This is a genomic window from Microbacterium atlanticum, from assembly GCF_015277815.1.
GTDB lineage: Bacteria > Actinomycetota > Actinomycetes > Actinomycetales > Microbacteriaceae > Microbacterium > Microbacterium atlanticum.
The window spans coordinates 3149249-3206919 of sequence record NZ_CP063813.1 but is presented as its reverse complement, the minus strand read 5'-3'; the positions used below and the strand labels follow the sequence as shown (position 1 = coordinate 3206919).

The following is a 57671-nucleotide window of genomic DNA, read 5'->3' as shown; positions in this document are numbered from 1 at the left end:
TGAACGGCGACGCGGTGATCCACGAGCCGAACGGCTACAACGCGTTCGAGGCAGTGCTCGACCCGTATCTGCGCTACGGCGAGGCCAACCGCATCACCGTCGAAGCGCGGGCGCACCGCGACAGCCGCTGGTATTCCGGAGCGGGCATCTATCGCCCCGTGCACCTGGTGGTCGCCGATCCCGTCCACATCCCGCTCGACGGCACGCGCGTGACGACCCCCGACATCGACGCCGACCGGGCCGTCGTCCACATCGCCACCACGGTGCGCAACGGCTCGCGTCACACCCGCACGCTGCGCGTGGAGTGGACGGTGACCGGACACGACGGAGGCGCCGTCGCCACCGGCTCCGCACCGGTGACCGTCCTTCCCGGCAGCGACGCCGTCGCCCGCGTCCGACTGGCGGTCGAACGGCCGTCGCTGTGGAGTGAGACGTCTCCTGCCCTCCACCACGTGCACACCGCCCTCACGGCGGAGGACGGATCAGGGCTCGACACGGATGCCGCGACCTTCGGCATCCGCCGCCTCCAGGTCGACGCGGTTCGCGGCCTGCGCGTCAACGGCGAGCCCGTCGTCCTCCGGGGCGCATGCATCCATCACGACAACGGGCCGCTCGGCGCCGTCAGCCTGCCCGACGCGGAGGACCGCCGCGTGCGGCTGCTCAAGGAGGCGGGCTTCAACGCCCTGCGCAGCGCCCACAATCCCATGAGCCGCGCGATGCTCGACGCGTGCGATCGTCACGGCGTCTACGTGATGGACGAGCTCACCGACACCTGGACGCGATCGAAGGTCGCCTTCGACGCCGCGCCCGGCTTCGCCGACCGCTGGCGGCACGACGTCGACGCGCTCGTCGCGAAGGACCTCAACCACCCGAGCGTCATCATGTACTCGATCGGCAACGAGATCCTCGAGCTGGCGTCGCCCGCGGGCTCCGCCTGGAGCAGGCGCCTCGCCGAGCGGATCCGCGAGCGCGACGACACGCGGCTCGTCACCAACGGGATCAACGGGATCATCGCCAATCTCGACCGCATGCGCGAGGCGGATGCCGGCGACGAGACGGCCGAGGGCGAGGCATCCGATCCCAACACGATGATGGCGACGATGGGCGACATGATGGCCCGCGCCAACGCTTCGGAGCTCGTGACCGCCTCGACCGAGGAGTCGGCGTCGGTGCTCGACGTGGTCGGGTTCAACTACGCGGAGTCTCGCTATGAGCTCGACCGCGACCTGTTCCCGAACCGGGTCATCGTGGGCTCCGAGACCTTCCCGTCGCGCATCGAGAAGATGTGGGAGCTGGTCGAGCGCCTGCCGCACGTCATCGGGGATTTCACGTGGACCGGATGGGACTACCTCGGAGAGGCCGGCATCGGCCGGGTCGACTACACCGACGAGCCCGGCTACCGGCCGACCGGCACGGCCGGGCCTTTCCCGCACCTGCTCGCCGGCTGCGGCGACCTCGACATCACCGGTCACCGGCGCCCCGCGTCGTACTATCGCGAGATCGTGTTCGGGCTGCGCACCGAGCCGTACCTCGCGGTGCACCCGCCCCGGCACCACGGCCGACCGACCGCCACCACGCCCTGGTCGTGGGACGACTCGGTGTCGTCGTGGACGTGGGATGCCGCGCCCGGCGCGCCGGTCACCGTCGACGTGTATGCGCCGGCGGAGGAGATCGAGCTGCTGCTCGACGGCGTCTCGCTCGGCGTCGCGGCGGTGGGTGCCGAGAAGGCCTTCCGGGCGCGCTTCGAGACGGAGTACCGCCCCGGCGAGCTGGTCGCCGTCGCACGCTCCGCGGGGCGCGAGGTCGGCCGCACGGCGCTGCGGACGGCGGCGGACGTCGGCCTCATCGCGGTCGCGGAGCGGAACGAGATCTCCGCTGACGGTCTCGGCTTCGTCCGCATCGCCCTCGCGGACGCCGACGGGATCGTCGCGGGCGACGCCGACCGGGCGGTCGCGGTGACGGTCGACGGCGACGCCGATCTCGTCGGGCTCGGCACCGGACGCATCCGCACCGAGGAGTCGTTCGCCGGACCCACGGTCACCACCCACCACGGCCGGGCGCTCGCGATCGTGCGGCCGACGGGGCCGGGTCGGGCGACCGTGACGGTCACGGCCGAGGGCCTGGCCGCGGCATCCGTCAGCCTCACCGCCTCCTGAGCCCACCCCGGGTTCGCTCGCCGCAGACGCGGGGCCCGACGGCGAATCGCGTGCACCTGTGGCGAGCGAACCGGGGCGGGACGGCGCGGCACCGCCCGGCGGGGCCGGGTGCGGCGCGCGTCAGCTCGCGCGGCGCGCGCGGAGGTCGCGCTCCTCGTCGCCTGGGACGACGCGGATCGGGGTCGTGCCGGCGACCTCGTCGCTGAACTCCTCGGGGGCGACCACCGACAGGGGGCGTGTCTCGTCCAGGGTGAGTCGAAACCGCTTGCGCTCGTGGCGGTGGAGCCGGCCCGACACCAGGAGCCACGTCGTGCCGATTGCGAAGGCCACGAAGGCCGCGGCCGCGCCGACGAGGATCGCCGCGCGAGGCCCCCATTCCGCCGCCACCCAGCCGACGATGGGGGCGCCGATCGGCGTGCCACCCATCAGGATCGCCATGTACAGCGCCAGCACGCGGCCGCGGAGCACCGGGTCGGTGGTGGTCTGCACGTAGCCGTTGGCCGTGGTCATCATGGTCACGACCGAGAAGCCGGTGAACATGAGCGTGACGGCATACAGCCAGTACGTGGGCATGAACGCCGACACCAGGGCGGCGAAGCCGAACATCGCTGTTCCCGCGATGAGCACGCGCAGCCGGGCACGATCACGCCGGGCCGCCATGAGCGCGCCGACGACCGAGCCGACCGCGAGGATCGAGCTCAAGAGGCCGAACCCGTCCGCCTCCTTGCCGAACTCGACGGCCATCGTCGAGGCGAGGATCGGGAAGTTCATGCCGAACGCGCCGATGAGGAACACCATCGCGAAGGTCACGACGAGGTCGGGGCGCCCCGCGACGTAACGGAACCCGTCGGCCAGCCGCGAGGACTGCGGCGCCTTCACCCGCGGAATCAGCTCGCGCGTGCGGATCAGCAGCAGCGCGGCGAGCATCGCCAGGAACGTCACGGCGTTGGCGACGAACACCCAGCCCGTCCCGATCGCGACGATGACGACGCCGGCGACGGCGGGCCCGATCATGCGGGCGCCGTTGAACGACGCGGCGTTCAGGGCGACCGCGTTCGAGGCGTTCTCGCGCGCCACGAGGTCCGACACGAACGCCTGCCGGGCGGGGTTGTCGAACGCGGCGACGATGCCGAGCGCCAGCGCGAACGCGTACATGATCCACAGCGTCATCGCGCCGACGAAGATCAGCACGCCGATCGCGAGGCCCAGCAGCAGCAGCAGGCTCTGTGTCACCAGCAGGAGCCGGCGGCGGTCGAACCGGTCGGCGACCAGCCCGGTCACGCCGACGAGCAGCAGCGGCGGCGCGAACTGCAGCGCCATCGTGACGCCCATCGCGGCGGCGTCGTTGTCGGTGAGCTCGGTGAGCACCACCCAGCTGATGGCCGTCGCCTGCATCCACGCGCCGACGTTCGACACCAGCGCGCCGATGAACCAGACGCGGTAGTTGAAGGCGGAGAACGACCGGAACATCGCGCTCATCGGTCGACCATCCGCTGCATGATCTCGGCGGCAGCCTCGAGGGTCTCGCGCTCGGCCACGGTGAGGTGGGCGAGGGATGCCTCGACCCACGCGTCGCGGCGCCGCGCGGTCTCCTCGACGACCGCCTCGCCCTCGGGTGTGAGCGAGATGACGACCTTGCGTCCGTCGCGCTCGTCGGCGCCGCGCACGATGTACCCGGCGTCCTGCAGGCAGTTGACCGTGCGGTTCATCGAGGGGGCCGACACCCGCTCCCGGTCGGCCAGCTCGCCCAGCGTGTGGGGACCGTGCACCTTCAGCGCCGCGAGCACCGCGAACTGCCCGTCGCTCATCGAGTCGACGGCCCGCTGCGTGCGCATGCGCCGGGCGAGACGGAACGTCGCGATCCGGAGGCGCTGCGCGGCGGGCGAGAGGTCGGGCTGGTCGGCGGGTTCCGCGCCGAGGTCGTTCGTCGTCATCAAGGTCCCGTTGCTGCTCATCCGACTGTTTAGCATAGCTCATTAGTCTTGCTAAGGAAAATCGGAAAGCGGATGCCGCGACGCGGCGGGGCGCCGTCCCCGCGCCCTCGCCGCGGGGACGACCGGTGGCGGCATCCGTGCTCCTAGACTTCTGCGCATGCCCGAGTACCTCGCCGCAAGCGGCGTCACGATCTTCTACGACGTCCACGAGGCGAAGACCCCGCCCCACGCGATCGTGCAGCTCGTGCACGGCGTCGGCGAGCACTCGGGTCGCTACGGTGCGCTCATCGACGCCCTGACCACCGCGGGCTACACCGTCTACGCGGACGACCACCTGGGGCACGGCCGCACCGGCATGCAGCAGTGGGCGGGCGACGCGTCTCGGCTGGGGCGCCCCGGCAAGGGCGGCCTGCAGGCGATGATCGCGGCGCTCGCGACCTTCACCGAGCTCATCCGGGACGAGAACCCCGACCTGCCGCTGGTGATCCTCGGGCACTCGCTGGGCTCCTACTTCACGCAGATCCTGCTGAACCGCCTGCCCGATGCCTACGCCGGCGTCGTGCTCAGCGCGACCAGCCTGCGGCTCCTGGGCTGGACGAACGCCGGGCCGCTCAACGCGCGCTGGGCGGGTCCCGACGCGATGGGGACCGAATGGCTGTCGTCCGACCACGCCGTGGGACGCGCGTTCCTCGACGACCCGCTGACGACCACCTCGACGCTGCAGCAGCTCGTGGGATGGGCCGACAGCCTCCGCCTCCAAGGGCTTCCCCGCCGCAACCCGGGCACCGACGTGCCGATCCTCCTCATGGTCGGCCGGGACGATCCGCTCGGCGGGCCCCGCAGCGTCCACAAGCTGGCCGATGCCTACCGCACGCGGTCGCGGTACACCGACGTCACGACCCTGGTCTACCCCGGAGCGCGTCACGAGATCTTCAACGAGGTCGTCCAGCAGGACGTGCGCGCCGACCTGATCGCCTGGCTCGACCGGCGCTTCCCGCCGCGCGACTGAGGGCGGAGCGCCCGAGCAGCCCGTCCCGGCGGCGGCCGGGGCGAGGGCGGGCAATAGGCTGAAGCCCATGCACGGCGAATACAAGGTGCCCGGCGGGAAGCTCGTCGTCGTCGACCTCGAGGAGCGCGACGGCCGGATCGCCGACTTCCGCCTCGCGGGCGACTTCTTCCTCGAGCCGGACGACGCGCTCGCCGACATCGACGCCGCCGTCAACGGCCTCCCGGTCGAGTCGGACGTCGCGGCCATCGCCGCGGCGGTGCGCTCCGCGCTCCCCGAGGGCGCCCAGCTGCTCGGCTTCACCCCTGAAGCGGTCGGGACCGCGGTGCGCCGGGCGCTCGTGACCGCGCCGGGCTGGCGCGACTTCGACTGGGAGATCGTGCACGAGCGCCCCGTCTCGCCGCGCATGAACCTCGCGCTCGACGAGGTGCTCACCGGCCGGGTGGGTGACGGCAGACGGCGCCCCACGCTGCGCATCTGGGAGTGGGACGAGAACGCCGTCGTGATCGGCTCGTTCCAGTCGCTGCGCAACGAGGTGGATCCCGACGGCGCCGCGCGGCACGGCTTCGACGTCGTGCGCCGCATCTCGGGCGGCGGCGCCATGCTCATGGGCGCGAACTCGATCATCACGTACTCGCTGTACGTGCCGGCATCCCTCGTCCAGGGCCTCACCTTCGCCGACTCGTACGCGTTCCTGGACGACTGGGTGCTGCAGGCGCTGCGCGGCCTCGGCATCGACGCGGTGTACCAGCCCCTCAACGACATCGCCTCGCCGCAGGGCAAGATCGGCGGCGCGGCGCAGAAGCGCCTGGCCAACGGCGGAGTGCTGCACCACGCGACGCTCAGCTACGACATGGACGGGCAGACGATGACCGAGGTGCTGCGCATCGGACGCGAGAAGCTGAGCGACAAGGGCACCACGTCGGCGGCCAAGCGCGTGGACCCGCTGCGCCGGCAGACGGGCCTTCCGCGCGAAGCGATCATCGCCAAGCTCGAGCAGACGTTCACGAGCCTCTACGGAGCCGTGCCCGGGCGCATCACCGAGGACGAGTACGCCGAGGCGGAGGCTCTGGTCGCGTCGAAGTTCGCCACCGACGCGTGGCTGCGCCGGGTGCCGTGACCGGCGAGAGCGGGCCGGGCGCCAGGACCGCCGCCGGGCCGGGCGTTGCGCCCGCGCCCGGGGCATCCTCTGGGACCACCGGGCCGGGCGTTGCGCCCGCGACCGGGGCCGTCGAGATCCACCACGGCGATAACCTCGAGGTGATCCGCGACTTCGCGGACGGCTCGTTCACCCTCATCTACCTCGACCCCCCGTTCAACACCGGCCGTCCGCAGGAGCGGGCCGTCGAGGTGGCACGCGCGTCGTTCAGGATTCAGTCCCCGCACGATCGGGCGGCCGGGAGCGCCTCGGAATCCCGGGGCTCGGTGCGCGAGGCCGTGCCCGGTGGACTGAATCCTGAACAGCCGGCGCCGGCGGGGGTCGTCCGACGAGGGTTCCACGGACGGGAGTACGAGCGCATCCGCGGCGACCTGCGCGCCTACGACGACCGGTTCGACGACTACTGGGGCTTCCTCGAGCCGCGGCTCCTCGAGGCATGGCGGCTCCTCGCCGACGACGGCACGCTGTACCTGCACCTGGACTATCGCGAAGCGCACTACGCGAAGGTGCTCATGGACGCCCTCGTCGGGCGGGAGCGGTTCCTCAACGAGCTCATCTGGGCGTACGACTACGGCGCGAAGACGCGCAAGCGCTGGCCCACCAAGCACGACACGATCCTGGTGTACGTCAAGGATCCGCGGGCGTACTGGTTCGACTCCGACGCCGTCGACCGCGAGCCCTACATGGCGCCGGGACTGGTCACGGCCGAGAAGGCCGAGCGCGGAAAGCTCCCCACCGACGTCTGGTGGCACACCATCGTGCCCACCACAGGGCGCGAGAAGACCGGCTACCCCACGCAGAAGCCGGAGGGCATCCTGCGGCGCATCGTGCAGGCATCCTCCCGTCCCGGTGACCGCGTGCTCGACTTCTTCGCGGGCAGCGGCACGACCGGCGCGGTCGCGTCTGCGCTCGGCCGCGACGCCGTGCTCGTCGACCACAACCCCGAGGCGATCGCGATCATGCGCAAGCGGATGCCGCACGCGCGCCTGTCCGGCGCCTGACGCCCGCACGACCCGCGGAACATACCCCGCCGCCGGGCGGCCGTCGAGCCTCGGCGGCGGCGGGCTGAGGCATCCGTCACCCGATTTAGGGTGGGAGCCATGCGCTTCGGAACCTTCATCCCCCAGGGCTGGCGATTCGATCTCGTGGGCATCGAGCCCGCCGCCCAGTGGGAGGTGATGAACGGCCTCGCGCAGCGCGCGGACGCCGGCGCGTGGGCGTCGCTGTGGGTGTACGACCACTTCCACACCACGCCTGTCCACTCCGACGAGGCGACGCACGAGGCGTGGACGCTGATGGCCGCCTTCGCCGCGTCGACCAGCCGCATCCGGCTCGGCCAGATGTGCACGTGCATGGGCTACCGCAACCCGGCCTACCTCGCCAAGGTCGCCGCCACGGTCGACATCGTCTCGGGCGGCCGCACCGAGATGGGCATCGGCGGAGGCTGGTACGAGCACGAGTGGAACGCGTACGGCTACGGCTTCCCGCCCATCCCGCAGCGGCTGCGGATGCTCCGCGAAGGCGTCGACATCATGCAGCAGGCGTGGACGACCGGGCGCGCGACCCTCGACGGCAGGCACTACCGGGTCGACGGCGCCATCGTTCAGCCGCTGCCGCTGCAGGACGGCGGCATCCCGCTGTGGATCGCCGGCGGCGGCGAGAAGGTGACGCTGAAGATCGCGGCGAAGTACGCGTCCTATACGAACTACTCCGGGTCGCTCGAGGACATCGACCGCAAGAGCGCCGTCCTGCGCGAGCACTGCGACAACCTGGGGCGCGACTTCGCGGAGATCACGCGGTCGTCGAACTTCAACACCATCGTCGGGGCGACCGAGAACGAGGCCCGGGAGCGGCTCGCCGTGGTCAAGGAGCGGCTGCTGCCGCACGTGGGCCAGGAGCGGGCAGACAGGATCGAGCACGAATACCTCGCCTCGCCGGGCTTCGGCTCGGTCGCCCAGGTGGTCGACAAGCTCGCCGAGCGCGAGCGGCACGGCATCGCCTACGCGATCCACTACTTCCCCGAGGCGGCGTACGACACCACCGGGATGGAGCTCTTCGAGCGCGAGGTCATCCCCGCCCTCAGCTGACGTCCGGGGGCCCCGAGCAGAGCGGGCAGGGTCAGACGAGGGCCCGGACGCTCCGGTATCCGTCGGCGATGACGTCGGGGGCGGATGCCTCGCCGCCGAAGACGCGCGTCGTGCCCGGCGTGACCGACCACGCCGGCCAGCCGGGGTCGTCCCCGCGGACGAGCGCGACCGCGGCGCCGTGGAGCGCGGCGGCGATCCGGCGCGGCGGAGCGTCGCCCGCAATGGCCGCCACTCCGGCGGCGTCGAGGCAGTCGAACCAGAACGGGACGTCGAGGCAGTGCAGCGCCCAGCGCTTCGTGGGCGACGGCCACGAGAACCGATACACCCACGTGGGCGCCGTGCCTCTCGCGTCGGCCACCTTGACGACGGTCGAGCGGAAGACGCTGTCGGTGACGAATCGGCCCAGGGTCGCCGCCGTCCCCTTGCGCCGCTGCGCCGCGTTGTCGGCGAGGTAGGCGCGACGGCGCGCAGCCGGCACGCCGAGCCGTGCGAGCGCGAGCCCCGCGGGGACGAGGCGCAGCGCGCGCGCCGCCGAGTCGAGCACCATCGTGAACTCGTCGTCGGTGGAGCCCAGCACCAGCGGCTTGTCGGCGCCGACGCCGGCGCGCAGCGCGGCGACCGTCGGCTGGGGCACGAGATCGCCGTCGACCATCGGTCCCCACGAGAGGCCGTCCTGCAGCATGGCGCGCACACCGGCGAGGCGGTCCTTCGACGGGGGCTGGGACGCCTTCGACTGCAACTCGTGCAGCGTCGTCTCCGGCACGCTCGAGAACCCGTCGCGGGTCGCGGCGACGCCTGCCAGTCCCGCCAGCCGGGCCGCCGCCGCCTCGGCGCGCTCGGCGGACACGTCGGCCGGCGCGGCGGACAGCGCCCAAACCGAGTGGAAGAGATGCTGCGCCGAGGGCAGCGCGAGCAGCCGCAGCACCGCGCCTCCGCCGGCGGACTGGCCCGCGATCGTCACGCGGCCCGGATCGCCGCCGAAGTTCGCGATGTTGTCGCGCACCCATTCGAGTGCCCGCACCCAGTCCCGCACGCCGCGATTCGAGGGTGCGCCGTCGATGTGGCCGAACCCGTCGAATCCGAGGCGGTACGAGATCGTCACCGTGACCACGCCGTCGCGGTTGAACGCCTTCCCGTCGTACCAGGGGCTCGCGGGCGAACCCGAGATGTAGCCGCCGCCGTGGATCCAGACGAGCACCGGCAGCGCCGCGCCGGTGTCGCCCGGCGACGGCGTGAACACGTTGACGTTGAGCGTCGACTCTCCCGGAACCGACGGCTCGGGGATGAGCGTGATCCCGGTGTCGCCGCGCTGCGCCGTCGCGCCGAACTCCAGGGCGTCGCGCACCCCTCGCCACGGCTGCGGCGGAACCGGCGCGGCGAACCGGAGGTCGCCGACCGGCGGCTGAGCGAACGGAATCCCGAGGAACGCCGCGGAGCCGCCGGCACCGGGCACGCCCCGCCATGCCCCGCGGACGCGCCCCGTCGCGGTGTCGGCCTCGGCGTACCGCGTGGTCGTCGTGTCGGTCATCGCTTCTCCGTCTTCAGCAGGTCGAACAGGGCATCGACCGCGGCCGCCATGTCGACATCGGGCTCCAGCAGCCACTGCAGCTGCAGACCGTCCGCGACGGCCTGGAAGATGCGGGCGAGGGTGTCGGCATCGACCCGGTCGGTGACCTCGCCGGCGGCCTGGCGTTCGGCGATGGCCCGGGCGAACGACGTGCGGAGGGTGTCGCTGCGCTCGAGGAAGAACCCGTGCGCCGGATGCCCCGCGTCGCCCGCATCGACCGAGAGCCGGGCGAACAGCTGCACGAGCCCCGGGACGTGGGCGTTGTGGCGCACGGTCTCGACGTAACCGGTGCGCAGGGCCGCGAGATCGGCGGCGGCCAGCGTCGTGCTGCCGAAGTGCGCGAGATCGCGCTCATCGCGCTTGCGGAGGATCTCGGTGAAGAGCTCCTCCTTGCTCTCGAAGTAGTGGAGGAGTCCCGCCTGGCTGAGGCCCACGGCATCCGCCAGCTCCTTCACGGAGGCGCCGCCGTAGCCCTCACGGGCGATGACGTCGAGGGCGCGGGTCAGGATCTCTTCGCGCTTGGCGACGCCCTTCGCATAGGAGCCCCGTCGCCCCGTCGCGTGCTCTGCCATAGGGACAGTAAACCCGAACGGCGGTTGATTTCTCAGCCCTGGGGCTCGTTCCCCGGCGCTTCGTCGCTGTCGCCCTCCACCGCGACGTCGGCGTCGCGCTGCGCCTCGCTCAGCTGGGCGTCGAACTCGCCGCCCGCAAGCGTGTCGGGCGCGTCCTCGGGATCCGGGTCACGGCTCAGGTCTTCGTCGTCGCGCATGTCGTCCTCCTTCTCCGGCCACGGTGCCGGGCGAAGGCGTCACCGGCGAGGGGCTTGACGAACGCGCCCGAGGACCGACGTCCGCGCCGGGCACGAGCGAGACGAACGACGGATGCCTCGCCCATGCGCCGCGGCGAACGCAGCGGTCGAGGCATCCGTCGTCCGTCAGCTCTTCAGGAAGGCGAGCAGCGCCTCGTTCACCTCGGCGCCGTGCGTCCACAGCAGTCCGTGGGGGGCGCCCTCGAGCTCGACGTAGGTCGCGTCGGGAAGGAGCTCCCGGAACCGCCGCGCCGTGACGTCGATCGGCAGGATGTTGTCGGCGGTGCCGTGGAGGATGAGGGCCGGCACGTCGATCGACCCGATGTCGCCCCGGAAGTCGGTCGGCCAGGTGAGCGGCGCCGCCGCGATCGCGGTGTTGCCGGCGTAGGTCGCGACCTGGATGCTCGCGTCGAGCGCCTCCTGCGAGATGCGGGTGCCGAGGTTGTCGTCCAGGTTGTAGAAGTCCTTGTAGAACCCGGCGATGAAGGCGTACCGGTCCTCCCGCACCGACTGCGCGATGCCGTCGAAGAACTCCTGCGGCCCGGCCCCGCCGGGGTTGTCGTCGGTCTGCAGCAGGAAGGGCTCGAGCGAGCCGAGGAACGCCGCCTTCGCCACGCGGCCGCTGCCGTAGCGCGACAGATAGCGGGCGATCTCGCCGGTTCCCATCGAGAAGCCCACCAGCACCGCGTCGCGCAGGTCAAGGTCCTCCATAAGGGCGTGCAGGTCGGCGGCGAACGTGTCGTAGTCGTACCCCGACCCGGCCTTGGTCGAGGCGCCGAACCCGCGCCGGTCGTAGGCGACCACTCGGTAGCCGGCGTCGAGCAGCGCCGCCTGCTGCTTGCCCCAGGACTCGCCGTTCAGCGGGAAGCCGTGGATCAGCACCACCGGCTGCGCGTCGGCGGGTCCCTGGTCGGTGTAGTAGAGGTCGACGTCCACCGAGTTCTCGGTCCCGACGGTGATGTACGCCACGATCGCTCCTTCCGGACCGGGAGACGGATGCCGCGGCCCTGCGTTCGACGCTAGGGCGCGGCATCCGTCATCGCCACCTCTTGCGCGCGCGGCGTCGGCGCGTCGGCTGGTTGCGTGTCGGGGTGTTGGGGTGTTGGTGGCGGGTGGTCGGCGTCGGGTCGTCGGAGTCGGGTGGTTGCACGTCGCCGGCGTCGGGTCGCCGGCGGGGGCGGCGTATGCGGCGGGGCGGCGTACGTGGCGGGGGAGGCGTCGAGCCAAGGCGTTCCCGCCGAGACGGGGGACGGCGCCCTCGGTCTCGGCCGAAATGCTGTGGCTCGGCGGCCTGGACGGATGCGGCCGGGCTCGACGGGCGGCTTGGGCGGATGCGTGCGTCCGGCCGGCGGGGCGGCGTCGAGCCAAGGCGTTCCCGCCGAGACAGGGGACGGCGCCCCCGGTCTCGGCCGAAACCCTGTGGCTCGGCGGCAGCCTGGACGGAGGCGGCCGGCTGGCGGGCGGCTGGAGGCGTGCGGCTGGCAGGCGGGGCGGCGCCCTCAGTCGCGGGCGGCCCCCGCGGACGGCGTGACGGTGAAGATCGTCGGAGCGGCGAACCCCGCGGCGTCGAATGCGGCGGTGGCGGCATCCGTCACCTCCTGCACCTTTTCGCGCGCGACCAGTGCGATCGCAGCTCCGCCGAAGCCGCCGCCGGTCATGCGCGCCCCCACGGCGCCGGCCGACAGGGCGGCGTCGACGGCGGTGTCGAGCTCGGGCACCGAGATCTCGAAGTCGTCGCGCATCGAGGCGTGCGATGCGACGAGCAGGTCGCCGATCGCCGTCGGGCCATGGTCGCGCAACGTGCGGACGGTGTCGAGCACACGCTGGTTCTCGGTGACCACGTGCCGCACGCGCCGGAGCGTCACGTCGTCGACCAGCTCGGCGAGCCGCGGGAGGTCGCGCGGTGCGACATCGCGGAGCGCCGGCACCCCGAGGGCGGCGGCGCCTCGCTCGCACGCGGCGCGGCGCTCGCCGTAGCCGCCGGTGGCGTGCGAGTGCTTCACACCCGTGTCGATGACGACGAGCTCGAGCCCGGCGCCGGCGAGGCCGAGGTCGACGACCTGCGCCTCGAGCGAGCGGCAGTCCAGGAAGATGGCGGCGTCGGCGCGACCGAGGAGCGAGGCCATCTGGTCCATGATGCCGGTCGGCGCGCCGACCGCCTCGTTCTCGGCACGACGGCCGACCTTCGCCAGGGCGACGCGGTCGAGGTCGATGCCCCAGATCTCGGCGAGGGCCACGGCGGTCGCGCCCTCGATGGCGGCCGACGACGACAGGCCCGCACCGACCGGGACGTCCGAGGCGAAGGCGAGGTCGACGCCCGTCGGGGTGTGGGGGTCGGTTCCGGCGGACTCCAGCAGCGCCCACGCCACCCCCAGCGGGTAGCGCGCCCACTCCGGGATCTCGTCGCGCCGGGCGGGAAAGAGCGCGCCGAGCTCCGCGAGCCCCACCTCGACCACGCCGTCATCGAACGTCGAGGCCACGCGGACACGGCCGTCGTTGCGGGGGGCCAGGGCGACGTGCGTGCGGTGCTGGATCGCGAACGGGAGGACGAAGCCGTCGTTGTAGTCGGTGTGCTCGCCGATGAGGTTGACGCGGCCCGGAGCGGACCAGGTGCCTGCGGGGGCGGCGCCGAACCGGTCGGCGAAGAGGGCGCGCGCCGCGTCGACGGGGCGGGTGTCGGTGGCGGTCACAGGGTCTCCTCGGGAACGGATGCCACGGCCTCGCGCAGCTGCGCCGCGGCCATCTCGGGCGGGATGTCGCCGATCCAGGCGCCCATGGCGGCTTCGGATCCGGCGAGGAACTTGAGCTTGTCGGCCGCGCGTCGCGGCGAGGTCAGCTGCAGGTGAAGACGCGCGGTGTCGCGCCCGCGGTGCACCGGCGCCTGGTGCCACGCGGCGATATAGGGCGTGGCGGAGTCGTACAAGGCGTCGACCCCGCGGAGCAGCCGGAGGTACAGCGGCGCGAGTTCGTCGCGCTCGGCGTCGGACGTCTCGGCGAAGTCTGCGACGTGACGGTGCGGCATCAGGTGGATCTCGATCGGCCAGCGCGCGGCGAACGGCACGAACGCCGTCCAGTGCTCGCCCTCGAGAATCACGCGATCACCCGCGCGCTCGAACGCAAGGATGCGTTCGAAGAGGTCCTGCCCCTCCCGGTCGATCGACGCGAGGAGGCTCGTCGTGCGCGGCGTGATGTACGGGTAGGCGTAGATCTGCCCGTGCGGATGCGGGAGGGTGACGCCGATCGCCTCGCCACGGTTCTCGAACGGGAAGACCTGCTCGATGCCGGGAAGCGCCGACAGCGCGGCCGTGCGGTCCGCCCACGCCTCTATGACGGTGCGCGCCCGCGTCGGGGTGAGCGAGCCGAACGAGCCCGCGTGCTCGGGGCTGAAGCACACCACCTCGCACCGTCCGACGCTGGTGCGAGTGCGGCCGAGTCCGGAAGCTTCGAGGTCGTCGAGGCCGCGGGGAGCGTCGACGCCGGCCGGGGCGTCACCGTGCGCGGTGGCGAGGGCGGGCCCGAAGGACGGCGACTTGTTCTCGAAGACGGCGACGTCGTAGCGCGAGGGGATCTCGGACGGGTTCGTCGGCGTCTGCGGTGCCAGCGGATCGAGGTGGGCGGGAGGCAGGAACGCGCGGTTCTGGCGTGCCGCCGCGATGGACACCCAGTCTCCGGTGAGCACATCCCGCCGCATCGTCGCGGTCTCGGGGCGGGGCGCGAGCTCGCGGGCGTCGGCCGCGCGCCCGGGGCCGAGCGTCGTATCGGGGTCGTCGTAGTAGATGAGCTCGCGGCCGTCCGCCAGCCGGGTGGCCCGTCTCACGACGCCGGCGCCGAGAGTCCGGGCTGCGGTCTCGGCGGTGAGGTCACCTGCGGCGGCGTCGACGTCGGGTGAGAAGTCGGGAGTGTTCACGTCAACACGGTAGCCGATGCGCTATGTTAGCGTCAACATGCTCGGAGCTTTCGCCGATGACGCGGAGGGGCAGCGGTCGAGCCCCGGGTGCAACGCGAGGGCTCAGGGCCGGGGGTGAGTGGACGGGTGAGGGAGGCGACGCACATGGTGGGTCGACGGGTGTCGATGGCAGACGTCGCCGCGCGCGCCGGCGTCTCGGGCCAGACCGTCTCACGCGTCGTCAACGGCAGTCCGCGCGTCGACCCCGCGACCCGCGCGCGCATCGAGGAGGCGATGTCAGAGCTCGGCTACCGCCCCCATCGGGCGGCGCGCGCGTTGCGCACCGGCCGCACGCAGACGATCGGCCTGGTGGTCTCGACGCTGGCGTCGGTGGGCAACTCCCGCATGCTTCAGGCGGTGGCGGATGCCGCGGCCGCCCGCGGCTACGCTCTCACCGTCGTGACGCTCGGCGCCGACGGCGATGTCGCCGCCGCGTTCGGGCGCCTGGTCGACCAGGGCGTGGACGGCGCTGTGGTGCTGAACGAGGCGACGGATCGCGTCCGGGAGGCGGACGTGCGCGCGGCGGGACTGCAGCTCGTGGTGGTGGACTCGCCGCGCGACGACCGCTTCGGTGTCGTCGAGACCGACCATGCGGACGGGGCGGGCCAGGCGGTCCGGCATCTGCTCGACCTCGGTCACCCGACGGTGCACCACCTCGCCGGTCCCGAGGAATCCTTCGCGGCGGCCGAGCGTGAGCGAGGCTGGCGCGACGCGCTCGCCCAGGCAGGAGCCGCGGTGCCGCCGGTGGTGCGCGGCGACTGGACGTCTGCGTCGGGGGCGGCTGCGGCATCCGCTCTCCTCGGTGCGGGCGCGACCGCCGTCTTCGCCGCGAACGACCAGATGTCGCTCGGCCTGCTGCGGGCGTTCGCCGAGGCGGGCCGCGCCGTGCCGGATGACATCAGCGTGGTCGGGTTCGACGACGTGGCGGATGCCGCCGACTACCGGCCGCCGCTGACGACGGTGCGTCAGGACTTCGACGCACTCGGCTCGCGCGCCGTCGCCCTGCTCATCGACGGCATCGAGGCCGGTGCGCCCGCCTCGTTCGAGACTGTCCCGACGCGCCTCGTGGTGCGCGCGAGCACCGGCCCCGCCGGCTGAGCCGGGGCTCGCCGCGCCGGCTCGCGCTCGCTCTCGGAGGCGCTGGGCCGGTGTTCGGGTGCCACGACGTGCCGCTTCGCGACCCGGCCTGCGGCGTGTCGTGCCACTCGAAGCGATTGCGTCGGTGTTCAGGTGCCACGACGTGCGGCTTCGCGGCGCGGGCCGCGGCGTGTCGTGCCACCTGAAGCGATTGGGCCGGTGTTCGGGTGTCACGACGTGCCACCTCGCGCGGCCCGACGCCGCAGGACGTGCAACCTCCGCAACCCGGCGCGCTCAGCCGGCGGCGCGGCGGGCCTCCCAGCCGCTTCGGACCATCTCGTCGACCGAGTACCGGTTCTTCCAGTCGAGGTCGCGCGCGGCGAGGTCGCCCGTGGCGACGATGCGGTCGGGGTCGCCCGGGCGCCGCGGCGCGATCTCGGGCGTGAAGTCGATGCCGGTGACGCGGGCCATCGCGTCCATGATCTCGCGCACGCTCAGGCCGTTCTGCGAGCCGAGGTTGTAGGCGGGCTCGATCGGCCGGCCGGCGAGCAGCCGTTGCGCGGCGGCGACGTGCGCCGCGGCGATGTCGGCGACGTGGACGTAGTCGCGCACGTTCGTGCCGTCCGGGGTGTCGTAGTCGTCGCCGTTGATACGGGGCGTGCGGCCCTCGAGGAGCGCCTCGAACACCAGCGGGAACAGGTTGTGGGGGCTGGTGTCGTAGACGGCCGGGTCGCCGGAGCCGACCACGTTGAAGTAGCGCAGCGCGGTGTGGCGGAGCGGGCGCTCGTCGTCGGCGGTGGCCACCGCCTGATCGCGGATCATCCACTCGCCGATGAGCTTGGACTCGCCGTACGGCGACGCGGGCCGCTTGGGCAGGTCCTCGGTGACCAGCGGCACGTCGGGCGTGCCGTAGACCGCCGCCGAAGACGAGAAGACCAGGTTGGCGACACCGGCGGCCTGCATCGACTCGAGGAGCACGCGGGTGCCCTCGACGTTCTGGGCGTAGGTGTGCAGTGGACGCTGCACCGACACCCCGGCGTACTTGAACCCCGCGAGGTGGATCACGCCCTCGACGTCGTGCTCGCGCAGCGTGCGCTCGACGAGGTCGCGGTCGAGGATCGACCCGCGCACGAACGGCACGCCCGCGGGCACGAAGGCCGCGTGGCCGCTGGAGAGGTCGTCGATCACGACGGGCGTCAGGCCCGCGCCGTCGAGAGCGCGGACGATGTGGGCGCCGATGTAGCCGGCGCCTCCGGTCACGAGCCAGGTCATGTCACTCCGGGGGTCGGGGTCGCCGAGCGGCGCCGTCCCCATTCTGCCGGGTTCGCCCGACCGGCGTGATCCGAGCGGGCAGAAGCGGGAGAACGGATGCCGCGTCCCGCGCAGCGACATCCCGCGCAGTCGCCCGTCCGCGACGAGCGCCGCTCGCGGCCGCCGCCACTGCGCCACGGACGGATTCGCGACTACGATCATGATCGGATCGGACAACGCTTTCCGCTCGCCGAACCCGCCCGCGCCCGCACCGTGACCGGCGCGGACCGCACCCTGCCCCAGGAGAATGACGCCATGGCACAAACCGTCGTGATCGCCCCGGACTCGTTCAAGGGCACGGTCGCCGCTGCGGCCGCCGCGGACGCGCTCGCGAACGGATGGCGGCGGGAGCGGCCCCAAGACGCCGTCCGCCTGCTGCCGATGGCGGACGGCGGCGAGGGCACCGTCGATGCGTTCCTCGCCGCGGTGCCAGGCGCCCGACGGATGCCGGTCACCGTCACCGGTCCGGAGGACGCGCCGGTCGAGGCATCCTGGGCTCTCCTGCCGCCGACCGTCGACGCACCGGGCGGAACCGGCGTCGTCGAGCTCGCGAGCACCAGCGGGATCGAGCTGCTCGGCACCCCGCCGCGGCTGCGGGCGTTCGGTGCCCACACCCGCGGGTTCGGCGAGGCGATAGCCGCCGCACTCGCGCACGGCGTGTCGCGGCTGGTGCTGGGAATCGGCTCGAGCTCATCCACCGACGGCGGCGTCGGCATGCTGACCGCGCTGGGGGCGCGATTCACGGATGCCACGGGGCAACCCGTCGCCGACGGCGCGCGCGGGCTCGCCGGGGTGGCGTCGGCCGACCTGTCGGAACTGGCGGCGCTCCCGCCAGACGGCGTGACGGTGCTCAGCGACGTGACGAACCCGCTCCTCGGACCGCTCGGCGCGGCGGCGGTCTTCGGCCCGCAGAAGGGTGCGAGCCCCGACGACGTCGTCGAGCTGGACGCCGGCCTCGCGCGGCTGGCCGCGCTCGACGCGTTCGCCGGCATCGACGCCGCGACTCCGGGCACGGGCGCCGCCGGCGGCACGGGCTTCGGCCTGCTCGCGTGGGGAGCGGACCTCGTGCCGGGATCGGCGGCGGTCGCGGAGCTCGTGGGTCTCGGGACCGCGGTGGCGGCGGCATCCGTCGTCCTCACCGGCGAGGGGTCGTACGACGGGCAGTCGGCGGCGGGCAAGGTGCCCGCGCACGTGGGCGCGATCGCGGCGGCCGCCGGCGTGCCCGTGATGCTCGTCGCCGGACGGATCGCCGCCGACGCCGACGTGTCGGGCTTCGCGGCGACCGCCTCGCTCACCGACCTCTCCGGATCCGCGACGGCCGCGATGGCCGACGCGCGCCGCTGGCTCGAGGAGGCCGGCGCCGCACTCGCCTGGGCGCTGCCTCGCCCGTGACCCCCGCGCCGTCCCCCAGAACCGGCGCAGACGCGCCGGAGCGACGGAACCGGGCTCAGGGCACGCGCAGCACGCCGTTGCGGCGGTGCGGGAGCGCCGCGAGGGACTCGTCGCGGAGCACGTCGGGAAGCAGCGCCGCCGGCGCGTCCTGGTAGACCACGGGGCGCAGGAAGCGGCGGATCGCCGTCGCGCCGACCGAGGTGTGCAGCGACGTCGTGGCGGGCCACGGGCCGCCGTGCTGCTGCGACCACGTCACCGCGACGCCGGTCGGCCAGCCCGAGAAGAGCACGCGTCCGGCCTTGCGCGCGAGCACCTCGACCACGGCGGTGACATCGTCGGATGCCTCGGCGTGCAGCGTCGCCGTGAGCGAGCCGGGCACCGCCTGCAGCGCGGCGTGCAGCTCCTCGGCCGAGGAGTAGCGCGCGAGCAGGGTGACGGGACCGAAGCACTCCTCGAGCAGCGTGTCGGGCCGGGCGGCGACGGACGCGGCATCCGTAGACAGCACCACCGGACGCGCCGACCCCGGCTCCGCGGGGAGGCCCTGCGCGACGACCGCGACCGACGGGTCGGACTCGAGGTGCTCGATCCCCGACGGGAAGGCCTCGGTGATGCGGTCGGTGAGCAGCGGTCCGCCGGCGGCACCCGTGGCGAATCCGGCGACGAGCCCCTCGAATCCCGCGCCCTCGGGCACGAACACGACGCCGGGCTTCGTGCAGAACTGGCCGACGCCGAGCGTGAACGAGCCGACGAGCCCCTGTGCGAGGATCTCGCCGCGGGCGGCCACCGCCGCCCGGGTGATCACGACCGGGTTCAGCGACCCCAGCTCGCCGTAGAACGGGATGGGGTCGGGGCGGCCGGCCGCGAGGTCGAACAGCGCACGGCCGCCGCCGAGCGATCCGGTGAACCCGGCGGCCCGGATGAGCGGATGCTGCACCAGCACGTTGCCGGCTTCGCGGCCCGTCACGAGCGCGAGCGAGCCCTCGGGCGCGCCGGCGTCCACGAGCGCGCCGGCGACGATCTCGGCGGTGCGCTGTGAGAGCCGGGGATGCCCCGAGTGCGCCTTGACGATGACCGGGTTGCCGGCGGCCAGCGCCGAGGAGGTGTCGCCCCCGGCGACCGAGAACGCGAACGGGAAGTTCGACGCCGAGAACACCGCCACCGGCCCGACGCCGACGAGCAGCCGACGCAGTTCGGGACGCGGGGGCACCGCCGACGGGTCGGCGTCGTCGACGGTCAGCTCGAGGTACGAGCCCTCCTCGACCACGGTCGCGAACAGTCGCAGCTGGCCCGTGGTGCGTCCGACCTCGCCGCGCAGCCGCGTCTCGCCGAGGCGGGTCTCCTCGTCGGCGACCGCGACGAGCTCATCGACGTGCGCGTCGAGCGCGTCGGCAGCGGCCCGCAGCCACGACGCGCGGGTCGCGGCATCCGCCGCCCGCCAGACGGGGGCGGCCGCGGCGGCGGCAGAGGCGAGGGCGTCGAGCTCGGTCGCCGAGGTGGTGGTGGCGGTGGTCATCGCGGATGTCCTTTCGCGCGGAGGCGGGGGAGAGGTCATGAGAAGCGGATGCCGAGGCCGCGGTGGTCGACCTCGGTGAGCGAGCCGCGGGCGATGCGGATGGGCGAGTCGTCGAGGAGGGCGCCGAGCGCGCCGAAGCCGGCGTCTTCGACGTCCTCGACCATGGGCTCCGCGACGCCGGAGACGGCCCGCAGGCACAGCGCGACCTGGCCGGACAGCTCGGGGAGGAGATGCGGATGCAGGGCGGCGCCGTACTCGGCGGCGATCGCGGCGATCCCGAGGAACGGGGTGATGCCGCCCACGCGCACGATGTTGGGCTGGACGATCTGCGCGGCTCCGGTGCGGAGGAAGTCGTCGAACCGGAACACGGTGTGGAGGTTCTCGCCGACCGCGAGGGGGATGCCGCTCGCGGCGGCGAGCCGCTTCGAGAGCTCGATGTGCCCGTGCAGGTCGTCGGCGCGCAGCGGCTCCTCGATCCATGCGGGCGAGACCTCGGCCAGCACGTCGATCGAGCGCGTCGCGCGGTCGAGGTCCCAGCGCTGGTTGGCGTCGATCATGAGCGCCCGGTCGGGTCCGATCACGTCGCGCACCGCGCGCAGACGGTCGAGGTCTTCGGCGACGTCGGGTCCGCCGACCTTCACCTTCACCGCGTCGAACCCCGCCTCCACCCAGCGGCCCGCCTGGGCGACCAGCTCATCGAGCGTGTAGTGCAGGTTCACGCCCGAGCCGTAGGCGCGCACGCGCTTGCGCTGCGCGCCGAGGAAGCCGGTGAGCGATGTGCCGGCGGCGCGGGCCGCCGCATCCCACAGCGCCAGGTTCAGTCCCGCCATCGCGATCGTCGTCACCCCGCCGCCGCCCGCCTCGTGCAGGTGCTCCCACAGCGCGAGCCACTCCGATCCGGGGTCAGCCGGGCGGCCGATCGCGAACGCGGTGATGTCGTGGACCAGCAGGGCGTGCACCGCTGCGGCCCCGATCTGCGGCGTCCACGAGAACCCCCAGCCCTCGGCGCCGTCCGAGCGCACGACGTGGGTCGCGATCACGCCGACCGCGGTGACGTCCGCCGCCCAGGGTCGGGTGAGCGCCACGCGGATCAGTCGCGCTTCGAAGGCCGCGATGGTGGCCTCCGGCGCCGCATCCGACGCCGCCGCCAGCGCGCCGGGGAGGTTCGTCACAGCAGCGCCCGCCCGGCCGCGAGGATCTCGGTGAGGCGCTCCTCCTGCGTGGGCGTCGGGTCGACGAGAGGCGCGCGCACCGAGCCGACGGGCAGCCCGCCGAGGCGCAGGCCGGCCTTGATGAGCGCGACGCCGAAGCCCGGGGTCTCGTCGCGCAGCTGCACCAGCGGCGCGTAGAAGCCGTCGAGCAGCGCGGCGCGGCGCTCCTCGTCGCCGTCGACGTACGCGCGGTAGTACGCGTTCGCCACCTCGGGGATCATGGCGAAGGCGGCCGACGAGTACAGCGGGATGCCGATGCCCCGGTACGCGCCCTGCGTGAGCTCGGCGGTCAGCAGCCCGTTGAAGAAGGCGAAGTCGTCGCGTCCCTCGGCCGCGACCGCGCGCACGATCTGCTGCGCGAGGCCGACGTCCCCGACGCCGTCCTTGAAGCCGACGACCTTCGGGTTGCGGGCCAGACGCCGCACCGACTCGACGGAGTACTGCGCCGTGCCGCGATGGTAGATCACGACGGGGAGATCGGATGCCGCGGCCACCGCTTCCACATAGGCGACGAGTCCCGCCTGGGGGCCGCCGACGAGGTACGGCGGCAGCACGAGCAGTGCGTCGGCGCCGGCGTCGGCGGCCGCCCGCGCGAGCGTCGTCGCGTGCCCCAGCGGACCGCCCGTGCCGGCGACGACCGGCACCCGGCCCGCCACGGTCTCGGCCGCGACGTGCACGACGCGCGTCGCCTCCTCGGTCGACAGCGCGTGGAACTCACCCGTGCCGCACGCCGGGAACACACCGCCGGGCGCGTGCTCGAGCGTGGTGGCGATGTGCGTGCGCAGCACGTCCTCTTCGATGCGACCCTGCGCGTCGAACGGCGTGACCGGGAAGAAGAGGATGCCGTCGAAGATCACGCCAGCACGTCCTTTCGGGCGAGGTCGGGGAAGGGGTGGCTCGCCGCCGGCTCGGCCGACTCGCTGCCGGCCGTGCGCTCACCGAGCTCGCCGCGCCAGGAATGGGCGGGTCGCCAGCCGAGCACGCGCCGCGCCTTCGCGTTGGAGAACGCGGGAGCGCTGCCGGTGAGTCCTGCGGCGAGGTCGTCGGTCCCGGGGACGAACTGCGGCAGCAGCTCGGCGAGCGGCCGGCGCGCGAGGGCGTCGTCGGCGCCGACGAAGAACACCTCGGCGTTCGGGATCTCGGGCAGCGCGAGCAGCAGCGTGTCGACGAAGGCCGCCACGTCCCGCGCGTCGACGTAGTTGAAGAGGGCCGGGGCGGAGAGGGCAGGATCGTTCAGGCGCTCCGCCACGGTGTGCCCCTGCTGCGTCGGCGCGCCGCGCCACTCCTCCGGGGCGATGACGTAGCAGGGGCGGAACGCCGCGAAGCGGACCGCATCGCCGGTCTGGCGTGCGAGCATCGCGATCGTCTGCTCGGCGAGGTGCTTCGACAGCGCGTAGGCGTTCCACGGCCGGGGCGTGGTCTGCTCATCGAGCGGGAAGCGGTCGGGCAGCCAGCCGGTCGGCGCGCCGTAGCCCAGCACGGTCGGGCTGGACGCCGTGACGATCTTCGGGATCCCCGCCGCGACCCCCGCCGACAGCACGTTCAGCGCCAGCGTCGCGTTGGTGCGGAGGATCACGTCTTCGGGCGCGCTGAACGGCACGGCGATCGCGGCGAGGTGGATGAGCGCATCGGCCTGCGAGCCGGCGATCGCGCGGGTGGCGGCATCCGTCTCCGTCAGGTCCGCCGCGATCTGCTGCACGCCGGCGAGCTCCGGCGCGTCCGAGACGGCGCGGTCGAGCGACACCAGCTCGTGGCCCGCGGCGGCGAGTCCGGCGACCAGGCTGCGGCCGAGGCGCCCCGCGCCACCGGTGACGGCGATGCGGCTCATGCCCGGGTGCCGGCGGCGTCGGCCGTGCCGACCGCGGCGTCGGCGGTGAGGAAGCGGATGCCCAGGTCGGCGACCTCGACGGGCAGCCCGGTCTCGAGCGAGCGGTTGCCGGCGATGCCGACGGCGATCGAGCGGACGCCGTCGCGCCAGTCTGCCGGACGCGCCAGCGGGTCGTCGCCCGGTCCCTCGAACACGTCGGCGAGCAGCAGCGCGTCGCCCCCGCCGTGGCCGTCGCCGCTCGTCTCGAGCGGCACCTCGGAGGCGGCCTCCCAGTGCCGCTGCACGATGAGGCGCTCGCCCTCCGGTCGCAGCGATCCCGAAGCGCCGGCGTGGACGGCCGACGGATCGAGCACCGGGTGCAGGCCCTCGCCAGCGAGGACCGCGCCGCGCTCGACCACCTCGAGCTCAGCGCGGCCGAGGGTGCCGTTGACGGCGACCCGGTAGCCCTCCCACGGCGCGTGGGCGTTCAGCGAGTACGACAGCGTGGCGCCGGAGAGGTAGTCGACGACGAGCGCGAGGTTGTCTTCGATCGTGATGCCCTCGCCGAAGACGTCCCGATCGCGCAGGTAGCCGTCGTGCTGCTCGGCGTCGAGGTAGAGCGCCTTCAGCCGCTCGTCGTCGCGCAGATCGAGCTCGAACGCGTCCGCTCCGTCGTGCGTGCCACGGGCAGCACGGTTGCGGATGCCGCGGGCCGCCGCGTTCTCGGCGCCGTAGAAGCGCAGGCCGCCCGACGCGAACACCCGGCGCGGGGCCGAGCGGATCCACCAGTTGACCAGGTCGAAGTGATGGCTCGCCTTGTGGACGAGGAGCCCCCCGGAGTGCGCCTTCTCGCGGTGCCAGCGGCGGAAGTAATCGGCGCCGTGCTTGGTGTCGAGCAGCCACGAGAAGTCGACGGAGGTGACCTCGCCGATCACGCCGTCCTGGATGACCTCGCGCAGCGCACTGTTGCGCGGCGAGTAGCGGTAGTTGAAGGTGATGACGACCTCGCGCCCGGTGCGGTCGATCGCGTCCTCGATCGCCGCAGCGCTCGGCGCGTCGATGGTGAGCGGCTTCTCGACCACGACGTCGGCGCCGGCATCCATCGACCGCACGATGAGCGGAGCGTGCAGGTCGTCGCGGGCGCAGATCACCACGCGGTCCACCCGCTGTTCCCGGATCATCGCCTCGAGGTGGTCGGGGCCGTAGACGGCGGGTGCGGGAGCGCCCGCCTCGGCGACGCGGTCGACGTAGTACTGCGCGCGCACCGGGTTGGGCTCGCAGATCGCCACGAGCACCGCCTCGTCGGCGTACCGCCCGGTGATCGCGTCGACGTACATCTGGGCTCGGTGTCCCGCCCCGACGAGGGCATACCGGCGGCGGCTCATGTGACTCCTCCAGGAAACGTTTTCTCAGCCTAGCATGAGAGCCGGCGGTGCGGCCGGCCCGCGGGTTGCAGCGGCGTCACGACCGGGCTTCCGGTGCCTGCCCGCCGCGCGGATAATGGGCCGCATGGAAGGCCCGCGGTGGTCGGACCATTCAGCGGACGCGGACGAGCTGGAGCGCCTGCGGCGCCGCGCCTACGGGCCCGATGCCGACATCGGGGATGACCCGTCGGCGCAGGCGCGGCTGGAGGAGCTGGAGGCCGCGGACCGGCGGCGCCGCACGGTCGCCGCCCGGACCAACGCGCGCCCTGACGTGCCGGGCGACGCTGGCCCGATCGACGCGGCGGAGGACGGGGGAGCGCCGGCGGGCGCCGCTGTGCGCCCGCGACGGCGATCGGCGGCGGCTGCCGTGGCTGCGGCATCCGTCGTCGTGTTCGCGGCGTTCGCGGCCTCGACGTCCTCGCCGGTGGACCACCTGCCGACACGCACCGCCACCGGCCCGGAGGCCGTGCTCGCGCCGCTGCCGCGGGGTGCGGCGCCGGTGGATCCTCACGGCGTCCTCGGCCGGATGGGCCTCTCGGCCGCCGAACTGCGCCGCTACGACGGCTTCGACGGGCTGGCGGTCTGGAGCGGACGCTCGCGCTTCGGGACGATGTGTCTCGTCATCAGGGAGCCTCACCGCGCCCTCGGCCTGGGCAGCGGTGCGGAGGGCTGCGCACCCTACGGCGCCGGCGCGTCGGTGGAGCTGCTCGTCGACGACGCGCCGCGCCGCGACTTCGTCCGGTTCGTGCTTCTGAACGGCCACGTCGTCGTCTACGTGTATGAGGGCGATGCGGTCACCGGTGACCGCTGACCGCGGGCGGTGCCGTCGGTTCTCGGCTCTCAAGGGGCGGGTCCGGTGGTGCCGCCCGGCGCTCAGGCGGCGGGTCCGGTCGTGTCGCCCGGCGCTCAGGCGGCGGGTCTGGTCGTGTCGCCCGGCGCTCAGGCGGCGGGTCCGGTCGTGCCGCGAACCGTCACCTCTGGGAGGAGAACGAGCGGATGTCCCGGCTCGGCGCCCTCGAGCAGGTCGCGCATGCGCGCCCAGGCCTCGGCGCCGAGCTCGGCCGCCGGGACGGCTGCCGTCGTGAGCGGGGGGGTCGTGTAGCGGGCGAACGGGATGTCGTCGAAGCCGACGATGGAGAGGTCGGCCGGGACGCGGCATCCGCTCTCCTGCACGATGCTGAGAAGTCCCATCGCGACGAGGTCGTTGAAGGCGACGGCGGCTGTCGCGCCGGATGCGAGCACCGCCTCGCCCGCGCCGGCACCCGCCTCGAAGTCGACGCCGCAGGGGATCTCGGTCACCTCGGTGTCAGGGTGGTCCGCGACGAAGTCCGCGATCGCCTCCAGCCGGGCGGCGTTCGCGACGCTGCGGGGAGCGCCCGCAAGGAAGACGATGCGGCGGTGGCCGAGCCCGTGGAGGTGGGCGAGCTCGGCGGCGAGGGCTGAGCGGTAGTCCGCCCGCACCGAGGGGACCTCGCCCGAGGTGCGGTTGATGAGCACGACGGGGCGGAGCCCTCCCACGAGGCGGTCGAGCTCGTCCTGTGGCAGGCGCGGCGCGCAGAGGATCACGCCGTCGGTGCGCCGACGTGTGGCTCCGGCGAGGACCCGCTCCTCCTCGACGGACTCGGCCGAGTCGGCCACCAGCACGTGGTAGTCGTCGGCCGCAGCCGCCCGGCTCAGTCCGCGGAGGATCGACTGGAACGTGGGGTTGCCGAGGTCCGGTACGATCACGGCCACCGTCTGCGTGCGGCCGAGGACGAGGCTGCGCGCGACGGGGCTCGCGGTGTAGTCCAGGGCGGCCGCGGCATCCTTCACCCGCTCCGCCAGCGCAGGGTCCACCGTGGGGTTGCCGTTCAAGGCGCGCGACACCGTCGACAGCGAGACGCCGGCGCGGGCGGCGACGTCGGCGATGGTGACGCGTGATCCTTCGGCGCGTGGCGGGCGAGGCATCCGTGCTCCTTCGATCGCGGTGCGCGCTCAGCCTACCCGGAAGCGCTTCCCGGGCATCCGGCGCCCGGGCTGCCCCGGGTATCCGGAGTTCTGCCCCCAGCGCCAGGCCGGCCCGCGCCCGGGGTCAGCGGGGCGGCGTGCTGCCGCGGACGATGACCTCGAGGGGCAGGGCGGGCTCGTCGGGCGCCCACTCCGGGTCGGTCGCGGCGTGAAGGGCCCGGTAGCCGAGATCCTCGAGGGGCACGCGCACCGTCGTGAGACCCGGGCGGATGTCGCGCCCGGTGGCGATGTCGTCGAAGCCGGCGACGGCGATGTCGGCGCCGACCTGGCGGCCCGCGTCACGCACGGCCGACATGACGCCGATCGCGACGACGTCGCTGATGCCGAAGATCAGCGTTCCGGCGGGGACGTCGCCGCCCAGCAGCTCCGTCGCTGCGGCGTAGCCCGCGTCTCTCGTGAAGCCGGCGCGGTGCACCTCGCGCACGGTGCCCCCGGCCGAGGTGAACCCGTCGGTGAAGCCCGCGACACGGTCGTCGGATGTGCGGATGCCCTCGGCGGCCGCCACCACGATCGCCTCTCGGTAGCCGAGCCCGGCCAGTCGGGCACCGAGTGCGGCCGAGCCGCCGCGGTTGTCGACGGCGACGGAGCGGGCCGACCCCCCGCCGGGGCCGACCACGACGACCCGGCCGCCCATCTGCGAGAACGCGTCGAGCTCGCCCTGGAGGCCGACGGCGTCGGGGCCCTCCACGCGCGACGCCGCGAGGATGAGTCCGCGCGGGCGCTGACCGCGCAGCGCGCGGACCAGCTTGACCTCGCGCTGCGGATCGCGTTCGGTGATCGCGATGGTGACGACGAGGCCCGCCTCATCGGCCCCGCGGGCGACGCCCGACGCCAGCTGGCCGAAGTAGGGGTCGGCGATGTCGGCGACGAGCAGTGCCACGATGGCTGCCGTGCCGCGGGCGGTCGCCTGCGCGGACAGGTTGGCGGTGTAGCCGAGCTTGTCGGCGGCGGCCTGAACGCGGTCCCGGTAGCTCTCCGCGACCTTGCGGGTCGAGCCGTTGAGCACGCGCGAGGCGGTCGCGAGCGAGACGCCGGCCTCGCGCGCGACGTCATGCAGGGTGGCCGCGCCTCGGGTCGGCGCGATGATGTCGCTCACGAGGCAGAGTCTAGGGCCTGTATCCGGTCGAGGCGAGAGTTTGGTAAGCGATTTCCGAAACTCCGTTTCCCGCGCTTCTCGGCCGCTCCTTCCGCGGCGAGGCCGTGCCGTGCGTCAGCCCGTGACGCGGGCTCGCAGGTGCGGGGAGACGGATGCCGCGAACCCCGCGGCGGTGCGCTGCACGGCGACGACCGGGTCGGTCGCCCAGATCTCCTCGTTGAAGATCTCGACCTCGATGTCGCGGTCGTAGCCTGTCGCCTCGACGGCGCGGGTCAGCGACGCGAGGTCGATGACACCGTCGCCGGGGTAGTGACGGCTGAGCAGCACGTCGGCGGGAAGCGGCGTCTTCCAGTCGCACACCTGGTACGTCGCGATGCGGCCCTCGCGGCCGGCGCGTTCGATCGAGGTGAGCACGTCGGGGTCCCACCAGATGTGGAACGTGTCGACGGTGGCGCCCACCACGGCCGGGTCGAAGTCGGCCGCGATGTCGAGCGCCTGGCCGAGGGTCGAGACGACGCAGCGGTCGGACGCGTACATCGGATGCAGCGGCTCGATCGCGAGCGTCACACCGGCGGCCGCGGCATCCGGGGCCAGCTCGCCGATCGCGTCGCGCACGCGCTCACGGGCGCCGACGAGGTCGCGCGAGCCCTGGGGCAGGCCGCCCGCGACGAGCACGAGGATCGCGGTCGACCCCTCGGCGCCGGCGGCGGCCAGAGTCGCAGCCTCTTCGATCGCGACGCGGTTGTCGTCGATCGAGGTACGGCGCGCGGGCCCCTCCGGCATCGTGAAGAAGCCCGACCGGCAGTGCGTGGTGAAGCGCAGCCCCGAGTCGGCGAGCATCGACGCGGCGGTCGCGAGGCCGACCTCCTGCACGGGCTCGCGCCACAGGCCGATCGCCTCGACGCCCGCCTCGGCGGTGACCCGCAGTGCGGTGGCGAGGTCGGCGTGCTTGATGGTGGCCTGGTTGATCGACAGGCGCGGGTCGATGCTCACGAGATCACCCCCGGCACGTCGATGCCGTTGTGCCGCAGCATGCCGTGCCACCGGACGGCGGCGAGCTCGGGCTTCTCGAGCGCGAGCGAGGAGTTGGCGAGCTCGACGATTCGCGACAGGTGCGGCAGGCTGCGCGCGGAATGCAGCCCGCCGACCATCTGGAATGCGGGCTGGTGGCCGTTGAGCCACGACAGGAACGCGACGCCGGTCTTGTAGTAGAACGTCGGCGCGGCGAACACCTGGCGGCTGAGCTCCTCGGTGGGCTCGAGGATCTCGAGGTAGCGCGCCGGGTCCCCGGCGTCGAGCGCCTGGATCGCCGCAGAGGCGACCGGCGTGATCGTCGCGAAGGCGCCGAGCAGGGCGTCGGAGTGCTGACGAGCGGATGCCGCGTCCCGCTCCGGCTGGCGCGCCTGCGGCACGTCCCGCCCGCCGATGAGGCCGACGTAGTTGAAGTCGTCGCCGGTGAACATGCGTACACCCTCCGGGAGGCGCTCGCGCACCGAGACCTCGGAGGCGGCATCCAGCAGGCTCATCTTGACGCCCGCGACCTTGCCGGCGTTCTCCTCGATGATCTCGAGCAGCACGGCGGAGGCCTCGCGCCAGTCCGGTGAGCCGAAGTAGCCCTCCAGCGCCGGGTCGAACGCGGTGCCGAGCCAGTGCAGCACCACCGGCACTGTCGCCGACTGCAGCACCTCGCGGTACACGCGGCGGTAGTCCTCGGCCGACACCGCCACGCGCGCGAGGTGGCGCGACGCCATGAGGACCGGGCCGGCGCCCTGCTCCTCGGTGAAGTGGAGCTGCTCCTTGTAGGCGTCGACGACCTGCGAGAGCGAGATGCACTCGGCGTCGACGTGGTCGGTGTTGACGCCGACGACGACCGCGCCGCCCTCCTCGCGGGCGACCTGCGCCGAACGCGCGATGAGGTCGCGCGTCGCCGCCGCATCGAGGCCCATGTTGCGCTGCGCCGTGTCCATGGCGTCGGCGACGCCGAGACCCCACGAGTACACGGCGCGGCGGAAGTCGAGCGTCGCGTCCCAATCCACCTCTGCCGGACGGCCGGGGGTGTTGTCGGCCCACGTGCGGGGGACGACGTGCGCGGCCGCGTACGCCACGCGGCTGCGGAGCGGGCCGCCGGGCCTGGTGTAGCCCGGCGACTCGTTCAGGGCGACGGTCGAGAGCGACCCGTCACCTGCGAGGAGAGTGAGCTTCGGCATCCGCGGTCCTGATCAGTCCAGCGACAGCGTCGGCAGCTCGACCTTGCGGCCTTCGCGGCTGGACTGCAGGCCGGCCTCGGCCAGCAGCACGCCGCGCGCGCCCGAGAGCAGGTCGAACTCGTAGTCGGTGCCCTCGACGTACGAGACGAGGAACTCCTCCCACTGCTGGCGGAAGCCGTTCTGGAACACGTCGTTCGTGGGCACCTCCGCCCAGTCGGCGTCGTAGTCGTGGTCGTCGGCGAGGTCGGGGTTCCACACCGGCTTGGGCGTGGCGTTGCGGTGCTGGATCTTCGCGCCGAAGAGGCCCACGACGGCCGAGCCGTGCGTGCCGTCGACATGGAACTCCACCAGCTCGTCGCGCTTCACGCGCACGGTCCACGACGAGTTGATCTGTGCGACGATGTCGCCCTCGAGCTCGAAGATGCCGTACGCGGCGTCCTCGGCGGTGGCGGTGTAGTGCTCGCCCTTCTCGTCCCAGCGGTCCCGGATGTGCACCGCGGCCTGCGCGTAGACCGACTTGACCTCGCCGAACAGGTTCTCCAGCACGTAGTTCCAGTGCGGGAACATGTCGACGATGATGCCGCCGCCGTCCTCGGCGCGGTAGTTCCACGAGGGGCGCTGCGCGGGCTGCCAGTCGCCCTCGAACACCCAGTAGCCGAACTCGCCGCGCACCGAGAGGATCCGGCCGAAGAAGCCCGAGTCGATGAGGCGCTTCAGCTTCTGCAGGCCCGGCAGGTACAGCTTGTCGTGCACCACGCCGGTCTTGACGCCGGCCTCCTGCGCGAGCTTCGCGAGCTCGAGGGCCTCGTCGACCGTCTCGGCCGTGGGCTTCTCGGTGTAGATGGTCTTGCCGGCCGCGATCGCCTTGCGCAGCGCTGACGCGCGGGCCTTCGTCACGAGGAAGTCGGCGTAGATCTCCCACCGCGGGTCGGCGAGGGCGGCGTCGAGGTCGGTCGTGTAGTCCTCGATGCCGTGCTTGGCGGCGAGGTCTGCGAGCTTGGCCTCGCTGCGGCCGACGAGGAGCGGCTTGACGGTGATCTTCGTGCCGTCCGGCAGCTCGATGCCACCCTGATCGCGGATCGCGAGGATCGAGCGCACGAGGTGCTGCCGGTACCCCATGCGGCCAGAGACGCCGTTCATGATGATGCCGATCTCGCGCACCAGGGCGCGTGCCGGCGCCTCTGCCGAGGCTGGTGCGAGTGTCGTGTCGGTCATGAGGACCTGCTTTCTTCTGTGAAGGCTGTGGATGCCCGGCTCGCTGGCTTCCATTCCGCCGGGTAAACGCTTTCCAATAGTGTGACACGCAATCGGAGACCACGCAACCGCCCTTGCGCGCCCGCCCTGCTGAGCGTCATCGGTCGCTCTTCCCCTCGGGGACGCCGGCGACTTCGCGCCACAGGGCGCGCTGCTCAACGACGGCACTGTCAAGGGCGCACAGCGCTTCGCGAGACGCCGCCAGGCGTGCTGCGGCTTCTGCCGGCAGGTGCACCCCGGTGTCGCGCCGCAGGGGCAGCACGTGAAGTTCCACATGCGACGACGGCGCGGCGCCGATGTCGAAGAGGTTCACCACCAGTTGCGACCCGTCCCAGAACCGGTCGGTCGCCGTCGCCCCGTCGACCCGCAGCTGCGCGACGTCGCCCGCCCACGCGAGCCGGAGCACGGCGTCGTCCTCGACCCACGCAGGGATCTCGAGGCGGTACACCGCGGCGTGCGAGTCCAGCACGTCGTCGCCCGGGGCAGCCTGCCGACCCGCGCGCGACCCGTAGACGCCCGTCGGGACGGTCGACGCGCGCACGGTGCGGACGGGGACGGATGCCGCGACCGCCGTGCCCTCGACACGCTCCCACGTCGGGGCGTGCCAGCCTCCGCGAAGGTACTCGCGCACGTCGGGTGCCGAACCGCTCGCGCGCACCGATACCGATCCCGCGGCATCCCACGTCACCTCGTCGGCGCTGACGATGAGCCGCCGACGCCCGGCGGCCGCGTCGACCACCCAGGCATGCGCGGCGTCGTGGACCGGGATCACGAGCACGTCCAGGGCGGCGCCGTGGGGCTCTTCGATCCGGAGCGGGGGCCCGCCCGGCTCCAGCCGGTGAGCCAGGCCGTCGTGCGCGACCTCGACCGGGACGCCCGCGTCTTCGACGAGCACGAGCGTCGGCGCGGAGCCGCCCGCTTCGCCGTCGGGAAGCACGGTGACCGCCGAGGCGGTCGCCCAGTCGATCCGCACGCCGCCGACATCCAGCCCCAGCGGCCAGCGCGCGAGCGTGCCCGGCGGGATGTCGACCGGTGCGCTCGGGAACTCGACCGGGCCGCGCGGGGTCTGGATGCGGAACCGGGCGTCGCGGTACGTCGGGAGCGGCACGTGCGGCTGGTGCCACCCGATGAACAGGAAGCCGGATCCCTCCTCGGCGCGGACGGCCCACCGCAGCGTCGCGGAATCCTCGACGTCCTGCGGACCCTCCTCGGGCAGGTGCGACGGCGCCGGCGCCAGCCGGTCGCCGAACGCTCCGACGAAGGCGTGCTGCAGGCGAAGCGCGGCGTGGCTGGGCGCCAGGCGGCCGGCCTCGCCGATGGGTGCGTGGAAGTCGTAGCTCCGCCGGGTCATGTCGTTGGGGTAGCCGGTGGCCTGGGTCTCCTCGAGACCGGGTTCGGGGTTCGTGCCGCCGGCGTACATGTAGTAGCCCTGCCAGGCCGAGCCGCTGCCGAGCTTCGCGTGCGCGATGGCGGCGATGTCGTGCGCGTCCGGGCGGGGCCGGCGGTGATAAGCCGTGCCCATACCGCCGCCCAGCTCGCACGTGGCGGCGGGAAACCACGGCGAGAGCCCGGTGCGCGCCGCGCCGGCCTTGCCTCGCACGTCGGCGCCGATGCCCGGGTCGTCCCAGGTGTCGGAGAAGAAGTAGTGCGCGCGGAACGTGGGATGCCACGGCGCGCCCGGGTCCACCCAGAACCCGTCGCCGTAGCCGCCCCATAGGGGCAGCACCTCCGGGTCGGGGAGGTCGGCGCCGCCCCAGGCGGTGGCCGTCCACAGCGGAGCCGACATGCCGGCGTCGCGCGCCAGGCGCTTGAGCGTCACGAGATGACCGGGCTGGTCGTAGAGCTCGTTCTCGAGCTGGATCGCGAGCATCGTCGCCGGCGTGCAACGTCCTTCGAGAGCTCCCGCGAGCCGCGCGAACCACTCCCGCACGAGGTCGAGATAGGCGGGGTCGTCGGTGCGATGGGCGACGGGCGTCCGCTGTACCCAGTCGGGGAAGCCGCCGTTGCGCATCTCGCCGTGGACCCACGGGCCGATCCGCAGCACGAGCTCGAGTTCCTCGGCGCGCACGGCGTCGACGAAGGCGGCGACATCGTATCGCCCGTCGAAGCGCGCCTCGCCCCGGACGGGCTCGTGGTGCAGCCACGGCACGTACGTCGACACGACCGAGATCCCGCCCGCGCGCATCAGCCTCAGGCGCTCAGTCCACCGGTCGCGCGGCACCCGCGTGTAATGCAGCTCGCCCGAGACGGGCAGCCAGGGGCGGCCGTCCTTCACCAGCGCCCTGCTGGTCACGGTCAGGCCGGGTCGCAGATCCTCCTCGTTCGCCATGCGCGGGCGCCGCTCGGCGCGCGCGGAGCGCGTGGCGTCGACCGCGAGGATGGTGGGCGTCGCCGCCACCGCCTCCTCCGTGCCGGTCAGGGCGCTCATGAGAGCCGGACCGCCCACGACACGGCGGGAAGCGTCACGGTGAGCGTCTCACCGTCCACGGATGCCTCGGCCGCGCGCACGCCCACCCGCTCGGGCTCCTCGAGCGTGTTCGCCGCGTACAGGTCGTCGTCGTGCAGCAGATGGGACTCGACGATCGCGATCTCGCGGCCGAGGGATCGCATGAGCGGTTCGAGGTCAACGCGGAGGGTCGTGGCATCCGTCGTCGAACGGTTGACCAGGAAGAGCGACACCCCCTCATCGTCGATCGTCGCCACGGCGTTCACGGCAGCGACCTCGCCGAGCTTCTCGCTGCGGAATCCATCCGCCTCGACCGGGACCCGCACCGCCCGTCCCTGCGCGAGGTGTGATAACTCGTGCAGGCCGATCTCGTTCGTCTCGGTGGAGTGCCACGCGAGCTCGAGGCGGCGAGGACGCTCCGACACAGGCCCGATCCCGTCCTCCCACCGGTATCCCGAGACGAAGTTGCCGCCGCGGTAGCGGATGGTCGAGATGCCGAGCTCTTTCACGAGCTGGATCACATCCTTGCGGAAGCCCTGCTCGTCGGCAGACGGATGCCTCGGCTCGAAGATCCCCCAATAGACGTGGCGACCGAGGTGCTCGACGAACCCGCCGAAGAGGCGCCGGTCGATGTCGGCGATCTCGTAGTGCGGGTCGAGTCGGGCTGTGGCGTCGGTCATGGTGTTCTCTCGGATGGAAGGAAGGGGAGCGGATGCCTCACCCCGCGGCGCACGCGCAGATGGGAGGACGGTTGCCGCGGCGCAGCATGCGGCCGCGGCATCCGTCCCGCCGACCCCGGGGCCTCAGCCGAGAATGGCGTCGGCTTCTGCGAAGAACTGCGTCACGGCGTCGTCCACCGAGAGGGCGCCGAGGCCGATCGACTTGCCGAGATCCCAGAAGGTCTGCTCGAGCGAGCCGTAGCCCACGACCGGCACGGGCGGGGCGTCGCCGATGCGTTCGGCGGCGGCCTCGATGTAGTCGGCGACCTGCTTGTCGGGACCCTCGAGCGTCGCACCCTCGAGCTTCGAGGAGGAGGCCGGGAACCCGAGGGTCGTGCCGAAGATTTCGCCCGCCTCCGGGCTGTTCACGACGAAGTCCAGGAAGATGGCCGCGGCTTCGGGGTGCTCGGTGTTCTCGGCGATCGCCACCTGCAGACCTGCCTGACGGTAGAGATCCTTCGAACCCTCCTTGGCGGTGGGGGGCGCGACGATGGAGATCGACGAAGAGCCGGAGTCGGCGAGGTAGCCGCCGAGGAAGTTGCTCCAGCTCATCTCGCTCGCCGTGGTCGCGGCCCCGAAACCGGACTTGGGAGAAAGCTCCTCGAGCTTCTGCTGCGGCACCGTGACGCCGTCGCGGATGTCGTCGCCGGACTCCCAGAACTCGCGCAGCTCGTCCTCGGTGAAGCCCAGCTCGCCCTCGTCGGTGTAGAGATCGCCGCCGTTCGCGCGCAGCACGAGCTCGAACACCTGAATGCGCTGCGTGTAATCGGTGCCGCCGTAGACCGCGCCGCCTGTCGCGTCGGTCACAGACGCCATCCAGTCGTCGAAGTCGGCGAAGCTCGTGCCGGCCTCGGGCGCTTCGACGCCCGCCTGTGCGACGAGGTCATCGTTGACGAAGTTCGCCCAGAGGCTGTAGCCGGTGGGCAGGGAGTACTGCGTGCCGTCCAGCGCGCCCGACCCGAGGAGCGACTCGTCGAACGTCGTCGTGTCGATGTACTCCGACACCTCGGCGAGGTCGAGGAGGTTGCCCGACTCGCCGTACTGGCGCAGGTAGCTGTCGGAGAACTGGAAGACGTCCGGAAGGCCGCCGCCGGCGGCCTCAGTCTGCCGCTTCTCCCAGAAGCTCGGGAAGTCGGTGAACGAGGTGTTGACCGTGATGTTTGGGTACTCCTCGTTGAACGCCTCGATCAGCTGGTTGTAGCGCGCGGCGCGGTCGTCGTTGCCCCAGAAGGCGAAGTCCAGCGTCACCTTCTCGCCGGGATCGAACGCCGCGGCGTCGTCGGACGAGCCTCCGGCACATCCGGCGAGGACGAGGGCGGTGCCGGCCGCAAGGGCGGTCGCGGCAAGCAGGCGTGGTACGGGCATGGATGTCTCCAGTCTCGGTGGAAGGGCTGAGGGGTCAGACGACGGTCACCGCGTCCTGCGCGGCGGGCGCTTCGGGCTCCGCGGCGGCCACGGCGGGTACGAAGAGGAAGGCGACGCCCTGAGTGTCGAGCACGACGCGCTCGACTGCGAGGCCGCTCTCGGCATCCGTCCCCGTCACCGCCACCTCCACAGCGGTCTCGCCGTGATTGATGAGGGTCACGAGGTCGCCGCGGCGGGCGGCTTCCACGCCCTCGGGCAGCCCGTCGACGACGGGACGGGCGCCGGATGCCGCCACCACCGTCGCGACGACGGCGTCGACGCCGTCGGCATCGGGCTGCGTGGCGACGTACCAGGCTTCGCCCGTGCCGAAGCGGTGACGGGTGAGCGCGGGCGCACCGGCCCGGAGGCCCGAGTCGAAGGAGGCGACGACGGTCGCACCCGCCGGGTGCACGGACTCCGCCACGAGCCGACCGGTCCGCGGCTGGCCGCCGAGCGTGAACGTCACGCCGCCGCCCGACGGGGCGGCCGGTGAGGGCCCAGCGGTGAGCGCGCCGATCCCACTTCCGCCGGCGGACGCGCCGGGGAGGGCGCCGAAGTCCTCGAACCGCAGTCCGAGCACGGGGCCGAGCTGCGTGACGAACCCGCCGTCGCGGAACTGGTCGCGCGCGTCGACGATGTCGCTGAAGGGGCCGGTCAGGAGGGTGCCCCCGTCCTCGACGAATCGGGTGATCGCTGCGGCGCCGTCGTCGCGGAGGAGGTACAGAGCGGGCGCCACCACGAGGTCGTAGGCGCGATCCACCTCCTCCGGGCCGACGATGTCGACCTGGATGCCGCGGGAGTGGAACCCGCCGTACCACTCCAGGACCAGCGCGAGGTAGTCGATCTCGGTGGGGTGGTCGCGCTCCTCGACCGCCCACCAGTTCTCCCAGTCGAAGACGAGCGCCACTTGGGCGTCGCGTCCGGGTGCGGGCAGCTCGGGAAGGGCGGCGAGGCGGGCGCCGAGCTCGGTCACCGCGTTCCAGGTCCGGGTCTCGGTCCCGGCGTGCGGCAGCATCGCCGAGTGGAACTTCTCGCTTCCCGCGCGCGACTGCCGCCACTGGAAGAACATGATGCCGTCGGCCCCGCGCGCGATGGACTGCGCTGTCTCGGCGACCAGTGCCCCCGGACGCTTGCCGGGATTCGCGGGGCGCCAGTTCACGGCATCCGTCGCCTGCTCCCACAGCAGCCACGGCACTCCGGGCTTGAGCGAGCGCACCAGGTCGCGCTGGAACGCGGCGTCGCGGATGCGGTGCGGATCGGAGGGGTCGGGGTAGCAGTCGTCGGCGATGACGTCCATGTGCGGCGCCCACCGGCGGTAGTCCGCGGGCTTGAACGGGCCCATGAAGTTCGTCGTGATCGGCTGCGTCACGCCGGCGGCGAGCAGGATCTCGCGCTCCAGCAGGTAGCACTCCAGCAGCATGTCGCTGGTGAACCGACGCCAATCCAGCATCGACGACGGGTTGTGGCTGTACGGTGCGAGCCGCGGCGGGAAGATCTCCTCGAAGGAGCCGTAGCGCTGCGACCAGAAGCTCGTGCCCCACGCGTCGTTGAGCGCGTCGACGGTGGTGTGCTTCTTCTCGAGCCATGCGCGGTACGCGTCGCGGGCGGCATCCGAGAAGTCCATCCAGAGGTGGCACCCGAACTCGTTGCCGACGTGCCACATCACCACGGCGGGGTGGTGGGCGTAGCGCTCGGCCAGCCGGCGCACCAGCTCGCCGGCCAGGCGTCGGTAGGTCGGCGACGAGGGGGCGAAGTGCTGACGGCTGCCGGGCCAGTACGAGGCACCGGATTCGTCGGCGGGAAGCGTCTCGGGGTGGTTCTTGCTCACCCAGGGCGGGGGCGACGCGGTGGCCGTCGCCAGGTTCACGGAGATGCCGCCGGCGTGCAGCTTGCCGATGACGGTGTCGAGCCAGTCGAAGTCCCAGACATCCTCCGCCGGCTGGATGCGCGACCACGCGAAGATGCCGAGGCTGACGATGTTGACGCCGGCCTCCCGCATGAGGCGGACGTCCTCGTCCCACACCTCCTCCGGCCACTGGTCGGGGTTGTAATCGGCGCCGTAGAGCACGTCGAGCAGCTCCTTGTTCGGGATGCGGAAAGGGAACGGGTCAGTCGCGGCGACCCCGGCGCGCGGGGACCGCGACGACGGCGAAGGCGGCGCAGCCGAGACCGGCGAGGAGGAGCGGCGCGAGCATCCAGGTCACGACCGCGACGAGCGCGCCCGCCGCGGCGAGGTACACCGTGCCCAGCGGGTCGCGCACGACGGTGGCCGGGATGCTGCGCAAGGCGCCGCGCCAGCCGTGCTCGGGCGTCCACGCGCCGGCCGCGAGGAGCAGGGCGGTCGCTCCCACGATGAGCCCGGCCCAGCCGACGAGGGCGACGACGGGTCCGCCGGGAAGGGCGCCTGAGCCCGCGAGGCGGATGTCGAGCGTCAGCACGAGCGCGAGGACGACGCCCGCGAGCCCCACCGCGGTGCCGCCGGGAAGGGCCGCGCGCCAGTCGTGCCAGAACGTCCGCACGTGCGACTGCTCCGCCTCGACATACCGGCGGAGGTGACGGATGCCGGCGGCCAGCGCGGCCGGCAGCGTCACGACGAGCAGTCCGGCGGCGGTGATGAGCAGCCCGGTGAGCAGCACCTCGCCGAACAGGGCGAAGGCGCCCTTCGCGCCGGGGAAGCGTGCGGGGTCGCGCTCTTCGAGCGTCGGTCCGCTGCCCGATGCGTCGGCACGGCGCGCGGCGCGGAGTTCTCGGCGGTCCATGGCGCCCTAGCCCTTCAGACCCTGCGTGGCGACGCCGTCGACGAGGAAGCGCTGGAACACGAGGAAGAAGAGGAGCACCGGGACCAGGGCGATGAACGAGGCCGTGACCGTGGCTCCGTAGTCGGCACCGCCCGACGAGGCGTCGTTGTAGAGGCGGAGGGCGATCGGAAGCGGATAGTTCTCTGGGCTGGTGAGGTACAGCAGGGGGCCGAGGAAGTCGTTCCAGGCCCAGATGAACGCGAAGATCGAGCAGGTGATGAGCGCCGGCTTGATCAGCGGCAGGATGATCGACCAGAAGATGCGGATGTGCCCGGCGCCGTCGATGCGGGCCGCTTCGTCCATGTCACGGGGCATCTGACGCATGAACTGCACGAGCAGGAAGACGAAGAACGCCTCGGTGGCGAGGAACTTCGGCAGCAGGATCGGCCAGAAGGTGTCGACCAGGTCGAGGTTGTTGAAGATGATGTACTGGGGGATGATCACGACGTGGAACGGCAGCAGCAGCGTGCCGATCATCGCGGCGAACAGGATGCTGAGGCCCTTGAACTGGATGCGGGCGAACGCGTACGCGGCGAGGGCTGACGAGACCACGGTGCCGATCACGGAGCCGACGGCGATGATGAGCGAGTTCAGGAAGAACTGCCACATGGGCACGCCGGCGATGCCCTCCATCACTTTGGCGTAATTGTCCAACGTCGGGTTCTGCGGGAGCAGGCCCGGGTTCTGGCCGAACTCGGCGTTCGGCTTGAAGGTCGACAGCAGCAGCCACACCAGCGGGTAGAGGACGATCGCGGCGAGCGCGAGCAGCGCGATCATCCAGATCACGGTCTGCCACGTGCGCCGCTTGACCTTGCGGCGGGTCGTCGGGGAGACCTTCGGGTCGGGGTCGACCTGGTTCTCGGTGAGGAGGAGGGCGTTCTCGCCGAACGAGGATGTGGTGCTCATCGGTTGTCTCCGGCGTAGTGGACCCAGGAGCGCTGGGTGCGGAACAGAATGACGGCGATGATCGCGACGACGATCAGCAGCACCCACGCGATCGCGGCGGCGTACCCCATCTGGCCGTCGGCGAAGCCGCGCTTGTAGAGGTAGAGGGTGATGAAGTTCGTCATCCCGGCGGGGCCGCCGGTTCCGTTGCTGATGATGTACGCAGACGCGAACACCTGGAACGCCCCGATCAGGCCGAGCAGCAGGTTGAAGAAGATCACGGGGCTCAGCATCGGGAGCGTGACCGCGCGGAATCGGTGCCAGGCGCCCGCACCGTCCATCTCGGCAGCCTCGTAGAGCTCCTTCGGGATCTGCTTGAGGCCGGCGAGGAAGATGACCATGGTGGCGCCGAACTGCCAGACCGCCAGCAGGATCATCATCGGCAGCACGAGGGCGGGGTTGCCGATCCAGCCGCCGATGTCGATGCCGAAGAAGGTGAGGGTGTTGTCGACCGGACCGTCGCCGGAGAACATCGCCCGCCAGACGATCGCGACGCTGACCGATCCGCCGATCAGCGACGGCGCGTAGAAGGCGGAGCGGAAGAACCCCGAGCCGCGGTCGCGGAAGTTCAGCAGCATCGCGACGCCGAGGGCGGCGGCGAGGGTGATCGGGGTGCCGACCAGCACGTAGATCAGGGTGATCTGCGCGGACTGCATGAACGCCGGGTCGGTGGTGAACATGCGGACGTAGTTGTCCAGCCCGATCCACCGGGGCGGCGAGAAGATGTTGTAGCTGGTGAACGACAGGTACAGCGAGTACACCATCGGCACGAGGGTGAGACCGAAGAATCCGATCAGCCACGGGATCAGGAAGCCGTAGCCCGCCAGCGTCTCGCGACGCTGCCGCGAGCGCTGACCCGGGCGCTCCAGCTGTTCCGGATGGCGCTTGCGGGACAGGGACCGGCGCGAGGACTTCTCGCCCGTGACGATGACTCTGGTCGCGGTGGTGCTCACGAGACTCTCCGATGCGGGGTTTCGGGGGGTTCCGGGCCCGGGTGCGCTGTGCGCGCCCGGACCCGGAAGGACTCACTGGTTGAGGACGACGTCCATCTCGGCGAAGAACTGCGAGACGGCGTCATCGACGGTGATGGTCCCGAAGTTGAGCTCCGTGCCGAGCTGGCGGAACTTCTCCTCCAGCGTGCCGTAGCCGATGATCGGAACGGGCGGGGCGTCGCCGAGGCGGTCCGAGATCGAGGCCTCGTAGTCGGCGATCTGCTGGCTCAGCGGGTCGAGCTCGGCTGCCGCGAGGGCCGTCTCCGAGGCGGGGAGGCCGCGGTTCGTTCCGAAGATCTCGCCGGACTGCGGCGAGTTGATGAGGAAGTTCACCAGGGTGGCCGCTGCCTCGGGGTGGTCGGTGTTCTCCGCGATGGCGTGGAGCATCGAGGGCTTGAGGTACAGGTCCTTGGCGCCTTCCTCGGTGATCGGCGGGGCCACGAGTCCGAGCTCGGGGTATTCCTCGCCGAGGTTGCCGAGGTATCCCGATCCGAAGTTGTCCCACGTCAGCTCGGACGCGGTGAGCGCGGTGTCGAAGGGGCTCAACGGAGCCACCTCCTCGACGCGCTGCTGCGGGACGCCGATGCCGTCGCGGATGTCCTGTCCGGACTCCCAGAACTCGGCGAGCCGGTCCTCGTCGAACCCGGGCTCGCCGTCATCGCTGAAGAGGTCCGATCCCTCAGCGCGCAGCTGCAGCTCGAAGTTCTGGATGCGGCCGGTGAAGTCGCTGCCGCCCCAGAACGCGCCGCCGGAGGCGTCGGTGACCTCGCCCATCCACTCGGTGTAGTCCGCCCACGTGCCGCCGTCGAACTCCTCGACGCCGGCCTGCTCGAGCAGTACCGGGTTGGTGTACATGCCCCACGCGTTCGTGGAGGTCGGGATGGCGTACGTGGTGTCGTTCACGACGCCGATGTCGAGGATGTTCTGGGGCAGCGGGTCGGTCTCGATGATGCTGCCGAGGTACGGGTCGAGGTCGAGGAGCAGGCCGTTCTGGGAGTACTGACGCAGGTAGGAGTAGTCGAACTGCATCACGTCCGGCAGGTTGCCGCCGGCCGCCTCCGTCTGCCGCTTCTCCCAGAACTCGGGGAAAGCCAGGAACGAGGTGTTGACCTCGATGTTCGGATACTCCTCATTGAACGCCGCGATCGCCTCGTTGTAGAGCTCGGCGCGGACGTCGTTGCCCCAGAAGGCGAGGTCGAGCGTGACCTCCTCGTTCGGGTCGAAGGTGGGGTCGGCCTCGGGGGTGTCACCGTTGCCGCCGGCGCAGCCGGCGAGCACCAGGGCGGCGCCGGCCGCGATCGCGGTGACGGCGAATGCCCGCTTCTTGCTGAACATCCTTGTCCTCTCTTGAACGTCTGCGTTCGGTGTGTCCGCGAGACGTTCCTCGTCTGTGTGTGCGGTGTTGCGCGTCCCTCGGTGCGGATTGGCGAGTGCTGGAAAGCGCTTGCCCGCTACGGTACCTGAGCGAAAAACGTTTCGCAAGAGACCTGAGCGAGAATTTGAACGATTCAGTGAGAGCGCCCGACCGGCCGATGGCCCGGTCGCAGGTCGATGACGGCGCTCGCGAAGCTGCGACGATGGGTGGGGTGCACCGCGAGGTCGGCCGGCGTGACGACGGCGCCGTCGGCGTCGGCCGACGCGTACATCGCCGCGACGAGCCCGAAGGTGCGGGCGGGCGCGTCGGCCGTCGGGGGCAGCGGGGCGCCGGCGCGCAGCGCGTCGAACACGTCGCGCAGCAGGTACTCGTGGTCGCTGCGCTCCTCGGGTCCGGTGAGTGCCCACGTGGCGGACTCGTCGGGGTCGATGTGCGCGGCCGGCGTGATGCGCCAGTTCTCGTGGCCGTGGCCGTACAGGTGATCGACGGTGATCGTGGCCTTCTCGGTGTCGATGCGGATCGAGCTCATTTCGCGCGGTGACACGGTGCTCGAGACCACCTGGGCGACGACCCCGCCCGTGAAGACGACCGTCCCCGTCGACACGTCCTCGGTCTGCGTCTGCCGGTCCAGTCGCCACATCCGCGCCTCGACCCGCTCCCAATCACCGAGCAGGTACGCCAGCAGGTCGAGCTGGTGGATGCCGTGGCCGAGCGTCGTCCCGCCGCCCTCGGTCTCCCACTTGCCGCGCCATGGCACGGCGAAGTACGCGGCGTCGCGGTACCAGAGCGTCTGGCACTGCGCGAGCAGCGGTCGTCCGAGCGCCCCGGAATCGAGGAGCCGCTTCGTGTGGGCCGCGGCGGTGCCGGTGCGCTGCTGGAAGACCACCGCGAGTTCGCGGCCGGCGGCGGAGGCGGCATCCGTCATCTCCTCCAGCTCGTCCAGCGACGGCGCCGGCGGTTTCTCGACGACGACGTGCGCGCCGGCGGCGAACGCGGCGACCGCCTGCGCCGCATGCGCGACCGGGGGCGTGCAGATGTGGACGACATCGGGCTTGTCGGCGCCCAGGAGCGCGTCGAGGTCGTCGTAGATCGCGGGCCGGCCGTGCTGAGCGGCGAAGGACTCCGCCGACGCCCGTGACAGGTCTGTGACGGCGACGAGCTCGGCGTGCGGGTAGGCCGCGATCGCGCGGGCGTGCGCATGGGCGATGGCGCCGGTGCCCACGATGGCGCAGCGAAGAGTGTCGGTCACGTCGGCTCCTCGGGGATCGAGCGGATGCCGGAGGCACCCGATCCTCCCAGGGTAGGCGCCGGTGGCGGAAAGCGCTATCCGCGCGCTCGCTGAGTCGTACCGTGTTCGGGGCTCAGCAAGATCAGCGCCCAGCGGCCTGAAGAAGCGCTTCCTCGCGCCGCCGGAGGCGATTCTTCCTGAATCCTGCGCGGCCCCCTGACGGCACCGGCCGGCACCGCACTCAGCCGGCGAGGCCAACCTGTGTCCAGTGCAGGCGGGCGTAGCGGCCCGCCGCCGCCAGCAGCTGGTCGTGGGTGCCGATCTCGGCGATCTCGCCGTGCTCGAGCACGACGATGCGGTCGGCCTGCCGGATCGTCGACAGCCGGTGGGCCACCACGAGCGTCGTGCGTCCCGCCATGAGGCGGTTGAGGGCGTCCTTGACGAGCTCCTCGGACTCGGGATCCAGCGCCGAGGTCGCCTCGTCGAGCAGCAGGATCCGGGGATCGCGCACCAGCGCCCGCGCGATGGCGAGCCGCTGCCGCTGGCCGCCCGAAAGTCGCGCGCCGCGCTCGCCCACGACGGTGTTCCAGCCTTCGGGGAGCGCATCGACGAACTCCGCCGCATTGGCGTCCCGCAGCGCGGCGCGCAGCCGCTCGTCCGAGGCGTCTTCCAGGCCGTAGGCGATGTTCTCGCGGATGCTGCCCTCGAACAGCACCGACTCCTGCGGCACGACCGACACCGAGCGGCGGACGGTGCGCAGATCGAGGTCCTGCATGTCGGCGCCGTCCAGCAGCAGTCGGCCGGCGGTCGGACGCACGAAGCCCAGGACGAGGTTGAGCATCGTGGACTTGCCGGAGCCCGACGAGCCGACGAACGCGACGGTCTCGCCGGGGAGGATTTCGAGCGACACGTCGTGGACGGCGTCGCGGTCGGCGCCGTCGTAGCGGTGCGACACATGCTGCAGCTCGAGGCGCCCGTCGACGGACGTCACCGCGCGCTTGCCCTCGTTCTGCTCGAGGTCCGGCTCCTGCAGCACCTCCGAGATCGAGCGCATCGACTCCATGCCCCGCGCCCCGACGGGGATCAGCATGAGCAGCGACGTCAGCCCCTGGGTCAGCAGCGTGAAGTACGTCGACAGCAGCACGACCTCCCCGGGGGTGATCGGCAGGATGCCGGTGAGGGCGAAGACGGCGGCCGCGACGAGGCATCCGAGCCCCAGCAGCTGCATCGCGACCCACGAGATCGAGGCGACGTGGCCGTTGAGCATGTCGAGGTCGAGACCCGCGCGGCGCACGCCGTCGGCGCCGGCCTGCACGCGCGAGACGGCGGTGCGCTCGAGCCCGTGAGCGCGCGTCACCGGGATGAGGGAGGCCATCTCGCCGACACGGGCGGCGAAGCCCTCGACCTCGCGGCGGAAGACCTCGTTGCGGGCGCGCGAGCGGCGACTCAGCGCCCAGCGCAGGCCGAGTGCGATCGGCACGGCGAGCGCGTAGACAGGGAGGAACTGCGGCACGGCGATCGCCGTCATCACCACTGCGCCGATGAGCACCATCGTCGCCGACAGGAGCGGATGGGTGACCTGCTGCAGCATCAGCTCGACGTTCTCGACGTCGCGCACGACCTTGGTCTGCACGATCGACGAGCTCACGCGGGTGTGATAGCCGATCGAGAGGCTCTGCAGCCGCGCGGCGAGGGCGTTGCGCAGATCGGCCCCGGTGTCGCGCACGACGGTCATGAAGTTGCGCGTGTACGCGATGTGCATCGGGTAGTTCTGCAGCAGCAGCACCGCGGCAACGGTGAACCAGACCAGCACCGTGGAGACGTCCCCGCCGGTGGCGACGAGGTCGATGATCCGCGCCGTCACCACCGGGAGGAACCACAGCGGCACCTCCTTGCACGCGAAGGCGAGGATCGCGAGCGCCATCCGGCCCGGCCGCCGGGCGAGCAGGCGCAGCACGGAGCGTGCCGGCCGGCGGTGCTGCGCGAGCGCGATCACGCGGATCGGTCCGGTAAACGCTTTCTCAGCCATGAGGACATGCTAGACGGATGCCGCCACCCCGCGGCCCGCCACCCGAGGCTCGCCGTCGCCCGGCCGGGCGCCCGGATACCCGAGGCTCGCCGCCGCCCGGCTGGGCGCCGCCCCCGCGAACGAGCAGAAGACCGGGCTACCCGGCCGTCGAGGCGCGCACGACGAGCTCGGGCTGATAGACCACGCTCGCGAGGTCGGAGCCGGACGCGCCGGACAGGCGGGCGAGGAGGAGTTCGGCGGCGGCCCGGCCCATCTCACGTGCCGGCTGCCGCACCGACGTGAGCGGTACGGCCGCGATCGCGGCGAACTCGATGTCGTCGTAGCCGACGACGGCGACATCGTCGGGCACGCGGACACCGCCGGCGATCAGGCCGTGGACGAGGCCGATCGCGAGGTGATCGTTGGAGGCGACCAGGCCGTCCGGCCGATCCCGGGGCGACCGCGCGGCGAGCTGCTCGCCGAAGGCGACTCCCCGCGCGGAGGTGGTCCGCTCGGTCCAGACCGGCTCGATCGTGGCGCCCGGGCACGCCGCGACGGCGAGCCGCGCACCCTCCAGCCGCTCGCGGACCTGCCGCACCTCCCCGCGGGCGCCGACGAACGCCAGCCGCCGTCGACCCGAGGCGAGCAGGTGCTCGGCGGCGAGGCGGCCGCCGGCCACGTCGTCGAACGAGACCGAGGGCAGCTCCCCGGTGTCGTCGGCGGCATCGACGAGGACGACGGGGATGCCGCGCCCGCGCAGCCGGTCGAGCCATGGTGCGAGAGGTCCGAACGGGCTCACCAGCGCCCCCTCGACGTGCACGCGCTCGAAGAGCTCGAGGTGGTCCCGCTCCTTCGCGACGTCGTCGGAGCTGTTCCCGACGAGCACGCGAAGGCCGGCGGCGGATGCGGCATCCTCGGCGCCGGCGACCATGTCGGCGAAGAACGGGTTGGCGATGTTGATGACGGTCATCCCCAGGAGGCCCGACCGCCCGGCGCGCAGCGCCTGCGCCGCCTGAAGCGGGACGTACCCGAGCTGCTCGGCCGCGGTGCGGACCCGCGCCACGAGCCCCTCGCTCACCATCTGGGGGCGATTGAGGGCGTTGGACACCGTGCTGATCGAGACGCCGGCGCGCTCCGCGACATCGCGGATGCCCACTCGCTTCATCGCGCTCGTCCCGTCTGATCGCCGCCGCCGGGACGGATCCCGCGGGCGATCGGTCCGACCATGGTAGGCGTGTGCCGCCCGGAGCGGGTCACGACGGCGTCAGCTCCCCGGCGATCGCCCGGGTCTCGTCGGGAGACCAGACGCGGGAGCCGAACGCGTGGCGGTGCGCGAGCCGGAGCTCGGCGCCGGGTGCCATCAGGACGTGCTCGTCGAACGACGCCGACGGCGCGAGGATCGGGAAGGGCTCGCTGCGAACGAACCAGCGGATGGCGGGGGCACCGGTCGACGTGCCGGCGAACGCGATCACGGTACCGCCGCCGTCGACCTCGTCGTGCTCGCCGGAGAACGCCACCCACGGCGTCTCCCGGCCCATGAGCGGTTCCGTCCCGGCGTCGTCCGGGAGGCCGGCGGCCAGCACCCGGCCTCCCGTCCACGCCCGAGGCATCCGGATCGCGTACCCGGTGTAGCCGGCGTTCGGGCGACCTTCGGTCGTCGGACTGCCGAGCTCCAGGTCACGGCCCGATACGTTGCGCAGCGTCGTGGCGAAGTCGAGCACCCAGAGGCCGCGCTCTTCGTCGAGGCCGTGGAAGCGGTGCGTGCGGACCTCGGTGATCCACTCCGCGCCGGCCTGCGTGATCCAGGTGAGCTCCTCGGTGAACGAGACCTCCGAGCCGGCGTGGGCCACCGTCGTGAAGCGGTCGTGGCGCATGCGGCCGACGTTGTCCAGGGCGACGTACCCGGCGTCGCGCCGATACGTCGGCCCGCCCCAGAAGTTCTCACCCGACACGTGTGTCCACGTGAACTGCAGTCCCTTGTGCCACCGGTGGTCCCACGGGCGGTATGCCGTGAGCGGCGCGCCGTCCAGCGCGCGGATCGGATGGAAGAAGGGCTTGGGGCCCTCCGTGACCGGGCCATCCGCGTCGAACGCGTACCGGGCGATGTCCACGCCGGCGGCGGTGACGATGAGTTCGGTTTCGTGGAGATGAAGCAGGAGATCCGGCACGTGGTCCATTGTGGCGCAGATCCTTGGAAAACGCTTGCCCTTCATCAAGAGCGTGTGATTGTAGCGTCCGCAAGCCCCAAAGGATAGGGGCATTCGGATTCTCACAGCAGAATCGACAGTGACGGTAGCGTCTTGGTCATCTCACAAGAGACGCCGCAACCCCCCGCAGCGTCCACGAGAAAAGGAGAGATCAATGCTCTGGACCATCATCGGCCTCATCATCATCGGCCTCATCGCCGGGCTCATCGCTCGCGCCGTCATCCCGGGCAAGCAGAGCATCGGGATCCTGATGACGATCGTGCTCGGCATCGTCGGGTCGTTCGTCGGCGGCTTCCTCGGCTTCCTGATCTTCGGCGCCGACCCCAACGGCGGCTTCCTGCAGCCGTCGGGCATCATCGGCTCGATCATCGGCTCGATCATCGTGCTCGGCATCTACGTGGCCGTCACGCGCCGCCGCGGCGTCGCGCGCTGACAAGGGTTCCGGACGGTCCGCCCCCTCGGCGGACGTCCGAGAGGCTCACGGAACGCGCGAACCCCCATGCTCCGGCATGGGGGTTCGCGCGTTCCGGCGTCTGTGCGCGGAACCCGAGCGGATGCCGCGCACCGACGTCACGCTCCCGAGATGGCGGCCGCCACCACCTCTCGTGCCTCCGCCTGCACCTGTGCGAGGTGCTCCGGGCCGCGCAGCGACTCGGCGTAGAGCTTGTAGACGTCCTCGGTGCCCGAGGGGCGCGCGGCGAACCACGCGTGCTCGGTCTGCACCTTCAGGCCGCCGATGGCCGCGCCGTTGCCCGGCGCGTGCGACAGCTTGGCGGTGATCGGCTCGCCGGCGAGCTCCGTGGCAGAAACCGACTCGGGTGCCAGCTTGCCGAGCGCGGCCTTCTGGGCGGCGGATGCCGGGGCGTCCACGCGCTGGTACGCCGACGCTCCGAACTCGGCCTCGAGCTCGGCGTACCGCTGCGACGGCGTCTTCCCCGTCACCGCGAGGATCTCGGCGGCGAGGAGGCAGAGCAGGATGCCGTCCTTGTCGGTCGTCCAGACCGTGCCGTCCTTGCGGAGGAACGACGCGCCGGCGGACTCCTCGCCGCCGAAGGCGACCGAGCCGTCGAGCAGGCCGGGGACGAACCACTTGAACCCGACCGGCACCTCGAGCAGGGGACGCCCCAGCGACTCGGCGACCCGGTCGATGATCATGGAGCTGACGAGGGTCTTGCCGATCGCGGCATCCGTCGGCCAGTCGGGGCGGTGCGCATACAGGTAGTCGATCGCGACCGCGAGGTAGTGGTTGGGGTTCATCAGGCCGGCGTCCGGCGTGACGATGCCGTGGCGGTCGGCGTCGGCGTCGTTGCCGGTGAGGATGTCGTACTCCGCGCGGCGGCCGATGAGCCCCGCCATCGCCGACGGCGACGACGGGTCCATGCGGATCTTCTCGTCCCAGTCCAGCGTCATGAACTTCCACGTCGGGTCGACGTCGGGGTTCACCACGGTCAGGTCGAGGGCGTGCACCTCCGCGATCAGAGCCCAGTACTCGACCGACGCACCGCCCAGCGGGTCGGCGCCGATGCGCACGCCCGCCGACCGGATCGCATCGACGTCGATGATGCTCCCCAGATCTCGCACGTAGGCGTCGCGGAAGTCGTACTGCCCGAGCGTGTCGGCGTCGATGTCCTTGAACGGCGTCCGCGCGACGCCCTCGAGGCGCGCCGCGATGAGCTCGTTCGCGCGGTCGGCGATCCACCCGGTGGCGTCGGTGTCGGCCGGTCCGCCGTTCGGCGGGTTGTACTTGAAGCCGCCGTCGCGCGGCGGATTGTGGCTGGGAGTCACGACGATGCCGTCGGCCCGGCCTGGATCGGCGGCATCCCGGCCGCGGTTGTACGTGAGGATCGCGTGGCTGAGGGCCGGCGTCGGCACCCACGAGTCCCGCGCGTCCACGCGCACGTCGATGCCGTTCGCGACGAGCACCTCGATCGCGCTGCGCTCTGCGGGCAGCGAGAGGCCGTGCGTGTCGCGCCCGAGGAAGAGCGGACCCTCGATGCCCTGCGACCGGCGGTAGTCGACGATCGCCTGGGTCGTCGCCAGGATGTGGGTCTCGTTGAAGCTGCCCGAAAGGGACGAGCCGCGGTGCCCACTCGTGCCGAACACGACGCGCTGCTCGGCAGCGGCCGGATCGGGTACGACGTCGTAGTACGCGGCGATCAGCTCATCGATGTCGATGAGGTCGGAGGCTTCGGCGGGCTGTCCTGCTCGGCTCATGCGTCCCAGTCTGCCCGTCCACCCGGGGCGCTGCACAGGCTTGACGCCGTCGGCGTAACGGATAGAGGAAGTCGCGGTTCAGCATTCAGTCTCCCCGGGCACCGTTCCCCGGCGCGGCCGCGGGAAACCCGGGCCGGCGCCCGCACGCCCCAACGGGCGGACTGAATCCTGAACGCGGATAGGCTGACACGCGTGACTTCCGAGGCCGCCGCCCCCGAGGCATCCGCTCCCGCCCGCCGCACGTACAGCTACCTCGGGCCTGCGGGAACCTTCACCGAGGCGGCGCTCGCGCAGGTGCCCGAGGCGCGCGGCCACGACTGGCGGCCGGTGCGCAACGTCGGAGAGGCGCTGGCCGACGTCGTCGCCGGGCGGTCCGACGCGGCGATGATCGCGATCGAGAACTCCGTCGACGGCGGCGTGTCGACGGCGCAGGACGCGCTGGCCACCGTGCCCGGACTGCGCATCGTCGGGGAGTACCTGGTGCCCGTCGAGTTCGTGCTCGTCGGCCGCCCGGGCACGCGGCTGGACGACGTCTCGCTCATCGCCGCCCACCCCGTCGCCTATGCGCAGTGCCTGCAGTGGCTCTCGCGGACGCTGCCCGCTCACGCGCACGTGCCGTCGGCGAGCAACGTCGCCAGCGCCATGGGGCTGCTGGACGGATCCAGCGACGCGGATGCCGCGATCGCGCCTCCCGGGATCCTCGAGCATCACGACCTCGAGCTGCTGGCCTCCGACATCGGCGACAACCCGAACGCCGTGACGCGCTTCGTGCTGGTGAGCCGGACGGTCGTGCCGCCGCCTCCCACCGGCGCCGACAAGACGTCGCTCATCGTCGAGCTGCCCGACGACCACCCCGGTGCGCTGCTGGAGATGCTCGAGCAGTTCGCCACCCGGGGCATCAACCTGTCGCTCCTGGCCTCGCGTCCGATCGGCGACGAGCTCGGCCGCTACCGCTTCGTCGTCGACGCCGACGGCCACCTCGAGGACGAGCGCATGGCCGACGCGCTGATGGGGCTGCGCCGCTTCAGCCCGCGGGTGATCTTCCTCGGCTCGTATCCGCGCGCCGACCGCGCGGTGGTGCGCTACCCCGAGCGGTACTCCGACGACGTGTTCGTCGAGGCCAGGGACTGGCTGCGCGGCCTCATCTCCGGGGAGCCCGACCCGCAGGACTGAGCCGGGCCCGCTCTCACCGGCCGAGCTCGGCCGCGAGCAGCTCGAGGGTCTGCAGCCGGCCGGGGGCCGCATCCATCGGCTCGTTCTCATACGATCCCGCGATGGGCGAGATCATGACCTCGTCGACGTCGTGCTGCGCGGCGAACGCGCGGAGATCGGATGCCACGGCCTCGGCCGTGCCCACGAACCACTTCGCGCGCGCCGAGGCCATGACGGTGTCGCCGAGGCCGGCGAACTCGGCCGCGTTCGCGAGCGAGTGCTCGACCGTCTCGAGAGCGACCAGCGGGCGGTTGGTCCGCAACCGCGCGGTCATGCGGAGGTTGGGGAGGGCGCGCTCGTCGGCCTCCTGCTGCGTCGGCGCGACGAGGACATTCGCCGTGAGGAATGTACGCGGTGCCGCGAGGGATTCGGACGGCTGGAAGGCCGACCGGTACAGCCCGAGCGCGCGTTCCAGCCCTTCACCCGAGAAGTGGTTCGCGAACACGTAGGGCAGCCCGAGCGCCGCGGCGAGCTGCGCCGAGTAGTCGCTCGACCCCAGCAGCCAGACCTCCGGCGTGGTGGTCGCAGCCGGCGTCGCGTGCACGTCGTAGGTGCCACCCGAGGTGAACCGCAGGCTTGCGCCCTCGGGCGCGACCAGGCGCATGATGTCGCGCACGTGGTCGGGGAAGCGCTCGACGTCGCTCGTGGTGCCGCTCTGCCGCAGCAGCTGAGTGATGACGGGGTCGGAGCCGGGCGCCCGCCCGAGGCCGAGGTCGATGCGCCCCGGCGCCAGCGCCTCGAGCGCCGCGAACTGTTCGGCCACGACGAGCGGGGAGTGATTGGGCAGCATCACGCCGCCCGAGCCGAGGCGGATCCGCGTGGTGCGAGCCGCCGCCGCCGCGGCCAGCACCGGCGGCGTCGTCGAGGCGACGGCCGGCATGTTGTGGTGCTCGGCGAACCAGTAGCGGCGGTACCCCAGCCGGTCGGCGGCGGCGGTGAGGGCGAGGGATGCCGCGACCGCCTGTGCGCTCGTCTGGCCGCTGCGCACCGGCACGAGGTCGAGGACGGACAGGGCCGGGGCGGAGGTGGCGGTGCTCATCACTGAAGCCAACCCGCCGTGGTGGGGGTCCTATTCCGATGAGCTGGCGGCGCCCGTCACGCGAGCGCCGGGGCGGACTCCTCCGTGAACGGCACGCTTCCCGCGCTGCAGAACGAGCCGGGGGAGTGCACCAGGTGGGCGATGCGCAGTTCGGCCTCGTCGTCGCCCGCGGCCTCCGGGCGCAGGGCGTCGTCGATGTAGGTGGAGGAGTTCGCCCGCGCCGCGCTCGCCGCGCGGGACGTGTCGCCGGTCGCGTCTTCCGGACCCGCGGGCGCCGGGGCCGTGCCTGCGCGGCTGAGGGGCACGGATGCCGCCCGCCGGCGTTCGGGGGCTTGTCAGGCGGTGCCGCGCCAGACGATCTCGCAGTCCAGTCGCATCTCCGCGGGGGTCTCGTCGCCGCGCAGCCGGGCGAGGACGAGGCCGGCCGCCTCCGCGCCGAGCCCGGCGGCCGGCTGGCGCACGGTCGAGAGCGCGGGGGTCGTCCGCAGCGCCCATGCGCTGTCGTCGAACCCGACGACGCCGATGTCATCCGGCACCTGGCGACCGGTCTCCTTGATCGCCTCGATCGCGCCGGCGGCGACGGCGTCGGATGCCGCGAACACTCCGTCCAGGTCGGGGGCGCGTTCGAGCAGCCGCCGCATGCCGGCCGTGCCCGCCGAGTAGGAGTAGAGGGGCACGGGCTCGACGAGCGCCTCGTCGAAGGACGCGCCGAGCGCCGTGCGGAACCCGCGCAGCCGGTCGGCGCCCGAGTCGCGGTCGAGTGCGGCGGCGATCATGCCGATGCGCCGCCGGCCGGTCTCGGCCAGGCGACGCGTGATCGCTTCGGCGGCGCCGGCGTTGTCGATCACGACGAACGAGGCGGAGTCGGCAGCCCCGGGCGGGTGGCCGACGTAGGCGGCGGGCAGCTCGAGGCGCTCGACCACGCGCGTGATCGGGTCGTCCGCACGGGCGGAGACGATGATGACGCCGTCGACGAGGCCCCCTGAGAGGTACCGCGCCACCCGCTCGGTGTCGCGCTCGGTGTCGACGATGAGCACGGCCATCTGGTGGTCGGCCTCGGACAGGCGGGTGTTCGCGCCGAGGAGGATCGCGCCGATGTTGGGATCCTCGACGAACAGCGAGTGGGGCTCGTGCACGATGAACCCGACGGCCTGCGTGCGCTGCATGACGAGGTTGCGTGCCGCGGTGTTGGGCACGTAGCCCACCTTCGCGATGGCCTCCTGGATCGCCTCGCGCGCCGATGCCGAGACGTAGCGATCGCCGTTCACGTATCGGCTCACGGTTCCTCGCGAGACCCCCGCTGCTAGCGCGACGTCGTGCACGGTGGCTCGCTTGGATCGGGCCTGCCTGGTGGTCATCGACTCACTGTACTGCGCGGAGGTGTTGACACCACGGGCACGTCGGTGGCACTCTGTGTACGTTCACAGAAATCGCCGGACGCTTTCGTGAGGCCGTCTCTGTGCACGTTCACAGAATCAACGACGATCCCCTGGAGCACCGTGGACCACTCCGCCCCGACCTTGACGCCGATCCCGCCGGCGCTGGCCGAGACGGCGCTCGCGAGCGAACGCCCCCGGTTCGAGCACCAGGGCATCGCGTTCGGCTGCGACTACAACCCCGAGCAGTGGGATCCGGCCGTGTGGCGCGAAGACGTCCGGCTCATGCAGCAGGCCGGCGTCGACCTCGTCGCCGTCAACATCTTCGGCTGGGCGGCCCTGCAGGCCGCGGACGGCTCCTTCGACTTCACGGCGCTCGACGAGGTGATCGAGCTCCTCCATAACGCGGGGATCCGGGTGAACCTCGGCACCGGCACCTCATCGCCCCCGCCCTGGCTCACCACCCGGCATCCGGAGGTCCTCCCCGTCGTCGAGGACGGCACGACGCGGTTCCCGGGCGGCCGGCAGGCATGGTGCCCGAGTTCGCCGGTGTTCCGCCGGTACGCGGTCGACCTCGCCGAGGCGGTCGCCCAGCGCTACGGTCGCCACCCGGCGATCGCGCTCTGGCACGTCTCGAACGAACTCGGATGCCACAATGCGCTCTGCCACTGCGAGGAGAGCACGCGGGCGTTCCGCCGCTGGCTGCGCGCACGCCATGGCTCGATCGACGAGCTCAACCGGGCCTGGGGAACCAGCTTCTGGAGCCAGCGCTACTCGGACTGGGACGAGATCCTCACCCCGAAGCTGACGCTGTCCAGCCGCAATCCGGGGCAGCTGCTCGACTTCCACCGCTTCTCGTCCGACGAGCTGCTCGCCCACTACCGCGCGGAGGCGGCCGCGATCCGCCGGCACAGCGCGCTGCCCATCACGACCAACTTCATGGTCACCGCGCACATCCGCGACCTCGACTACTGGGCGTGGGCGCCCGAGATGGACGTCATCGCCAACGACCACTACCTCGATCACCGCCTCGGCGAGCCGCGCGCCGAGCTCGCCTTCGCCGCCGACCTCACCCGCGGGCTGGCCGGGGGAGATCCGTGGCTGCTTATGGAGCACTCGACCGGCGCCGTCAACTGGCAGCCGGTCAACCTCGCGAAGGAGCCCGGGCAGCTGCTGCGCAACTCGCTGACGCACGTCGCGCGCGGCGCGGACGCGGTGTGCTTCTTCCAGTGGCGCGCCTCGCTGCAGGGCTCGGAAAAGTTCCATTCGGCCCTCCTCCCGCATGCCGGCACCGATTCCGACCTCTGGCGGGAGGTGCTCGAACTGGGCCGGATCGTCGGGGCACTCGACGAGGTCGCCGGCGCACGCGTGCAGGCCGACGTGGCACTGCTGTTCTCGTGGGAGGCCTGGTGGGCCTCCGACGCCGAGAACCGCCCGACGCACGCGCTCGAGTACCTCGACCAGGTGCACGCGCTCTACGGCGCGCTGCACGACCTCGGCGTCACCGTGGACGTGGTGCGGCCCGGTGCCGACCTCACCGGCTACCGGCTCGTCGTCACTCCGGGTCTGTACCTGGTGTCGGATGCGGATGCCGCAGCCCTCGACGAGGCTGTCGCCGCCGGCGCCCACGCGCTCGTCACGTTCTACAGCGGCATCGTCGACGAGCAGGACCGCGTGCGACCGGGCGGCTATCCCGGCGCGTGGCGCGAGCTCCTCGGCATCCGCGTCCAGGAGTTCGCCCCCGTGCTTCCCGGCACGCGGATCGCCCTCGAGTCGGGTGCCGGCGCCACGGTCTGGGCGGAACGGCTCGAGGCGACCGAGGCCGAGGTCGTCGACCGCTTCGCCGACGGTCCCGCCGCCAGACGCCCGGCGGTGACCCGTCGCGCCGGCGGGGGATCCGCCGGCGACGCGTGGTACCTCGCCACCCTGCTCGACCGCGCCGCCCTGCGGGATCTCGTGCGCCGCGTCGTCACCGCGGCAGGCGTCCGGCGCGAGCCCGGCGCCGGGGCCGAGGTCGAGATCATCCGCCGCACCGACGGCGAGACCGTGTGGCGATTCATCGTCAACCACAGCGCCGAGGCGATCGACGTCGACGCCCACGGCACCGAGCTGGTGACCGGCAGCACCGTCGAGGGACTCCTCGCGGTCCCCGCCGGCGCGGTTCGGGTGATCAGAGAGGAGCGCGCGGCATGACTGCGCCCACCACCGCCCAGCCCCGCGCGCGCGGCGGCCGAGCCGCCGGCCCCGCGCGGCCGAAGGACCGGCGCCGCCGCGTCCAGCATCCCTGGGCGATCGTCGCCTTCGTCGCACCGTTCGCGGTCATGTTCGTGCTGTTCTACCTCGTGCCGATCGGCGTCGCCGTCTGGCAGTCGATGCTCGTCGTCGAGCGCGAGGGCACCTTCGGCGCGGCGACCGAGGTGTTCGGCGGCTTCCAGCAGTACGCGATCGTGTTCCAGAACGAGGCGTTCTGGACGTCGGTGGCCCGCGTGCTCATCTTCGGCATCGTGCAGGTGCCGGTGATGCTCGGCCTGGCGCTGCTGTTCGCGCTGCTGCTGGATTCCCCGCTCATCCGCGGCAAGAAGTTCTTCCGCCTGGCCTTCTTCGCGCCGTACGCGGTGCCCGGCGTGATCGCCGCCATCATGTGGGGCTTCCTCTACTCGCCCAACCTGTCGCCGTTCGAGGCCCTCACCAGCCAGGTGAACCTGCTGTCGGCGGACTTCGTCCTGTGGGCGATCGCCAACGTCGTCACCTGGGTGTTCGTCGGCTACAACATGCTCATCATCTACTCGACGCTGCTGGCGATCCCGCCGGACATCTACGAGGCGGCCCGCATCGACGGGGCCGGACAGGCGCGCATCGCCTGGTCCATCAAGATCCCGCTGGTGCGACCCGCCCTGGTGCTGACGGCCGTGCTGTCGATCATCGGCACGCTCCAGCTGCTCGCCGAGCCGCAGACGTTCCGCTCCTTCAGCTCGGCGGTGACGAGCACGTACACGCCGAACATGACGATCTACGCGACCAGCTCGATCCCGAACGTGTCGCTCGCGGCCGCCTTCTCGGTCGTGCTGGCCCTGGCGACGTTCATCCTCTCCTTCACGTTCCTCCGCCTCACCCGCCGGAAGGGAGCCCAGGCATGAGCACCGCGACCGGGCCCGACGCCACCTCCACCTCGCCCGCCGTGAACCCTCGCGCCCTGGCGCGCGGCGGCTCCGCCCCCACCGCCCGCGGCCCGCGCGAGAGCATCCTGTCGCGCACCGGCGCCATGCTGGTGATGGCGATCTTCACGCTGTACTTCCTCGTTCCCATCTGGTGGCTGCTCGTCGCGTCGACCAAGAGCCGCGGCGACCTGTTCAGCACCAACCCCCTGTGGTTCGCGGACTTCCAGCTCTTCCAGAACATCGCCGGGCTGTTCTCCTACCGCGACGGCGTGTACCTGCGGTGGATCCTCAACAGCATCCTGTACGCCGGCTTCGGCGCCGTGGTCGCGACCCTCCTCGCGGGGATGTGCGGCTACGCGCTGGCGAAGTACCGGTTCCCCGGGCGCGAGACCATCTTCAACGTCGTGCTCGGCGGCGTCCTCGTGCCGGCGACGGCGCTCGCCCTTCCGCTGTTCCTGCTGTTCAGCCGCGTGCAGCTGACGGACACGTTCTGGGCGGTGTTCCTGCCGAGCGTGGTGAGCCCGTTCGGCGTGTATCTCGCGCGCGTCTTCGCCGAGGCATCCGTCCCCGACGAGCTGCTGGAAGCGAGCCGGCTGGACGGCGCCGGCGAGCTGCGGACGTTCTTCACCGTGTCGATCCGGCTGATGTTCCCCGCGCTCATCACCGTCTTCCTGTTCCAGTTCGTCACCATCTGGAACAACTTCTTCCTGCCGCTGATCATGCTGCGCAGCGAGGACCTGTTCCCCGTCACGTACGGCCTCTACGCGTGGAACTCGACGATCAACCAGTTCCCCGAGCTGCGCACCTTCGTGCTGGTCGGGTCGCTCCTGTCGATCGTGCCGCTGATCATCACGTTCCTGCTGCTGCAGCGCTATTGGCGCACGGGCCTCGGCACCGGCGCCCTCAAGTAGACCCCCGACCCGGCGGCATCCGGGACCACCACCAAGAGAAGGAAAGCTCATGCGTCACACGAAACGAGCGGTCACCGCAGCCCTGCTCACGTCCGTCGCGCTCGCCATGACGGCGTGCGCAGCGGGCGACTCCGGATCGGGCGGAGGCGAGGCCGCAGCCTGCGAGCCCGCGGGCGAGGACGTCACGCTCACGTTCACCAGCTGGATCCCCGGCATCGAGGACGCCGTGGCCATCTGGAACGAGGAGAACCCCGACATCCAGGTCGAGGTCCAGACGGGTCCGTCGGGCAACGCCGGCACCTACCAGAACTTCTTCAACCAGCTCGAGGCGGGCAACGCCCCCGACCTCGGTCAGATCGAGTACGACGCCCTGCCGAACTTCCGCGTGCAGGACGGCCTCGAGAACCTCGCCGCCTGCGAGGACGTCGTCGCGGCCTCCGACCAGTTCCTGGACTGGACGTGGTCGCAGGTCACGCTCGGCACCGAGGACGAGGTCTACGGCGTGCCGCAGGACCAGGGCCCCATGGCGCTGTTCTACCGCAGCGACCTGTTCGAGCAGAACGGCATCGAGGTGCCCACGACGTGGGAGGAGTACCGCGAGGCCGCCGTGAAGGTGCGTGAGGCCGGCGGCTACATCACCAACTTCTCGCAGACCGACATCAACCAGTTCGCCGGCT

The 57671-nt window shown here is 72.1% G+C and carries 49 protein-coding genes and 1 pseudogene (2 of these 50 running past the window's edge); 14 read left to right on the top strand and 36 right to left on the bottom strand.

Annotated features, from left to right (window positions below):
- Positions 1-2156, top strand: the 3' portion of a protein-coding gene (locus IR212_RS14745; RefSeq protein WP_194396613.1) for a glycoside hydrolase family 2 TIM barrel-domain containing protein. It extends 277 nt beyond the left edge of the window; 2156 of the gene's 2433 nt are visible here — the last part of the coding sequence; its start codon lies off the left edge, out of view; it ends in the stop codon at positions 2154-2156.
- Positions 2157-2276: 120 nt separating this feature from the next.
- Here the strand turns inward: IR212_RS14745 and IR212_RS14740 are convergent, their stop codons facing one another.
- Together IR212_RS14740 and IR212_RS14735 are read right to left on the bottom strand one after the other, a co-directional pair.
- Positions 2277-3635 (bottom strand): MFS transporter, encoded by a 1359-nt coding sequence (locus IR212_RS14740; protein WP_228479349.1) that lies wholly within the window; start codon positions 3633-3635, stop codon positions 2277-2279.
- The gene (locus tag IR212_RS14735; RefSeq protein ID WP_194396612.1) at positions 3632-4111 is read right to left on the bottom strand and encodes a MarR family winged helix-turn-helix transcriptional regulator; all 480 of its coding nucleotides are present in this window, start codon (positions 4109-4111) and stop codon (positions 3632-3634) included. The genes IR212_RS14740 and IR212_RS14735 overlap by 4 nt, the downstream gene beginning before the upstream one ends.
- 136 nt (positions 4112-4247) lie before the next feature.
- Here IR212_RS14735 and IR212_RS14730 point away from each other — a divergent pair, with 136 nt between their 5' ends.
- The 4 genes from IR212_RS14730 to IR212_RS14715 all read left to right on the top strand — a co-directional run bounded on the left by IR212_RS14730 (position 4248) and on the right by IR212_RS14715 (position 8342).
- Positions 4248-5099, top strand: a complete 852-nt coding sequence (locus tag IR212_RS14730; RefSeq protein ID WP_194396611.1) for an alpha/beta hydrolase — start codon at positions 4248-4250, stop codon at positions 5097-5099.
- Between the two features lie 67 nt (positions 5100-5166).
- Positions 5167-6216, top strand: a complete 1050-nt coding sequence (locus IR212_RS14725) for a lipoate-protein ligase LplAB (RefSeq protein WP_194396610.1) — start codon at positions 5167-5169, stop codon at positions 6214-6216.
- A 116-nt stretch (positions 6217-6332) separates the two neighbouring features.
- On the top strand, positions 6333-7256 hold the full coding sequence (locus IR212_RS14720) for a DNA-methyltransferase (RefSeq protein WP_194398706.1): 924 nt from the start codon (positions 6333-6335) through the stop codon (positions 7254-7256).
- Between the two features lie 99 nt (positions 7257-7355).
- Complete coding sequence (locus IR212_RS14715) at positions 7356-8342, top strand: LLM class F420-dependent oxidoreductase (RefSeq protein ID WP_194396609.1); 987 nt, start codon at positions 7356-7358, stop codon at positions 8340-8342.
- Between the two features lie 31 nt (positions 8343-8373).
- Here the strand turns inward: IR212_RS14715 and IR212_RS14710 are convergent, their stop codons facing one another.
- The 6 genes from IR212_RS14710 to galT all read right to left on the bottom strand — a co-directional run bounded on the left by IR212_RS14710 (position 8374) and on the right by galT (position 14534).
- On the bottom strand, positions 8374-9870 hold the full coding sequence (locus tag IR212_RS14710) for a carboxylesterase/lipase family protein (protein WP_194396608.1): 1497 nt from the start codon (positions 9868-9870) through the stop codon (positions 8374-8376).
- Entirely contained in the window at positions 9867-10481 is a 615-nt protein-coding gene (locus tag IR212_RS14705; protein WP_194396607.1) for a TetR/AcrR family transcriptional regulator, read from the bottom strand. Before IR212_RS14705 ends, IR212_RS14710 begins: the two co-directional genes overlap by 4 nt.
- Positions 10482-10513: 32 nt before the next feature.
- Positions 10514-10678 carry a hypothetical protein gene (locus IR212_RS14700; RefSeq protein ID WP_194396606.1) on the bottom strand — a complete coding sequence of 55 codons (165 nt, stop codon included), beginning with the start codon at positions 10676-10678 and terminating at the stop codon, positions 10514-10516.
- Between the two features lie 165 nt (positions 10679-10843).
- Positions 10844-11686, bottom strand: a complete 843-nt coding sequence (locus IR212_RS14695) for an alpha/beta fold hydrolase (protein WP_194396605.1) — start codon at positions 11684-11686, stop codon at positions 10844-10846.
- 530 nt (positions 11687-12216) lie between these two features.
- Positions 12217-13407 carry a galactokinase gene (gene galK / locus IR212_RS14690; protein ID WP_194396604.1) on the bottom strand — a complete coding sequence of 397 codons (1191 nt, stop codon included), beginning with the start codon at positions 13405-13407 and terminating at the stop codon, positions 12217-12219.
- A complete protein-coding gene (galT, locus tag IR212_RS14685; protein ID WP_194398705.1) occupies positions 13404-14534 on the bottom strand; it encodes a galactose-1-phosphate uridylyltransferase in 1131 nt (376 codons plus the stop codon). Before galT ends, galK begins: the two co-directional genes overlap by 4 nt.
- 234 nt (positions 14535-14768) lie before the next feature.
- Here galT and IR212_RS14680 point away from each other — a divergent pair, with 234 nt between their 5' ends.
- Positions 14769-15761, top strand: a complete 993-nt coding sequence (locus IR212_RS14680) for a LacI family DNA-binding transcriptional regulator (RefSeq protein ID WP_194396603.1) — start codon at positions 14769-14771, stop codon at positions 15759-15761.
- Positions 15762-16034: 273 nt separating this feature from the next.
- On the opposite strand, the gene galE is transcribed toward IR212_RS14680, so the two are convergent.
- Complete coding sequence (gene galE, locus IR212_RS14675) at positions 16035-17012, bottom strand: UDP-glucose 4-epimerase GalE (protein ID WP_194398704.1); 978 nt, start codon at positions 17010-17012, stop codon at positions 16035-16037.
- A 294-nt stretch (positions 17013-17306) separates the two neighbouring features.
- On the opposite strand from galE, the gene IR212_RS14670 reads away from it, so the two are divergent.
- Positions 17307-18443 (top strand): glycerate kinase, encoded by a 1137-nt coding sequence (locus IR212_RS14670; protein WP_194396602.1) that lies wholly within the window; start codon positions 17307-17309, stop codon positions 18441-18443.
- A gap of 55 nt (positions 18444-18498) precedes the next feature.
- Here IR212_RS14670 and IR212_RS14665 read toward each other — a convergent pair whose 3' ends face one another.
- The 5 genes from IR212_RS14665 to IR212_RS14645 are packed head-to-tail and all read right to left on the bottom strand — an operon-like array spanning position 18499 to position 24359.
- Positions 18499-19956 carry an aldehyde dehydrogenase (NADP(+)) gene (locus tag IR212_RS14665; RefSeq protein WP_194396601.1) on the bottom strand — a complete coding sequence of 486 codons (1458 nt, stop codon included), beginning with the start codon at positions 19954-19956 and terminating at the stop codon, positions 18499-18501.
- A 35-nt stretch (positions 19957-19991) separates the two neighbouring features.
- On the bottom strand, positions 19992-21128 hold the full coding sequence (locus tag IR212_RS14660) for a mandelate racemase/muconate lactonizing enzyme family protein (protein WP_228479347.1): 1137 nt from the start codon (positions 21126-21128) through the stop codon (positions 19992-19994).
- The gene (locus IR212_RS14655) at positions 21125-22024 is read right to left on the bottom strand and encodes a 5-dehydro-4-deoxyglucarate dehydratase (protein ID WP_194396600.1); all 900 of its coding nucleotides are present in this window, start codon (positions 22022-22024) and stop codon (positions 21125-21127) included. Before IR212_RS14655 ends, IR212_RS14660 begins: the two co-directional genes overlap by 4 nt.
- The gene (locus tag IR212_RS14650) at positions 22021-22995 is read right to left on the bottom strand and encodes an NAD-dependent epimerase/dehydratase family protein (RefSeq protein ID WP_194396599.1); all 975 of its coding nucleotides are present in this window, start codon (positions 22993-22995) and stop codon (positions 22021-22023) included. The genes IR212_RS14655 and IR212_RS14650 overlap by 4 nt, the downstream gene beginning before the upstream one ends.
- Positions 22992-24359 carry a Gfo/Idh/MocA family oxidoreductase gene (locus IR212_RS14645; protein WP_194396598.1) on the bottom strand — a complete coding sequence of 456 codons (1368 nt, stop codon included), beginning with the start codon at positions 24357-24359 and terminating at the stop codon, positions 22992-22994. Before IR212_RS14645 ends, IR212_RS14650 begins: the two co-directional genes overlap by 4 nt.
- Before the next feature lie 124 nt (positions 24360-24483).
- Here IR212_RS14645 and IR212_RS14640 point away from each other — a divergent pair, with 124 nt between their 5' ends.
- A complete protein-coding gene (locus tag IR212_RS14640; protein WP_194396597.1) occupies positions 24484-25209 on the top strand; it encodes a hypothetical protein in 726 nt (241 codons plus the stop codon).
- 128 nt (positions 25210-25337) lie between these two features.
- Here IR212_RS14640 and IR212_RS14635 read toward each other — a convergent pair whose 3' ends face one another.
- The 18 genes and pseudogenes from IR212_RS14635 to IR212_RS14555 form a co-directional block, all read right to left on the bottom strand.
- A complete protein-coding gene (locus IR212_RS14635) occupies positions 25338-26345 on the bottom strand; it encodes a LacI family DNA-binding transcriptional regulator (protein ID WP_194396596.1) in 1008 nt (335 codons plus the stop codon).
- A gap of 124 nt (positions 26346-26469) precedes the next feature.
- The gene (locus tag IR212_RS14630) at positions 26470-27501 is read right to left on the bottom strand and encodes a LacI family DNA-binding transcriptional regulator (protein ID WP_194396595.1); all 1032 of its coding nucleotides are present in this window, start codon (positions 27499-27501) and stop codon (positions 26470-26472) included.
- Between the two features lie 114 nt (positions 27502-27615).
- Positions 27616-28494, bottom strand: a complete 879-nt coding sequence (locus IR212_RS14625; RefSeq protein WP_194396594.1) for a sugar phosphate isomerase/epimerase family protein — start codon at positions 28492-28494, stop codon at positions 27616-27618.
- Positions 28491-29708, bottom strand: coding sequence for a dihydrodipicolinate synthase family protein (locus IR212_RS14620; RefSeq protein ID WP_194396593.1), 1218 nt, complete (start codon positions 29706-29708; stop codon positions 28491-28493). Before IR212_RS14620 ends, IR212_RS14625 begins: the two co-directional genes overlap by 4 nt.
- A 12-nt stretch (positions 29709-29720) precedes the next feature.
- Positions 29721-30923 (bottom strand): Gfo/Idh/MocA family protein, encoded by a 1203-nt coding sequence (locus tag IR212_RS14615; RefSeq protein WP_194396592.1) that lies wholly within the window; start codon positions 30921-30923, stop codon positions 29721-29723.
- Between the two features lie 136 nt (positions 30924-31059).
- Positions 31060-33390 (bottom strand): beta-galactosidase, encoded by a 2331-nt coding sequence (locus IR212_RS14610; protein ID WP_228479346.1) that lies wholly within the window; start codon positions 33388-33390, stop codon positions 31060-31062.
- A complete protein-coding gene (locus IR212_RS17165; protein ID WP_228479578.1) occupies positions 33387-33770 on the bottom strand; it encodes an alpha-L-arabinofuranosidase C-terminal domain-containing protein in 384 nt (127 codons plus the stop codon). Before IR212_RS17165 ends, IR212_RS14610 begins: the two co-directional genes overlap by 4 nt.
- Positions 33756-34088, bottom strand: a pseudogene (locus IR212_RS17160) (alpha-L-arabinofuranosidase); the annotation flags it as partial. The pseudogene IR212_RS17160 and the gene IR212_RS17165, both read right to left, overlap by 15 nt.
- A gap of 123 nt (positions 34089-34211) precedes the next feature.
- On the bottom strand, positions 34212-35492 hold the full coding sequence (locus IR212_RS14600; protein ID WP_194396590.1) for an ABC transporter substrate-binding protein: 1281 nt from the start codon (positions 35490-35492) through the stop codon (positions 34212-34214).
- Between the two features lie 34 nt (positions 35493-35526).
- Positions 35527-37599 (bottom strand): beta-galactosidase, encoded by a 2073-nt coding sequence (locus tag IR212_RS14595; protein ID WP_194396589.1) that lies wholly within the window; start codon positions 37597-37599, stop codon positions 35527-35529.
- Positions 37600-37639: 40 nt separating this feature from the next.
- The gene (locus IR212_RS14590) at positions 37640-38290 is read right to left on the bottom strand and encodes a DUF624 domain-containing protein (protein ID WP_194396588.1); all 651 of its coding nucleotides are present in this window, start codon (positions 38288-38290) and stop codon (positions 37640-37642) included.
- A gap of 6 nt (positions 38291-38296) precedes the next feature.
- Positions 38297-39235 (bottom strand): carbohydrate ABC transporter permease, encoded by a 939-nt coding sequence (locus tag IR212_RS14585; protein WP_194396587.1) that lies wholly within the window; start codon positions 39233-39235, stop codon positions 38297-38299.
- Positions 39232-40227 carry a carbohydrate ABC transporter permease gene (locus IR212_RS14580; RefSeq protein WP_194396586.1) on the bottom strand — a complete coding sequence of 332 codons (996 nt, stop codon included), beginning with the start codon at positions 40225-40227 and terminating at the stop codon, positions 39232-39234. The genes IR212_RS14585 and IR212_RS14580 overlap by 4 nt, the downstream gene beginning before the upstream one ends.
- A gap of 72 nt (positions 40228-40299) precedes the next feature.
- A complete protein-coding gene (locus tag IR212_RS14575; protein ID WP_194396585.1) occupies positions 40300-41601 on the bottom strand; it encodes an ABC transporter substrate-binding protein in 1302 nt (433 codons plus the stop codon).
- Positions 41602-41774: 173 nt separating this feature from the next.
- The gene (locus tag IR212_RS14570; RefSeq protein ID WP_194396584.1) at positions 41775-42890 is read right to left on the bottom strand and encodes a Gfo/Idh/MocA family protein; all 1116 of its coding nucleotides are present in this window, start codon (positions 42888-42890) and stop codon (positions 41775-41777) included.
- 220 nt (positions 42891-43110) lie between these two features.
- Entirely contained in the window at positions 43111-44898 is a 1788-nt protein-coding gene (locus IR212_RS14565) for an ABC transporter ATP-binding protein (protein ID WP_194396583.1), read from the bottom strand.
- A 136-nt stretch (positions 44899-45034) separates the two neighbouring features.
- On the bottom strand, positions 45035-46042 hold the full coding sequence (locus tag IR212_RS14560; RefSeq protein ID WP_194396582.1) for a LacI family DNA-binding transcriptional regulator: 1008 nt from the start codon (positions 46040-46042) through the stop codon (positions 45035-45037).
- Between the two features lie 88 nt (positions 46043-46130).
- A complete protein-coding gene (locus IR212_RS14555; RefSeq protein ID WP_194396581.1) occupies positions 46131-47054 on the bottom strand; it encodes a DUF6807 domain-containing protein in 924 nt (307 codons plus the stop codon).
- A 184-nt stretch (positions 47055-47238) separates the two neighbouring features.
- Here IR212_RS14555 and IR212_RS14550 point away from each other — a divergent pair, with 184 nt between their 5' ends.
- A complete protein-coding gene (locus IR212_RS14550; RefSeq protein WP_194396580.1) occupies positions 47239-47517 on the top strand; it encodes a GlsB/YeaQ/YmgE family stress response membrane protein in 279 nt (92 codons plus the stop codon).
- Positions 47518-47654: 137 nt separating this feature from the next.
- Here the strand turns inward: IR212_RS14550 and pgm are convergent, their stop codons facing one another.
- On the bottom strand, positions 47655-49298 hold the full coding sequence (pgm, locus tag IR212_RS14545) for a phosphoglucomutase (alpha-D-glucose-1,6-bisphosphate-dependent) (RefSeq protein ID WP_194396579.1): 1644 nt from the start codon (positions 49296-49298) through the stop codon (positions 47655-47657).
- 192 nt (positions 49299-49490) lie between these two features.
- On the opposite strand from pgm, the gene pheA reads away from it, so the two are divergent.
- Positions 49491-50471 carry a prephenate dehydratase gene (pheA, locus tag IR212_RS14540; protein WP_194396578.1) on the top strand — a complete coding sequence of 327 codons (981 nt, stop codon included), beginning with the start codon at positions 49491-49493 and terminating at the stop codon, positions 50469-50471.
- 13 nt (positions 50472-50484) lie between these two features.
- On the opposite strand, the gene IR212_RS14535 is transcribed toward pheA, so the two are convergent.
- The 3 genes from IR212_RS14535 to IR212_RS14525 are packed head-to-tail and all read right to left on the bottom strand — an operon-like array spanning position 50485 to position 52907.
- Complete coding sequence (locus tag IR212_RS14535; RefSeq protein WP_194396577.1) at positions 50485-51549, bottom strand: LLM class flavin-dependent oxidoreductase; 1065 nt, start codon at positions 51547-51549, stop codon at positions 50485-50487.
- A 56-nt stretch (positions 51550-51605) separates the two neighbouring features.
- Positions 51606-51854: a hypothetical protein gene (locus tag IR212_RS14530; protein ID WP_194396576.1), complete on the bottom strand. Its 249-nt coding sequence runs from the start codon at positions 51852-51854 to the stop codon at positions 51606-51608.
- Between the two features lie 30 nt (positions 51855-51884).
- Positions 51885-52907 carry a LacI family DNA-binding transcriptional regulator gene (locus IR212_RS14525; RefSeq protein WP_194396575.1) on the bottom strand — a complete coding sequence of 341 codons (1023 nt, stop codon included), beginning with the start codon at positions 52905-52907 and terminating at the stop codon, positions 51885-51887.
- 183 nt (positions 52908-53090) lie between these two features.
- Between IR212_RS14525 and IR212_RS14520 the strand changes: the two genes are divergently transcribed.
- The 4 genes in view from IR212_RS14520 to IR212_RS14505 are tightly spaced (at most 49 nt apart) and all read left to right on the top strand, a layout consistent with a single transcriptional unit that may run on beyond the window.
- Positions 53091-55118: a beta-galactosidase gene (locus IR212_RS14520; RefSeq protein ID WP_228479577.1), complete on the top strand. Its 2028-nt coding sequence runs from the start codon at positions 53091-53093 to the stop codon at positions 55116-55118.
- The gene (locus IR212_RS14515) at positions 55115-56062 is read left to right on the top strand and encodes a carbohydrate ABC transporter permease (RefSeq protein WP_194396574.1); all 948 of its coding nucleotides are present in this window, start codon (positions 55115-55117) and stop codon (positions 56060-56062) included. The genes IR212_RS14520 and IR212_RS14515 overlap by 4 nt, the downstream gene beginning before the upstream one ends.
- On the top strand, positions 56059-56994 hold the full coding sequence (locus tag IR212_RS14510; RefSeq protein WP_228479345.1) for a carbohydrate ABC transporter permease: 936 nt from the start codon (positions 56059-56061) through the stop codon (positions 56992-56994). Before IR212_RS14515 ends, IR212_RS14510 begins: the two co-directional genes overlap by 4 nt.
- 49 nt (positions 56995-57043) lie before the next feature.
- Positions 57044-57671, top strand: partial view of an ABC transporter substrate-binding protein gene (locus tag IR212_RS14505; RefSeq protein ID WP_194396573.1) — the 5' portion only. Its footprint extends 704 nt past the window's final position; the window shows 628 of its 1332 coding nt (coding positions 1-628); the start codon lies at positions 57044-57046; the stop codon falls past the right edge of the window.

Excerpts from the sequence above, each read along its gene's own strand:
- IR212_RS14535 (WP_194396577.1), bottom strand. The coding sequence starts at position 51,549 with ATGAGCACCGCCACCTCCGCCCCGGCCCTGTCCGTCCTCGACCTCGTG.
- IR212_RS14575 (WP_194396585.1), bottom strand. The coding sequence starts at position 41,601 with ATGTTCAGCAAGAAGCGGGCATTCGCCGTCACCGCGATCGCGGCCGGC.
- IR212_RS14555 (WP_194396581.1), bottom strand. The coding sequence starts at position 47,054 with ATGGACCACGTGCCGGATCTCCTGCTTCATCTCCACGAAACCGAACTC.
- IR212_RS14710 (WP_194396608.1), bottom strand. The coding sequence starts at position 9,870 with ATGACCGACACGACGACCACGCGGTACGCCGAGGCCGACACCGCGACG.
- IR212_RS14665 (WP_194396601.1), bottom strand. The coding sequence starts at position 19,956 with ATGACCACCGCCACCACCACCTCGGCGACCGAGCTCGACGCCCTCGCC.
- IR212_RS14645 (WP_194396598.1), bottom strand. The coding sequence starts at position 24,359 with ATGAGCCGCCGCCGGTATGCCCTCGTCGGGGCGGGACACCGAGCCCAG.
- IR212_RS14525 (WP_194396575.1), bottom strand. The coding sequence starts at position 52,907 with ATGACCACCAGGCAGGCCCGATCCAAGCGAGCCACCGTGCACGACGTC.
- IR212_RS14560 (WP_194396582.1), bottom strand. The coding sequence starts at position 46,042 with ATGAAGCGAGTGGGCATCCGCGATGTCGCGGAGCGCGCCGGCGTCTCG.
- IR212_RS14635 (WP_194396596.1), bottom strand. The coding sequence starts at position 26,345 with ATGCCTCGCCCGCCACGCGCCGAAGGATCACGCGTCACCATCGCCGAC.
- IR212_RS14670 (WP_194396602.1), top strand. The coding sequence starts at position 17,307 with ATGGCACAAACCGTCGTGATCGCCCCGGACTCGTTCAAGGGCACGGTC.
- IR212_RS14735 (WP_194396612.1), bottom strand. The coding sequence starts at position 4,111 with ATGAGCAGCAACGGGACCTTGATGACGACGAACGACCTCGGCGCGGAA.
- IR212_RS14640 (WP_194396597.1), top strand. The coding sequence starts at position 24,484 with ATGGAAGGCCCGCGGTGGTCGGACCATTCAGCGGACGCGGACGAGCTG.
- IR212_RS14565 (WP_194396583.1), bottom strand. The coding sequence starts at position 44,898 with ATGGCTGAGAAAGCGTTTACCGGACCGATCCGCGTGATCGCGCTCGCG.
- IR212_RS14730 (WP_194396611.1), top strand. The coding sequence starts at position 4,248 with ATGCCCGAGTACCTCGCCGCAAGCGGCGTCACGATCTTCTACGACGTC.
- galE (WP_194398704.1), bottom strand. The coding sequence starts at position 17,012 with ATGACCTGGCTCGTGACCGGAGGCGCCGGCTACATCGGCGCCCACATC.
- IR212_RS14715 (WP_194396609.1), top strand. The coding sequence starts at position 7,356 with ATGCGCTTCGGAACCTTCATCCCCCAGGGCTGGCGATTCGATCTCGTG.
- IR212_RS14585 (WP_194396587.1), bottom strand. The coding sequence starts at position 39,235 with ATGAGCACCACATCCTCGTTCGGCGAGAACGCCCTCCTCCTCACCGAG.
- IR212_RS14615 (WP_194396592.1), bottom strand. The coding sequence starts at position 30,923 with ATGACCGACACGACACTCGCACCAGCCTCGGCAGAGGCGCCGGCACGC.
- IR212_RS14510 (WP_228479345.1), top strand. The coding sequence starts at position 56,059 with ATGAGCACCGCGACCGGGCCCGACGCCACCTCCACCTCGCCCGCCGTG.
- IR212_RS14600 (WP_194396590.1), bottom strand. The coding sequence starts at position 35,492 with ATGCCCGTACCACGCCTGCTTGCCGCGACCGCCCTTGCGGCCGGCACC.
- IR212_RS14740 (WP_228479349.1), bottom strand. The coding sequence starts at position 3,635 with ATGAGCGCGATGTTCCGGTCGTTCTCCGCCTTCAACTACCGCGTCTGG.
- pgm (WP_194396579.1), bottom strand. The coding sequence starts at position 49,298 with ATGAGCCGAGCAGGACAGCCCGCCGAAGCCTCCGACCTCATCGACATC.
- IR212_RS14725 (WP_194396610.1), top strand. The coding sequence starts at position 5,167 with ATGCACGGCGAATACAAGGTGCCCGGCGGGAAGCTCGTCGTCGTCGAC.
- IR212_RS14515 (WP_194396574.1), top strand. The coding sequence starts at position 55,115 with ATGACTGCGCCCACCACCGCCCAGCCCCGCGCGCGCGGCGGCCGAGCC.
- IR212_RS14705 (WP_194396607.1), bottom strand. The coding sequence starts at position 10,481 with ATGGCAGAGCACGCGACGGGGCGACGGGGCTCCTATGCGAAGGGCGTC.
- IR212_RS14620 (WP_194396593.1), bottom strand. The coding sequence starts at position 29,708 with ATGCCGAAGCTCACTCTCCTCGCAGGTGACGGGTCGCTCTCGACCGTC.
- IR212_RS14680 (WP_194396603.1), top strand. The coding sequence starts at position 14,769 with ATGGTGGGTCGACGGGTGTCGATGGCAGACGTCGCCGCGCGCGCCGGC.
- IR212_RS14700 (WP_194396606.1), bottom strand. The coding sequence starts at position 10,678 with ATGCGCGACGACGAAGACCTGAGCCGTGACCCGGATCCCGAGGACGCG.
- IR212_RS14590 (WP_194396588.1), bottom strand. The coding sequence starts at position 38,290 with ATGGACCGCCGAGAACTCCGCGCCGCGCGCCGTGCCGACGCATCGGGC.
- IR212_RS14550 (WP_194396580.1), top strand. The coding sequence starts at position 47,239 with ATGCTCTGGACCATCATCGGCCTCATCATCATCGGCCTCATCGCCGGG.
- IR212_RS14650 (WP_194396599.1), bottom strand. The coding sequence starts at position 22,995 with ATGAGCCGCATCGCCGTCACCGGTGGCGCGGGGCGCCTCGGCCGCAGC.
- IR212_RS14610 (WP_228479346.1), bottom strand. The coding sequence starts at position 33,390 with ATGAGCGCCCTGACCGGCACGGAGGAGGCGGTGGCGGCGACGCCCACC.